The sequence below is a fragment of the Limnohabitans sp. Jir72 genome, from assembly GCF_003063575.1.
Classification (GTDB): Bacteria; Pseudomonadota; Gammaproteobacteria; order Burkholderiales; family Burkholderiaceae_C; genus Limnohabitans_A.
On the sequence record NZ_NESC01000009.1, the window covers coordinates 110,304 to 167,974 of the forward strand.

Sequence of the window (57,671 nt, forward strand, 5' to 3'; positions counted from 1 at the left end):
TTGATCCCGGAGCATTCCATGGCCCTCATTCCTGCAACCATCCTCACCGGCTTTTTGGGCTCGGGCAAAACCACCTTGCTCAAGCGTGTGTTGACCGAGGCTCATGGCCAGAAGATCGCCGTGATCGAGAACGAGTTTGGCGAGGAAAACATCGACAACGACATCTTGGTGTCTGACACCAACGAGCAGATTATCCAGATGAGCAATGGCTGCATCTGCTGCACCATCCGCGAAGACTTGCGCGCCACGCTGCAATTGCTGGCCGCCAAGCGCCGCAAGGGCATGCTGACTTTTGACCGCATCGTGATCGAAACCACCGGCCTGGCCGATCCGGGGCCGGTGGCGCAGACTTTTTTCATGGACGATGAGATCGCAGAGACCTTTTTGCTGGACTCCATCTTGACGTTGGTGGACGCCAAGCACGCGGCTCAGCAACTCAACGACCGCGTGGAGGCGCAGCGCCAGGTTGGCTTTGCCGACCAGATCTTCATCAGCAAGGCCGATCTGGTGTCGGCTGAAGAACTCGATGCTTTGCAGCACCGCCTCAAGCACATGAACCCGCGTGCGCCGCAAAAGGTGGTGCATTTTGGTGAGGTGGCTTTGAGTGAAGTTTTTGACCTCAAGGGCTTCAATCTGAACGCCAAACTCGACATCGACCCAGACTTTCTCCGTGACGACAGCCACGACCACGCGCACGGTGAGCATTGCGATCACCCTTCGCACCAACATGATCACCATGACCATGACCATGAACATGGCGAGCACTGCGACCACCCTTCGCATGACCACGAACACGGACAGGGCCACCACCATCACCATGATGACGATGTGAAGAGTTTCGTGTTCCGTTCAGAGCGGGCTTTTGATCCGGCCAAGTTGGAAGACTTCTTGGGTGCCATCGTCAACATTTACGGCCCGCGCATGCTGCGCTACAAAGGTGTGCTGAACATGCGCGGCACCGAGCGCAAGGTGATCTTTCAGGGCGTGCACCAGCTCATGGGCAGTGATCTGGGTCCTCAGTGGGCTGAGGGTGAGATAAAAATGAGCAAAATGGTATTCATTGGCATTGATTTGCCCAAGGATATTTTGTTGCAAGGCCTGGATCAGTGCCTGATTTGAGTCGGTTCGGCGCAGCACCAAGAAGGTGCTTTTTCTTGGAACTTCTCTTTAATCCGCCTCCCGGCGTTTTTTGAACGTTCTTGTCGCTACAATCGCCGCCCTGACGGCACCCTCTTTTGAGGGGCGTGCGAACCCCACAAGGTCTATAACAAGGGTTTGAGATGTCCATGTACGGGTCAGGAGCAGATGCATGCCTTGTGCTGCCATGGCCTGACTTGCCCTTCAAACACGGCTAGGAGACAAGACGTGAAGACCTCGAAAAAACCGGTTGCCAAAGCGGTGCCAACCAAAGTGCAGGTGAAAACCAAAGCTGCGGTTGCAAAACCTGTGGTGCCTGTCAAAGCCAAACTCGTCGTTCCAGGTAAAGCGGCTACCAAGCCCGCAGCCCCTAAGAAGTCAGGCGTCGCAACACCGGCGAAGGCTACCCAGGTCACTGTGAAAGCCGCAGCCAAGCCTGTGCCCGCCAAAAAAGCGGCTGTCACCACTGCGGTGGTCACAGCCAAAACGAAATCGCCAGCGCCGCCTGCCAAGAAAACAGTGGTCGGTGCGACCAACGCCAGCCTAGCCGTTAAGGCCAAGGCTGCCCCTGTACCGTCTGTGAAAAAGGCGTCTGCAGCTTCTCAAGTGAAACCTATGCCTGTTACCAAAGTGGAGCCTTCTAAATCGCCCGCAGCGCCTGCGCCTGCGCCTGCTACGCCAACTGCCGCCGCGCCTGATCAACTGGTGCGTGCGACTCGACCCTCTGCGCGTTTGGCTCAGATCACCGTGCCATCTTTGCCCCCTGCGGTGGCTTCTACGGCCGCCAAGGCCAGTTTCTTGCCCAGCGCGCCAGCACCAGTGTCTGTCCCGTTTGCACCTGTCAAAAAGGATGCAAAACTGGCGGGCAATTGGAAAAGCAAGAAGCTTGAGGATTTAACAGATGCTGAAGTGCTGGCGATGCCAGATGCGGAGTACATGAACGATGTGCAGATGGCCTACTTTCGCCGCAAGTTGGTGATGCTCAAGCAAGATATCCTCAACAGTGCTGGAGAGACCACCGAGCACCTGCGAGAAGACACGGTGGTGGTGCCCGATCCGGCTGACCGCGCGACGATCGAAGAAGAGCATGCACTGGAGTTGCGTACCCGCGACCGTGAACGCAAGCTGCTCAAAAAGATTGAACAGTCGATCGTTCGAATTGACGCGGGTGACTATGGCTTTTGTGACGAGACCGGTGAGGCCATTGGCGTGGGGCGTCTGCTGGCGCGTCCTACGGCCACCTTGTCGCTGGAAGCGCAGCAACGGCGTGAACTCAAACAAAAAATGTTTGGCGATTGAGCCTGGGTCAATCGGAGCGCAAATTAAAACCCCTCTTTCGAGGGGTTTTTTCATGGTGTGCTGGACTGGGAAGTTGATTTTGATGACTTCCCTAGGATTTATCCTGTTTTTTTGAAATTTTTACTTCCTTTAGGTATTACTTTCATTGCGCTTCGTAAGTGTCTAATTTTTAAAGAAATTTCCCTTTGAGTGACCTGAAAATTATGCGCTAAGCTGTTGATTTCATTGAAAAAATCTGACATGCCGCATCGCTGCGAAAGCTTTTCCTGATACAGTGCAAAAAAGTGCAATTAAGTGGGGAAAAGTGCCTGCTGTTGACGCTTTCAATTGGAAAAGGTCATTCACGTGTTTCAAGGGGCTTCATCGCTGAGTCTGGATGCCAAGGGGCGGCTGTCTGTGCCGACCCGGCACCGTGACGTCTTGAGCGCGATGGCACAGGGCCACTTGACCATCACCAAGCACCCCCATGGTTGCCTGATGGTTTTCCCTCGCAACGAGTGGGAAAAGTTCCGTGAGCGCATCGCTCAGCTGCCCATGTCGGCCCAGTGGTGGAAACGTATTTTTCTGGGCAATGCCATGGATGTGGAGATGGATGGCACCGGTCGCGTGTTGATTTCGCCCGAGTTGCGCCAGGCCGCGGGTATTGCCAAGGACACCATGCTCTTGGGCATGGGCAACCACTTTGAGCTGTGGGACAAAGCCACTTACGACGCGCAGGAAGCCCAAGCCATGCAAGGCGAGATGCCCGACGTGTTCAAGGACTTTTCGTTCTGACTGCCATGACCAATACCTCAGCTGCCCACATCACCGTGCTGCTGCAAGAGGCGGTGGACGCCTTGTTGCAGTCTTCTGCTGGCGCTGATGGCACCTATGTCGATGCGACCTTTGGCCGTGGTGGTCACTCCCGTTTGATCTTGTCACGCTTGTCGGCGCAAGGCTGTTTGCAAGCCTTTGACAAGGATCTTGAGGCCATTGCCGAGGCGGGGCGCATCGATGACGCTCGTTTTTCGATTCGGCATGAAGGCTTTGCCAACCTGAGCGACTTGCCCGATGGCAGTGTCGACGGTGTGCTGATGGACCTGGGTGTCAGCTCTCCCCAGATCGACAGCCCCGAGAGGGGTTTTTCTTTTCGTTTTGACGGCCCGCTGGACATGCGCATGGACACCACGCGCGGCGAGAGCGTGGCCGAATGGCTGGCAACGGCAACAGTGGATCAAATCACGGAGGTGATACGTGACTATGGCGAAGAACGGTTTGCTTTTCAGATTGCAAAGGCGCTTGTGGCTCGCCGACAAGAGCGGGGCCCAATTTCAACCACCGCCGATCTGGCCAAGCTCGTGGCTGACACGGTCAAAACCCGCGAGCCGGGCAAGGACCCTGCAACGCGGACATTTCAGGCTTTTCGGATTTTCATCAACGCCGAGCTTGAAGAGCTCGAACAAGCGCTGAACGCCAGCCTGCGTGTGCTCAGGCCGGGCGCGCGCCTGGTGGTGATCAGCTTCCATTCGCTGGAAGACCGCATCGTCAAACAATTCATGGCCAAGCATTCCAAAGAGGTGGTGGATCGCCGTGTGCCTTTTGCAGCACCCGTACCGATGCGTTTGAATGCGCTAGGGCGTGTCAAGCCCAGTGCCGATGAGGTTGGGAGTAACCCCAGATCTCGCAGCGCCATCATGCGCATTGCTGAGCGCACGCAGGTGCCTGCATGACGCGATTGAACATCTTTTTGCTGGTGTTGGTGTTGACCAGTGCAATGGTGTTGGTGCACAACCAGTATGAGTCGCGTCGTCTGTTCATGGCCTTGGAGACGGCGCTGAAAGATGCACATCGTCTGGAGGTTGATCACGACCGATTGGAGGTCGAGCGCAGGGCTCAGGCAACGCCTTTGCGCGTAGAAAAAATTGCGCGTCAACAATTGCAAATGAAAACCGCATCGCCGGCCATCACGCAATATGTGAGCGTCTCGGGTTTGACCGCAAAGGGAATGGGGCTGGCGACGCCTGTTCAAGAGGTTTGGCCATGAGCGTGCGCAGCGTACAACTGAGCTCCAGCCCCTTGCTCGCCAGTAAGACGCCCGTGTGGCGCAGCAAGTTGATCGTGGCGGCGATTGCTTTGGGGTTTTTGGGACTGGTGGCGCGTGCAGCCTATGTTCAGGTGATCGCCAATTCGTTTTTCCGTCACCAAGGTGAAGTGCGCTTTGCCCGCACCCTGAGTTTGCCCGCCAACCGTGGGCGGGTGCTCGATCGCAACGGATTGTTGCTGGCATCCAGTGTGCCTGCACCCAGTGTGTGGGCCAACCCCGAAGACATCGAGCGCGACCCGGGCAAGCTGCGTGACTTGGCTCGTCTCTTGCAGATGAGCCCTGCAGACCTGGACAAAAAACTCAAGGACGATGAAAAGACGTTTGTCTGGCTGCGTCGCCAGATGGATGAACCTGTGGTCAAGGCAATCCATGCATTGAACATCAAGGGTGTGTATGACATCCGTGAATACAAGCGTCTGTACCCTGAAGGTGAAGCAGCCGCGCACATTGTGGGCTTTACCAATGTGGAAGATCAGGGCCAAGAGGGGGTTGAGCTGGTCTTTCAGAAACAATTGGCAGGCAAGTCCGGTTCGCGCCGCGTGATCAAGGACCGCCTGGGCCGCGTGGTGGAATCTGTGGGTGAGACGATCCCGCCTGAAGACGGTATGGACCTGCAGTTGAGCGTGGACAGCAAGGTGCAGTTCTTTGCATACCAAAAGCTGCGCGCGGCGGTGGAAGAAAACAAAGCCAAAGCCGGCAGCGTCGTGGTGCTTGATGCTCAAACCGGGGAGGTGTTGGCCTTGGCCAACTACCCCAGTTATTCGCCCGACAAACGCATCAACCTCAGCGGTGAACAATTGCGCAACCGGGCATTGACCGACACCTTTGAGCCAGGCTCGACGATGAAGCCCTTCACGGTTTCCTTGGCGCTGGAAAAAGGCATCGTCAAACCCGATACGCCGATCCAGACCGCACCAGGCAAGATCACCATCACAGGCTCCACCATCAGTGATGCTCATCCGCATGGTGTCTTGACTGTCAGTGAGGTGATCCAGAAGTCCAGCAACGTGGGCACCGTCAAAATGGCGATGCAATTGCAGCCCAGGGAGATGTGGGAGATTTTCACGCAGGTGGGATTGGGGCAAAAGCCCCAATTGCCGTTTCCGGGCATGACCGCTGGCCGGGTGCGACCCTACAAGACCTGGCGCCCCATTGAACAGGCCACCATGAGTTACGGCTATGGCATCTCGGCCAGCTTGTTTCAGGTAGCGCGTGCTTACACGATGTTTGCGCGTGATGGCGAAGTGGTTCCTGCTACTTTGATGAAGGCCGAACATCGGGTGGCTGGCACACGGGTGATCAGTGTTGAAACGGCACGCGCAATGCGCAAGATGCTCCAAATGGCGGCAGGGCCAGGTGGTACCGGACCTAAGGCACAAACCATGGGCTATTCCGTAGGGGGCAAATCCGGCACGGCTCACAAGCAAGAAGGCAAAGGGTACGCCAGCAAAAAATATCGAGGGTTCTTTGTGGGATTGGCACCCATTGAGGCACCCCGCATCATCGTGGCTGTGATGATTGACGAGCCCAGCAATGGCAAGCACTTTGGTGGTGATGTGGCGGCGCCAGTTTTCAGTCAGACCGTCATGCAAACCTTGCGCTTGATGGGTGTGCAACCCGACATGGCCGTCAAGCCGCAAATCGTGACCCAGGCAGTTGAGGAGTCTTTCTGATGAAGAGGCTCCACAGCCCACAGGAAGCGGCCCACTGGTTGCGACAACGCGTGAGCGGTGCGCTGCGGACCGACAGTCGCTTGGTTCGACCTGGCGATGCTTTCATTGCTTGGCCCGGGGCTGCGACCGATGGTCGTTTGTACCTGAGCGCATCGTTGCAGCAAGGGGCTGTGGCGTGCGTATTGGCTTGCGAAGGCTCAGAACCTTGGCAGGCGCTGGCCGACCAAGACTTGGCCGAGCACCATGTTGAACGGCTGGCGTGCATGGCAAACCTGAAGGCCCAAACGGGTCTATTGGCCGATGCCTATTACGAGCGTCCCAGCGAAGAGTTGGATGTTTTGGCGGTGACGGGTACCAATGGCAAGACCTCAACCACTTGGTGGTTGGCGCAAGCTTTGTCGTCACCTGTGCTTCGCAGCCCTTGTGGCTTGGTAGGCACCCTGGGTATGGGGCAATTGCCTGACCTTTTGTTGACGGGAATGACCACACCAGACCCCGTATTGCTGCAGCGTCAGTTCCGCGAATTTGCTGACGAAGGGCTGAAATATTGCGCCATCGAAGCTTCCTCAATCGGATTGGCTGAGCGACGGCTGGATGGCACGCGTATCCGAGTGGCGGTTTTCACCAATTTCACCCAGGACCACCTGGATTACCACGGCAACATGGGGGCTTATTGGTCGGCCAAAGAAGCCCTGTTCTGTTGGCCTGACCTGATCGGTGTTGTGATCAATGTGGACGATCCTCAGGGTTCGGTGCTGGCTCAACGCTTGCAGTTGCGTGGCATGGATGTCTGGACTTGTTCGCGACAAGGCGCTGCTCGGTTGCGAGCACGTCAGATTCAAAGTGCTGAGGGCATTGCCTTTGAAGTGATGGAGGGTGATGAGCAGTTGGTGCTGCACACCACCTTGCTTGGTGATTACAACATTGACAACTTGCTCGGTGTGATTGGCAGTCTTCGTGTTTTAGGTTTCTCCTTGAAGGATGCATTGCAGTCCTGCACTTATTTGACCGCTGTGCCAGGACGCATGCAGCGTGTGGCTGGCCTCAAGACCGACGGGCCGATGGCGGTGGTCGATTACGCGCACACACCCGATGCAGTAGAAAAAGCCTTGATGTCTCTGCGTCCATTGGCCGCGCAGCGTGGCGGTCGTTTGTGGTGCTTGCTAGGCTGCGGGGGTGACCGTGATACGGGCAAACGTCCCCAGATGGCTGCCGCTGCACAAGCGCACGCAGACTGCGTGGTAATGACGAGTGACAACCCCCGAAATGAGTCGCCACAAGCCATTCTTGCAGAGATGGTCGCTGGACTGAAGCAGACTCAGGCTGTGCTGATTGAGCCTGACCGTGCCATCGCAATCGATGCACTGATCCATCAGGCAGATGCCAAAGACGTGGTTTTGGTGGCCGGCAAAGGGCACGAGACCTATCAGGAAATTCATGGCGTTCGTCATGATTTTTCCGATGTAGAGCATGTGCAAGCTGCCTTGCAGCGACGGGCGGAGCGCCTGTGCAATGCACCACAGGGAGCGCGGACATGAGCGCGATGATGTTGACGCTTAAGCAAGCGTTGGCTTGGCTGACAAATGCACACTGTGCCGGTGATCCGGATCTACGGGTTGACCGTGTGCACACCGACACACGCAGTGTTCGTGCAGGTGATTTATTTGTGGCTTTGCGGGGCGAGAAATTTGACGGAAATCAGTTCATTGCCCAAGCAAAGATACAAGGAGCCGTGGCGGTCTTGTGTGAGCCCCAAGGCGAAAGCTTGGCGCAAGCGCATGGACTGAGTGCTTTGGTGGTGCCCGATGCCCGTTTGGCACTTGGTGAGTTGGCCGCAGGCTGGCGTGCGCAGTTTGACTTGCCTTTGATCGCGGTGACCGGCAGCAATGGGAAAACCACGGTCACGCAGATGATTGCATCGATCCTGCGTGCCCATGCGCCAGAGCACAGTTTGTCTACGCAAGGCAACCTCAATAATGACATCGGCGTCCCGTTGACCTTGCTCAATTTGCGACAGCACCACCAAATGGCCGTGGTCGAGTTGGGCATGAACCACCCGGGAGAAATTGCCTACCTGGCACGTTTGACCAAGCCCACAGTGGCTTTGGTCAATAACGCCCAGCGTGAGCATCAAGAATACATGGGTACTGTGGAAGCGGTTGCCCGCGAAAACGGTGCGGTATTGCAGGCGCTAGCTGACGAAGGTGTGGCGGTCTATCCGGCAGACGACCTGTACACCCCGATCTGGACGGATTTGGCAGCATTGCGGACATGTCGCACATTTGCTTTGCAGGGGGCTGATGTCAGCGCAACGGATCTGCTGTGGATTTCGGGCGCGTGGCAATTCACGCTCAAGACAAAAGAAGGCATCGCACCCGTGCGTCTGCACATTGCAGGGCGTCACAACGTCAAGAACGCATTGGCTGGCGCGGCCTGCGCACTGACTGCTGGCGTAGAGCTGGCCTCGGTGGTGCAGGGCTTGCAAGTTTTTCAGCCAGTGAAGGGCCGCTCGCGCGCTTTGACGCTGGAACTGGATGGTCAAGAACGCTCATTGGTGGACGATACCTACAACGCCAATCCAGATTCGGTACGTGCTGCGATCGATGTGTTGGCCGAACTGCCTGTGCCTCGTTTGATGGTGCTAGGGGACATGGGCGAAGTGGGCAATCAAGGACCGCAGTTCCACGCCGAAGTCGGGGCTTATGCCTTCGAGCGTGGCATCGAGGCGCTCTACACCCTGGGGGCCATGTGCGTCGATGCCGCCAAGGCTTACGGTGCGGCCCGCCATTTTGAGAACATGCCCGCACTGCTTGAGGCGGTACTGTCCGACGCCCGGAATTTCCAGAGCATCGTCGTCAAGGGTTCGCGCTTCATGAAGATGGAGCAGGTGGTCGAGGCCCTGGTGCAGCAAGCTGCAGAAACCAACAACAAAAAAGGGGAGGCCCATGCTGCTTAGCTTGGCGCAATGGTTGCAAACGTTGTCTCCCGATTGGGGCTTTTTGCGTGTGTTTCAGTACATCACCTTCCGTGCGGTGATGGCTGCTTTGACGGCCTTGTTGATCGGCTTGGGTGCCGGTCCATTTGTGATTCGCCGCCTGACCTCGCTCAAGATTGGGCAGCCCATCCGTGGTTATGCGATGCAGTCACACCTGGCCAAAAGCGGCACACCCACCATGGGCGGCGTGCTGATCTTGTTGTCGATCGCCATCTCGACCTTGCTCTGGTTTGACCTGTCCAACCGATTCGTCTGGATCGTGTTGATTGTGACCTTGGGCTTTGGCGGTATCGGCTGGGTGGATGACTGGCGCAAGGTGGTCAACAAAGACCCCGAGGGCATGCGCTCGCGTGAGAAGTATTTCTGGCAATCGGTGATTGGGCTGCTGGCGGCGTTGTACTTGGTGTTCAGCATTTCAGAAAGCTCCAACCTGCGTGTGCTGGACCTGTTTGCCAAATGGGTCATGTCCGGTTTCGATGTGAACTTGCCCCCCAAAGCCGGTTTGATGGTGCCCTTCTTCAAGGAGGTGAGCTACCCGCTGGGCGTATTCGGCTTTGTGATCCTGACCTACCTGGTCATCGTGGGTGCCAGCAACGCGGTCAACCTGACCGATGGCTTGGATGGCCTGGCCATCATGCCTGTGGTGATGGTGGGCTCTGCATTGGGGGTGTTCGCGTATGTGACCGGCAGCTCGGTGTATTCCAAATACCTGTTCTTGCCGCACATCCCCGGTTCGGGAGAGTTGATGATTTTCTGTGCGGCCATGGCAGGCGCGGGTTTGGCTTTCCTGTGGTTCAACACCCACCCAGCACAGGTGTTCATGGGCGATGTGGGTGCGCTGGCGCTGGGGGCCGCATTGGGCACCATCGCGGTGATCGTGCGCCAGGAGATCGTCTTGTCCATCATGGGCGGTATTTTCGTGGTGGAGGCCGTGTCGGTGATGGCACAGGTGGCGTACTTCAAATACACCAAGAAAAAATACGGTGAAGGTCGTCGCATCCTGAAGATGGCGCCTTTGCACCACCATTTTGAAAAAACAGGCTGGAAAGAAACGCAGGTTGTCGTGCGTTTCTGGATCATCACCATGCTGCTGTGCCTGGTCGGCCTGTCGACCTTGAAGCTGAGGTAAGCCATGCAACAGCTCCACGGTCAACACGTTCTGATTCTGGGTTTGGGTGCGTCGGGCTTGGCGATGGCCCGCTGGTGCGCCCGTGCCGGTGCTGACGTGACCGTGGCCGACACACGTGAAAGGCCACCTCAACTGGCCGCCTTGCATGCCGAATGGCCGCAAGTGAAATTTGTGCCTGGCGCATTCAACGCCAGCTTGGTCGCAGGCACTTCGGTGCGTGCTGTTTTCCGCAGCCCCGGCCTGTCACCCGAAGTGGTGGCCCCCGTGGTGGATGCCGCCAAAGCCATCGGCTTGTGGCAAGGCGGCGAGCTGAGCCTGTTCGCAGCCGCATTGCAAGATCTGAAAAATGAATTTGGCTATGCGCCCCAAGTGCTGGCGATCACGGGCACCAATGGCAAGACCACTGTGACTTCGTTGACCGGTCAATTGGTCGAGCGTTCTGGCAAAACCGTGAAGGTGGCCGGCAACATTGGCCCGACCCTGCTGGACACCATGGCCGAGGCCCTGGCGCAGGCCGATGCGCTGGTGGTGCAGCAGGCGCAGGCGTTGGCCGAGCAGCAAGCGCAAGAAGCCGACAAAGACACTGTGTCACCGCCTGCAGTTGCTCTGACTGAGGCGGTTGCCGAGCTCGCAGATGAGGCGGGCGTTGACGGTGCGACCGACGAGAATGCCGAGGACGTTGATGCCGAGGATATCGCCGTGGTGCTGCCGGTGGTCGCACCTGCAGTGGTGCACCCGATGGCCAGCGCCTTGCCACAAGTGTGGGTGCTGGAGTTGTCCAGCTTCCAGCTCGACAGCAGCGACGGCTTTGAGCCCACTGCCGCCACCGTTTTGAACATCACGCAAGACCACTTGGACTGGCATGGCTCGATGGATGCCTATGCCGCTGCCAAGGCCCGCATTTTTGGCGACAAGGGCTTGATGGTGCTCAACCGGGAAGATGCACTGGTCATGGCCATGCGGCCAGCGCCCATCAAGGTCAAACTCCAGCGTCCCATTGAACGTGCCTGCGTGACCTTTGGTGGCGACATGCCCCAGCGCCCCGGCGACTTTGGCATCGAAGTCATGAACGGCATGACCTGGCTGGTGCGCGCTTTGGAGGCCGATGAAACCCGTCGTCGACGCAAGGACGCCGAGGAAGAGTTGCACATTCAGCGCCTCATGCCTGCCGACGCCTTGCGCATCCGAGGGCGTCACAACGCGGTCAATGCCCTGGCCGCTTTGGCATTGGCCAGCAGCGCGGGCTGTTCTTTGGCCCCGATGTTGTATGGCTTGCGCGAGTACCGCGGTGAGCCGCACCGCGTTGAGCCGGTTGCCGTGGTCAACGAGATCGAATACTTTGACGACAGCAAAGGCACCAACGTAGGGGCCACCGTGGCCGCCTTGCTGGGCCTGGGCGCTGACCGCCGTGTGGTGGTCATCTTGGGAGGCGATGGCAAGGGGCAGGACTTTGCACCATTGGCCGAGCCCGTCTCGCGTTTTGCGCGTGCGGTCGTGTTGATCGGCCGCGATGCGCCTGTGATCCGCGAAGCGCTGAGCAGGGTGTCTGTGCCGGTGCAGGATGCCCACGACATGGTGGACGCGGTCAAGCAGGCCACAGCGCTGGCACAAACCGGCGATGCGGTTTTGATGTCGCCCGCTTGTGCCAGCTTTGACATGTTCGAGGATTACGAGCACCGTGCCTGTGTGTTTGCTCAGGCCGTTGCCGATCTGGCCGATGCCGCCGGTGTCAGCATGGAGGGCACGCTGTGAGCGAGCGCCAAGGCACCATGCTCACTCTGCGTGGCAGCTTTGCGCGCATGGGGGCCTTGTTCGGTGGTGGTGGCGCGCGTGCGCAAGCCGCTACGGGGCAGGGTCTGCCCGTCAATCTTGGTGCGTATGAGTTCGCCCGCCAGTCACCTGGCACGGCAGCCCGTTTGCAAGGGGTGGACCAAGCGCTGGTCTGGGTGGTGGTGGCGTTGCTCATGTGGGGCATGGTGATGGTGTATTCGGCCTCGATCGCGATGCCTGACAACCCTCGTTTTGCCCGTTACACACAAACCTATTTCCTGATCCGTCACGTCATTTCATTGGTGATCGGCTGTGCCGTGGCCTTGCTGGCATTTCAAGTGCCCATGGAAGTGTGGGAGAAGGTCGCACGGCCCATGTTTTTGTTGTCCCTGGTTTTGTTGGCCATGGTCTTGATCCCGTTCATTGGGAAGGGAGTCAATGGGGCGCGCCGCTGGATACCCTTGGGCATCACGAACTTCCAACCTTCTGAGCTGGCCAAGTTGGCGACCATCATTTATGCGGCCGATTACATGGTGCGCAAGATGGACGTCAAGGAGCACTTCTTCCGCGCCGTGTGGCCCATGGGCGCAGCCGTCGCAGTGGCTGGTGTGTTTTTGCTGGCCGAACCCGACATGGGCGCCTTCATGGTGATTGCCATCATCGCCATGGGGATCTTGTTCCTGGGCGGTGTGAATGCCCGCATGTTTTTTCTGATTTTTGCGGTGCTGGTGGGTGCGTTTGTGATCATGATTGCGGCATCCCCTTGGCGTCGTGAACGTATTTTTGCTTACCTCGATCCCTTCAGTGCAGAGCATGCTTTGGGCAAGGGTTATCAGTTGTCGCACTCCTTGATTGCGATCGGACGAGGTGAAGTCTGGGGCGTGGGCTTGGGTGGCAGCGTGGAAAAATTGCACTGGTTGCCCGAGGCGCACACCGACTTTTTGTTGGCGGTGATCGGCGAGGAGTTTGGCTTGGTCGGTGTGACCGTGGCGATTTTTGCCTTCTTGTGGTTGGCTCGCCGCATCATGGTGATCGGCCGTCAATCCATTGCCTTGGACAAGGTTTTCTCGGGCCTGGTGGCGCAAGGTGTGGGCATCTGGATTGGTTTTCAGTCATTCATCAACATGGGCGTCAATCTAGGCGCCTTGCCCACCAAGGGACTGACGCTGCCTTTGATGAGTTACGGTGGCTCGGCCATCATGATGAATTTGGTGGCCATTGCGATCGTCTTACGCATCGATGCCGAAAACAAACAAATGATGCGCGGAGGTCGGGCATGACCGAACGCCAACAAAAATGCGCCTTGGTCATGGCCGGTGGCACCGGTGGCCACATCTTCCCTGGCTTGGCTGTGGCAGAAGCTTTGCGCGATGCTGGCTGGCGCGTGCACTGGCTGGGAGCCCCCAACAGCATGGAAAGCCAGTTGGTGCCGCCAAGAGGTTTTGCTTTTGAAGCCATCGACTTTGGTGGTGTGCGTGGCAAGGGTCTGAAAACATTGGCCTTGTTGCCCCTGCGCTTGCTCAAAGCTTTTTGGCAAAGCCTGCAGGTGGTGCGCCGTGTCCAGCCCAATGTGGTGCTGGGCTTGGGTGGCTACATCACTTTTCCGGGCGGCATGATGGCCAGCTTGCTTGGTAAACCCGTGGTCTTGCATGAGCAAAACTCGGTGGCCGGCATGGCCAACAAGGTGTTGGCTCAGGTGGCCGACCGTGTGTTCACCGCTTTCCCACACGTGTTCAAAACCGGGCGATGGGTGGGCAACCCCCTGCGCCAGGCATTCACGCAACAAGCCACCCCAGCAGAGCGCTTTGCCGACCGCAGCGGTCCATTGCGCGTCTTGGTTGTCGGCGGCAGTCTCGGTGCCAAGGCGCTCAATGACATCGTGCCGCAAGCAATGGCACTCATCCCTGAAGCACAGCGTCCGCAGGTCATCCACCAAAGCGGTGCGAAGCAAATCGACGCCCTGCGCGCCAACTATCAGGCAGCGGGTGTGCAGGCCGAGTTGACCCCATTCATCGATGACACCGCCACCGCCTTTGCCCAAGCCGATCTGGTGATCTGCCGCGCAGGCGCCAGCACCGTGACCGAATTGGCCGCTGTGGGTGTAGCCGCCTTGTTTGTGCCTTTCCCCTACGCGGTGGATGACCACCAGACCACCAATGCGGACTTTTTGGTTCAGCACGGCGGTGGCTGGTTGGTGCAGCAGACCGAATTGACCGCCGAGTCTTTGGCCGCACGTTTACAAAATCTGGACCGCAGCCAATTGCTGGCCTGCGCCCAAAAAGCCCATGAACAGAAAAAAACAAATGCAACTCGGGAGGTTGTGATGGCTTGTGAGGAGTTGGCGGCATGAAACACGCCATTCGAAAAATCCATTTCATCGGCATTGGCGGCTCGGGCATGAGCGGCATTGCCGAGGTCTTGCTGAACCAGGGCTATGCCATATCCGGCTCTGACCTGTCGGACAGCGCCACCTTGCGCCGCTTGGCCGGTTTGGGCATCCAGACGCATGTGGGCCACAGCGCCGACAACGTGCGCGATGCCGATGCCGTGGTCACCTCCACCGCCGTCAAAGCCGACAACCCCGAGGTGCTCGCTGCACGTGAGCGCCACATCCCGATCGTGCCGCGTGCGGTGATGTTGGCCGAGCTGATGCGCATGAAGCAAGGCGTGGCCATTGCGGGCACACACGGCAAGACCACCACCACCAGCTTGGTGGCCAGCGTGCTGGCCGAAGCCGGCTTGGACCCCACTTTTGTGATCGGTGGGCGCCTGAACAGCGCAGGCGCCAATGCCAAGCTGGGCACCGGCGACTACATCGTGGTCGAGGCCGACGAGTCCGATGCGTCTTTCTTGAACCTGTTGCCGGTGATGGCGGTGGTGACCAACATCGACGCTGACCACATGGAAACCTACGGCCACGATTTGGCCCGTTTGAAGGCGGCCTTTGTGGACTTCCTGCACCGCATGCCTTTTTACGGCACGGCCATCATGTGCGCTGACGACCCTGGTGTACAGACCATCTTGAACGACATCGCCCGTCCAGTGACCACGTATGGTTTGAACGAAGGCGCGCAAGTGCGGGCTGTGGATGTGCGTGCGGTCGACGGTCAAATGCATTTCACTGTGCAGCGCCGCAACGGTGTGGTCATGGCCGACCTTCCGGTGGTGCTGAATTTGCCTGGCAAACACAATGTGCTCAATGCGCTGGCCGCCGTGGCCGTCGCGGTGGAGTTGGGTGTGGACGATGCGGCTGTGCAACGTGCGCTGGCCGGTTTCAAAGGCGTGGGTCGGCGCTTTCAGCGCTATGGCCAGGTGCGCACAGCCGATGGCCTGGGGCAATTCACCCTGATCGACGATTATGGTCATCACCCCGTGGAGGTGGCCGCTACTTTGGCGGCGGCCCGCGGTGCGTTTGCCGGTCGCCGATTGGTGCTGGCCTTCCAACCGCATCGTTATAGCCGTACACGGGATTGTTTTGAAGACTTCGTCAAGGTCATTGGTAACGGTGCCGATGTCGTTTTGTTATCCGAGGTGTATGCCGCTGGCGAAGCACCGATTGTGGCGGCCGATGGCCGTTCGCTGGCACGTGCTTTGCGTGTGGCGGGCAAGCTGGAGCCGGTGTTTGTGGACGACATCGCAGACATGCCGCAGGCGGTGTTGACGAACGCGCGGGATGGCGATGTGGTCATTTGCATGGGTGCGGGCACCATCGGTGGTGTACCGGCCAAAGTGGTGGACATGGGGGGTGCAGCATGAGCACTTCAAAATTCGGAAAAGTGGCGGTGTTGATGGGCGGACGCTCCGCAGAGCGAGACGTCTCTCTGATGTCGGGTCAAGGCGTTCTGAAGGCATTGCAGTCCTCGGGGGTGGATGCGCATGCGTTTGACCCGGCCGAGCGGGAACTGAGTGAGCTCAAGCGCGAGGGCTTTGACCTGTGCTTCATCGCCTTGCATGGCCGCTACGGCGAAGACGGTACCGTGCAAGGTGCGCTGGAATTGTTGGGCATTCCCTACACCGGCTCTGGCGTGATGGCTTCCAGCATCGCGATGGACAAGACCATGACCAAGCGTGTCTGGCTGGCCGAAGGCCTGCCCACGCCGCGTTATGAACTGGTGCGCCGAGAACAACTGGCCAGCGTGTCGGCTGACCAGCTGATCGCCGCCTTGGGCTTGCCCATGATCGTCAAGCCTGCACGCGAAGGTTCTTCGATCGGCGTGACCAAAGTCACTTGCGCCGACGAGCTGCCCGCCGCATTGGCCCAGGCCGCGCAATGCGATGCCGACATCTTGTGCGAGCAATGCATTGTGGGTGACGAAGTGACTTGTCCCGTCTTGGGCGCAGGCGATACCGCCCAGGCCTTGCCGGTGATCCGCATCGTGGCGCCGCAAGGCAATTACGATTACCAGAACAAATACTTCACCGACGACACCCAATACTTGGTGCCCAGCGGTTTGGCTGCCGCCGAAGAAGCGGCCATCGTGGCGTTGGTGGTCAAGGCTTACCAAGTGCTCGGTTGCCGGGGCTGGGGCCGCATCGACGTGATGATCGATGGTCAGACGCGCCAGCCTTATCTGCTCGAAATCAACACTTCGCCTGGCATGACCGGCCACTCGCTGGTGCCCATGTCTGCACGTGCCGCAGGCATCAGCTACGAAGCTTTGTGTGCACAGTTGCTCGCTGCGGCCAGCTTGGACCATCAGGAGGTGCGTGGGTGAAAAAAGCCATGCCTTTGCCGATGGACGTCCGGCTCATGTACTTCACCGCCAACTTGTTGGTGGTGGGGGTCGTGTTGCTGGCGCTCGGCAATGGGGTTCGATGGGTTTTTGCTCATCCAGTGTTTTCAATCGAGTCCATCAGCGTGCACGGGGAGGTCAGTCGCAACAACGCGGTGACATTCAAGGCCAATGTCATGCCCAAACTTTCGGGTAATTTCTTCACCTTGGATTTGGATGCTGCGCGCCAAGCCTTTGAAGCTGTGCCCTGGGTGCGCTCTGCCGTTGTTCGGCGCGACTACCCCAATCATTTGCATGTTGTTTTGCAGGAGCATCGACCTGTCGCGTTGTGGGGCCAAGAGGAGGCCACAACGATGGTCAACCAACAAGGCCAGGTGTTCGAGGCCAATTTGGATGAGGCCGATGTAGAGGACTTGCCTCGCATGAAAGGCCCAGATGGACTTTCCCGGGAGGTGCTGCAAATGTACCAATACCTTCGCCCCATCTATGTGGCGATGGACATGGACATCGATGAATTGGAGTTGACACCGCGGGGCAGCTGGCGCCTCTTGACGAAGGCGGGGGCATGGATGGAACTGGGGCGTGGAAATGAGGCGGAGGTTGGTGCAGCTCTAAAGGTTTTTTTCAAGACACTCTCACAGGTCACGGGCCGATACGGCAGGACTTCCACGTCTTTGATCGGTGCGGATTTGCGCCACAAGGATGGTTATGCCTTGCGTTTGCAAGGTGTGAACACGGTGGAAGCAGATGGCAACAAAAGACCTTGAGTGATCAAGCAGAAATACAACGGAAACGGTGAGTCATATGGCAAAAGAGTACAAAGATCTGGTGGTGGGTTTGGACATTGGCACCTCCAAAGTCATGGCGGTGGTGGCCGAGGTCTTGCCCGATGGGCAGCTCAAGATTGCAGGTTTGGGTATTGCGCCGGGCAATGGCCTCAAGCGCGGCGTGGTGGTCAACATCGACGCCACCGTGCAAAGCATCCAGCAGGCTTTGAAAGAAGCCGAGTTGATGGCCGATTGCAAGATCACCCGCGTGAACGTGGGCATCACTGGCAGCCACATCCGCGGCATCAACTCCAGCGGCATGGTGGCCATCAAGGACAAGGAAGTCACGCCGGCCGATGTGGCCCGTGTGATGGAAACTGCCCGTGCCATCAACATCTCCACCGACCAGCGTTTGCTGCTGGTGGCACCCCAAGAATTTGTCATCGACAGCCAAGAAGTCAAAGAGCCGATTGGCATGAGCGGCATGCGCCTGGAAGCCAAGGTGCACATCGTGACCGGTGCGCAAAGCGCGGCGGAAAACATCATCAAGTGCGTGCGCCGCTGTGGCCTTGAAGTCGACCAGTTGCTGCTGAACCCCCAGTCGTCCAGCCTGGCCGTGCTGTCCGAAGACGAACGAGAACTGGGCGTGGTCTGTGTGGACATCGGCGCAGGCACCACCGATGTGGCGATCTTTGCCAACGGCTCGATCCGCCACACCGCCGTGATCCCCATTGCCGGTGACCTGATCACCAGCGACATTGCCATGGCTTTGCGTACCCCCACCAAGGACGCGGAAGACATCAAGGTTGAAAGCGGTTACGCCAAGCAATTGCTGGCCGATCCCGATGCGCAGGTCGAGGTGCCTGGCTTGGGTGACCGTGGCCCCCGCATGCTGAGCAAGCAAGCGCTGGCCGGCGTCATCGAGCCCCGCATCGAAGAAATTTTCTCGCTGGTGCACCAGGTCATCCGCGAGTCGGGCTATGAAGAAGTACTGTCCTCGGGCATTGTGCTCACCGGCGGCAGTGCGGTCATGCCCGGCATGATCGAGTTGGGTGAAGACATTTTCCTCAAGCCCGTTCGTCGTGGCTTGCCCAAATACGCAGGCGGTCTGGCCGACATGGTCAGCCAGCCGCGTGCCGCCACTGTGATGGGGCTGCTCGAAGAGGCCCGCATGGCGCGTCTGCGCGGCTTCAAGGTCACGCAAAAGAAGAGCTCCGTCAACAACGCTTTTGGCCGCTTCAAAGACTTCATTGTGGGGAACTTCTGATGAACTGGAAAAAACTTTTCCTGGCCCGAGGCGGCCCCCCTGTGTCGAGGCCTTGTCGATGTTGACAAACCTTGAACCCGTTTCCCAAAAACAAGATCCACAAAATTCAGGCAAAGCACATATTTAGGAGAGCACCATGTCCATTGAAATGATCCAAACCGAAGAATTCAACCAAGGCACCCAGATCAAAGTGATCGGTGTCGGCGGCGGCGGCGGCAACGCAGTCGAGCACATGATTGAGCGCCACGTCCAAGGCGTTGAGTTCATCTGCGCCAACACCGATGCACAGGCGCTGGCTCGCAGCGCCGCGCACCGTTTCATCCAGCTGGGTCAAACCGGCCTGGGCGCTGGCAGCAAGCCTGAAAAAGGCCGCGAAGCAGCCGAGAGTGCAGAAGCCGACATCCGCGCCGCCATTGAAGGCGCTCACATGTTGTTCATCACTGCCGGCATGGGCGGCGGCACCGGCACTGGCGCTGCGCCCGTGATCGCGCGCATTGCCAAGGAAATGGGTATCCTCACTGTGGGTGTGGTGACCAAGCCTTTCGAATTCGAAGGTGGTCGCCGCATGTCCAATGCCGACCTCGGCATGCAAGAACTCGAAGCCAACGTAGACTCTTTGATCGTGGTCTTGAACGAAAAACTGCTGGAATTGCCCGGCGGTGATGACATGACACAAGACGAGGCCTTTGCCCATGCCAACGACGTGTTGAAAAACGCGGTCGGCGGTATCGCCGAGATCATCAACGTACCTGGCCACGTGAACGTCGACTTCGAAGACGTGCGCACCGTGATGGGTGAGCCAGGCAAAGCCATGATGGGCACGGCCGCCGCCAGCGGCCCTGACCGCGCCCGCATCGCTGCCGAGCAAGCCGTGGCTTGCCCCTTGCTTGAAGGTGTGGACTTGTCGGGTGCCAAAGGTGTGCTGGTGTTGATCAGTGCCGCCAAAGGCTCCTTGAAATTGTCAGAGTCCAAGCAGGCGATGAACACCATCCGTGCTTACGCATCGGAAAATGCCCACGTGATCTACGGCACGGCTTACGACGAAAGCTTGGGCGACGAGATCCGCGTGACCGTGGTGGCCACAGGCCTGTCCAAGCAAGGCGCACGCCGCACAGCCCCTCCTTTGCAGGTGCTGCGTACCGGTACAGACAACGCGCCCTTCATCATGGGGGGTCAAGATGCCGTGGCACCCACTTTGAACATGGCTGCACCTTCTGCCACCGGCGTGAATGTTCCCGCTTACTGGCGCAGCAACCGTACCCACGCGGCCACACGTGTAGACGGTATGTCGGCTGCAGGCATGGACGACATCGAGATCCCTGCTTTCTTGCGCAAGCAAGCCGACTGATCTTGAACTGCTGAATCATTTCTGGTGCTTTGGAGGCCGGACGGGCGTTTGCCTGTCCGGCCTTTTTTGCTTCCTGTCTGCCTGCCGAGTGTCGATGCTGTCCAAGCGGCATGTCCTCGTCGGCGCAAGCCAATGTTTGCGCCCTTAAAATGCGCAAATGCTTGCACAACGCACCCTCAAAACCTTGACCAAAGCCGTTGGCGTTGGCCTGCACAGCGGCCAGCGTGTCGAATTGACCCTGCGCCCGGCAGCACCGGACACCGGCATTGTGTTTCGGCGTGTCGATTTGCCCGAGCCGGTGGACATTCCGGTCAAAGCAGAATCGGTGACCGACACCCGGCTGGCCTCGACCATTTCGGTGGGCCAGGCCAAAGTGCACACGGTCGAACACTTGATGTCCGCTTGTGCCGGTCTGGGGATCGACAACCTCTATGTCGACATCACCGCCGAAGAAGTTCCCATCCTTGACGGCTCTGCCTCTTCATTTGTCTACTTGCTGCAAAGCGCGGGCGTGATCGAGCAAAAAGCCCCCAAGCGTTTCATCCGCGTGCTCAAACCCGTGCAAGTGCGTGAAGGCGAAGGTCAGAACATCAAGTGGGCGCGCCTGGACCCTTATCACGGTTACAAGCTCAGTTTTGAAATCGAGTTTCACCATCCCGCTGTGGATTCCACCGGCCAACAGGTGGTGTTTGACATGTCCGAGGGCGTTTACGCCCGTGACATTGCCCGTGCGCGCACCTTTGGTTTCACCAAAGACGTCGAGATGATGCGTGCCAACGGCCTGGCTTTGGGCGGCGGTCTGGACAACGCCATCGTGATGGACGATTACAAAGTGCTCAATGCCGATGGCCTGCGTTACGACGACGAATTTGTGAAGCACAAGATCTTGGACGCCATGGGTGACCTGTACATCGTGGGTCATCCCTTGCTTGCGGCCTACAGCGCCTTCCGCTCGGGTCACGCCATGAACAACCAGTTGCTGCGCGCCTTGCTGGCGCAACCCGATGCCTATGACATCGTGACGTTTGACAGCGCCAGTCAGGCCCCACGGGGCTTTGCGGCTTTGCAGCCCGCCTGGTGATGTTCTGCGCGCCAGGCTTGGCATGAGCGACAAAACCACGCACCTGCTCTACTTGCACGGGTTTCGGTCTTCGCCGCAATCCGTCAAGGCCCGCAAGATGGCCGCGTGGATCGCGCAGGCATTCCCCCATGTGCACTGGTGGTGTCCCCAGTTGCCCGCTTCTCCTCGCCAAGCGATCGAAGAGGTTTTGGCGGGTGTGGCCGATTGGCCAAGCAGCCGCATGGCTGTCGTGGGTTCATCGCTGGGTGGTTTTTATGCCAGCTGGCTGGCCCAGCACTTGACTTGCCCTGCGGTGTTGATCAATCCGGCGGTGCACCCTTCGCGGGATTTGGCCCAACACATCGGTGAGCAAGCGGCCTGGCACGACCCCAAACAAAGCATCTTCTTTGATGCCGCCTATATTCAGGAGCTACAGGTGCTGGAATCGCAAGTCCCAAGCACAGCACCCCAGACGCTGGCCTTGATTGCCAAGGGGGACGAGGTCCTGGATTGGCGCGAAATGCTGGCTCGGCATCAGGCCGGCCGTGTGCATCTGATCGAGGGCAGTGACCACGCGCTCAGCGATTTCGATCTTTACAAAGCTGAAATCCTCGAATTTCTTCGCCTGGCCTGAACCTGCGGCCCCGGAACCGCGGGTCGGCATGGGAAAATCTGGACATGTACGTATTATTTGAAGAAGCCGGCAAATTCATGGCCGGGCGAGTCATGTCCGAAGCCGAGGCTTCCGCGCAGGTCGAGCTGGACTCGGGCAAGCGGGTCAAAGTCAAGGCGGCGCAGATGTTGCTCAAGTTCGAGAAACCCGCTCCTGCAGCCTTGCTGAGCGAAGCCGCCGCCTTGGGGCAAACCATCGAGCTGGAGCTGGCCTACGAGTTTGCTTCGGATGCCGAGTTTGGCTTTGCCGATCTGGCCCAAGACTATTTCAGCAGCGCCGCCACCACGGTGCAGCAAGTCGCTGCCCTGATGCGCCTGCACGAGGCACCGCATTATTTCCGCCGCGCCGGCAAAGGCCGTTACCGCAAGGCCCCGGCCGAAATCGTGCAACAGGCCTTGGCCGCGATCGAAAAGAAAAAGCAAATCCAGGCGCAAATCGAAGCCTGGGCTGCGGACTTGGTAGCGGGCACTTGCCCTGCGCCTATCCGTGAGCAGCTTTACAAAATCCTGTTTCGCCCGGATAAGAACACGCCCGAATACAAGGCGGTGGTCGAGGCCAGCAAGGGCAGCCAGATGGCGCCGCTGGATTTGCTGCAAAAGGCGGGCGCCATCGCCTCGGCCTGGGACTTTCATTGGCAGCGCTTTTTGTTTGACCTGTTCCCCAAAGGCACGGGTTTCCCGGCCTTGCAGGCACCGGCCATCACCGATGAGCTGCCCCTGTCGCCCGTACAGGCGTTCTCCATCGACGATTCGCACACCACCGAAATCGACGATGCCTTGTCCCTGCAAGGCTTGGGCAGCGGCACGGTCACGGTGGGCATCCACATTGCGGCGCCCGGTCTGGCCTTGATGCCGGGCAGTGCGATCGACCAGCTGGGCCGCTCGCGCTTGTCCACGGTTTACATGCCGGGCTACAAGATCACCATGTTGCCCGACAGCGTGGTGCAGGCCTATACCTTGATCGAAGGCCGTGCCTGCCCAGCGGTGTCCTTGTACGTGACGTTCAGCGAAGACACGCTGGAAGTGCAACACACCGAAACCCGCCTGGAGCGCGTGAACATCTTGGCCAACCTGCGCCACGACCAGCTGGACCAGACGATCACCCGTGAGTGGTTGGAGGCTGATCAGGCCGACACCCCGGCTGACTTGCCGGTGGACCGCGCCACGCTGGCCTTTTTCTGGCGTCTGGCCCAAACCCTCAAGGCGCGCCGTGAAGTGGTGCGCGGCAAGCCCGAGAACTTCAACCGCCCGGATTACAGCTTCAAGCTCGACCGCCCCAGCAACGATGCGCCGCCAACCGGCGAAGAGACTGTGTTGATCGGCGTGCGCCAACGCGGTGCACCGCTGGACCTGATGGTGGCCGAGGCCATGATTTTGGCCAACAGCACCTGGGGCCAGTGGCTGGCCAGTCTGGGCGTGCCCGGCATTTACCGCAGCCAAGCCAGCATGGCGCCGGGCGTCAAGGTGCGCATGGGCACCAAGGCCTTGCCGCACGCGGGCATTGGCGTGCCCAGCTACGCCTGGAGCACTTCGCCTCTGCGTCGCTACACCGACCTGATCAACCAGTGGCAGATCATCGCTTGCGCCAAGCATGGCGCGACGGCCGCCTTGGCAGCGCCTTTCAAGCCCAAAGATGCCGAGCTGTTCTCGATCATCAGTGGCTTTGATGCGGCCTACAGCGCCTACAGCAGCGTGCAGTCCAGCATGGAGCGCTATTGGACGCTGCGCCATGTGCAGCAGCAAGGCATCACCGAATTGGACGCGAGCTTGGTCAAGGAAATGGGCGGCGGCATCTGGCTGGTGCGGGCGGACAGTCTGCCGCTCATGTTCAGTGTGATGGGCGCGCAAGGCCTGACACGAGGTGCCCGTGTGCGCGTTCAGCTCGGCGAGATCGACCTGATGGCGCTGGATGTGAAGGGCACGGTCACGGCACATCTGGATGCTGCGCAAGTGGCCGCCGATGAACCCGATGAAGCGGAAGACGACGAAGCCTTGAGCGCAGGTCCGTTGACGATCGCTGTCGATTTGAATGACAGCACCCAAAGCGATGGTGCCTGAGGGCTGTGATGGATAAACTGCTGTCCGATGAAGTATGAAAGCTCAAGCCTCTCACAGCACACTCTTTTGGGCCTTGGGCATTTCCCTGGCACTGCATCTGGCCGTGTTGACGTGGCGTTTCGCTGCACCACAGTCATTCCATCGGGTTTTTGAAGACACGCCGCTGGAGGTGGTTCTGGTCAATGCCCGTAGCAACGAACGTCCGAAAGACGCGCAAGCCTTGGCTCAAGTGAGTTTGGCCGGTGGTGGAAATGTGACGGAAGTTCGCATGTCCAGCGCACCACTGCCTGCTGATCATAGCCAGGAAATGGGCACAGACATCACCGAGGTGCAACGCCAGATTGAGGCTCTGAAAACTCAGCAGATGCGCTTGTTGACCCAGCTCAAAGCCGAGCTGGCCGATCTCTCGCAGGATGTCTCGGGGGATCAAAGTATGACGCCTGAGCGTCAGGCGCGAGAAGAGCGCAAGCAGCAATTGACCCGGCAGTTGGCTCAAATCGAACAGCGCGTGGATCAGACGCAAGGTGCCCCCCGAAAGCGGTATGTCAGCCCGGCGACAAAAGAGACGGTGTACGCGCTTTACTACGATAAATTGCGCCGCACCATCGAGATGCAGGGAACCGTGAACTTCCCGCAAGCCCGAGGTGAAAAGCTGTACGGCAAACTCACCATGGTGATCACTGTTAACAGCCAAGGGGAGTTGTTGCAAACCGAAGTGGCCAGCTCGTCGCGCAACCCCTTGCTGGACGAGCGGGCGGTGGCCATCGTGCGCAGCTCAGCGCCGTTTGATCCTTTTGGAACGAAAATGCGTCGTCAAGCTGACCAAATTGTGGTCGTGTCGCGTTTCATGTTTTCGCGAGATGACACCTTGTCTACACGCATGCTGACACCAGACCAATGAGGCCGCTGGCATGATGCAAATCTTCGAGCAAGAAATCCCATGAAGGCTTTGGTTCGTTGGTGTACTTTGCTTGCTTGTGCCGTGTTGTGTTTGCAGGTTTTTTTCCTGCTGCGCATCGCCAGTTTTTCATTGATCCCGCCCGAGTCCAGCAGCTTTGAGCGCTCTCAGATCTGGCAGGTGCTCACTCGGCAAGGGCGCTTGCCTTGGAGGCAAGAATGGGTGGATCAAAACCGGATGTCATCTTCGCTCAAGCGTGCTGTACTCGCCTCGGAAGACAGTGCATTCACGCAGCACCACGGCATATGGTGGGACTCGCTTGAAAAGGCCTGGGGCAAAAACGCAAAGGCCAAAGCGCAGGCTGAGCGCCGTGCGCAGCGCCTGGGCGATGCCAAACCCGTTGAGGCCAAGATCGTGGGGGGCTCGACCATCACGCAGCAATTGGCCAAAAACCTGTTTTTGTCGGGTGAGCGCACCTTGCTGCGCAAGGCCCAAGAGATGGTGTTGACCCTGGGTTTGGAGGTCTTTTTGTCCAAAAGTCGCATCCTCGAGATTTACCTCAACAGTGTGGAGTGGGGTGAGGGGGTGTTCGGCGCAGAGGCTGCTGCGCAGCATTACTTTCGCAAACCTGCATCGGCCTTGAGCGCTTGGGAAAGCGCACGCTTGGCGGTCATGCTGCCACGTCCACGGTATTTTGAACAACGCCCTCAGTCCCCGTATTTGGCCAGCCGTGCCGAAGTGATCGTGGGCCGCATGAACGATGTGGCGCTGCCATGAGCGCACCTGCCACCGTGCGCATTTTGGGGATCGACCCCGGTTTACAGACCACGGGCTTTGGCGTGCTGGACATGACCGGCTCCCAGCTGCAATACGTGGCCAGTGGCGTGATCCAGACCACCAAGGAAGAAATGGGCAATTTGCCCGCACGCCTGAAAGTGATTTATGACGGCATCCGCGAGATCCACGAGCGCTACCGGCCCGATGTGGCTTCGGTGGAAATCGTGTTCGTGAACGTCAATCCTCAGGCCACCTTGTTGTTGGGGCAAGCGCGTGGTTGCTGCGTCACAGCGCTGGTGTCTTGTGGCTTGCTGGTGTCGGAATACACCGCCTTGCAAATGAAGCAGTCCGTCACAGGCCATGGCCGGGCGGACAAATCGCAGGTGCAGGAGATGGTCAAGCGCTTGCTGCACTTGCCGGTGGTGCCCCGGCAGGACGCGGCCGATGCCTTGGGTTTGGCCATCACGCATGCGCACGCGAGCCCTTCTATGAACAAATTGGCCGCACAAGGGGTGCTCAACCGCAAAACGCATGGCATGTTCCGCAGTGGCCGCAGCCATTGAGCACACCCAAGCTTGATCAAAGGATAATCGCACCATGGTTGCAGTGATTCAAAAACCCACGCTGGGTCAACGTTTGATGGGCTTGGTCGACGGCTTCGACGGGCCTTTGGCGTTTGCCGTTTTCATGCTCGCTTGCGTGGGCTTGCTGATCATGTATTCCTCGGGCTACGACCACGGCAGCCGTTTCGTGGACCATGCGCGCAACATGGTGCTGGCCGGCGTCATCCTGTTTGTTGTGGCTCAGGTGCCCCCACAAAAGCTCATGACCTGGGCAGTGCCGATGTACGCGGTTGGCGTGAGCCTGCTGATCGCTGTGGCACTCTTTGGCTTGACCAAAAAAGGGGCCCGCCGTTGGTTGAACATTGGTGTCGTGATCCAGCCCAGCGAGATTTTGAAGATCGCCATGCCTTTGATGTTGGCCGCCTGGTTTCAAAAGCGGGAAGGGCGACTCAGGCCCTTGGATTTCGCCATGGCCATGCTGATTCTGGGTGTGCCCGTGGGTTTGATCATGAAGCAGCCCGATCTGGGCACCGCCTTGCTGGTCTTGTCTGCCGGTTTGTCGGTGATCTTTTTTGCAGGCTTGAAATGGCGCTGGATCTTGCCGCCGGTGGTTCTGGCCTTGGCAGGGATTGTGACGCTGGTCATCATGGAGCCGACCTTGTGCCAGGCCGATGTGGACTGGCATGTGTTGCATGAATACCAGCGACAGCGCATTTGCACCTTGCTCGACCCTGCACGGGATCCGCTGGGCAAGGGCTTTCACATCATCCAGGGGATGATCGCCATTGGCTCCGGGGGCTTTTGGGGCAAGGGCTTCATGCAGGGCACGCAGACCCACTTGGAGTTCATCCCAGAGCGCACCACTGACTTCATCTTTGCTGCCTTTGGAGAAGAATTCGGTTTTGTCGGTGGCCTGGTCCTGATTTTCGGTTTTTTCTTTCTGGTTTATCGTGGGCTGGTCATCGCTGCGCAGGCCCCCACCATGTTCAGCCGCTTGCTGGCGGCCAGTGTGTCCATGATCTTTTTCACCTACGCGTTTGTGAACATGGGCATGGTCAGTGGCATCTTGCCGGTGGTGGGTGTGCCTTTGCCTTTCGTCAGCTATGGCGGTACGGCCATGGTCACTTTGGGCTTTGCCTTGGGCATCCTGATGGCGATTGCCAAGTCCAAACAGCTGGTCCAAAGCTGATCTGGTCAGGGCAGCCGGGCAAGGGGATTGCGCAATCCCTACAATGATCCCTATGATTTCACGCGAACCCACCATCGAACGCTTGGCCACGGCCAAGTCTCTGCTGCTTGACCCGTTTGGTCTGAACGAAACCCACCTGAGCCAAGCGCTCAACGCCATCAAGGCCCACGCGGTCGATGACGCTGATCTGTATTTCCAATACACCCGATCCGAAGGCTGGAGCCTGGAGGAAGGCATCGTCAAGACCGGCAGCTTCAGCATCGACCAGGGCGTGGGTGTGCGGGCGGTGTCGGGCGAAAAAACCGCCTTTGCCTACTCGGACGACATCTCTGAAGCCTCGCTGATGGACGCCGCTTTGACGGTGCGTTCCATCGCCTCGGCGGCCCAAAACAAACGCATCAAGGTGCCTGCCCGCAAGATTTCGGCCAGCCGTTCGCTCTACCCCTCGCTCGACCCGATGTCCACGCTCGACAGCACGGCCAAAGTCAACTTGCTCGGCCGCGTGGAGAAGATGGCCCGAGCCAAAGACCCCCGCGTGGTGCAGGTCATGGCGGGCTTGGCGACCGAATACGACGTGGTCATGGTCGCTCGCGCCGACGGCACGCTGGCCGCCGATGTGCGCCCCTTGATTCGTTTGTCGGTCACGGTCATCGCCGAGCAAAATGGCCGCCGCGAAGTGGGCAGTGCTGGCGGCGGTGGCCGCTTTGGCCTGGCCTACTTTGACGACGGCATGGTCGAGAGCTACGTACAAGAAGCCGTGTCGGCCGCGCTGATCAACCTCGAAGCCCGTCCTGCCCCCGCAGGTGAGATGACGGTGGTGCTGGGCAATGGCTGGCCCGGCGTGTTGCTGCACGAAGCCGTGGGCCATGGCCTGGAGGGCGACTTCAACCGCAAGGGCTCGAGCGCCTTCAGTGGCCGCATCGGCCAGCGCGTGGCGGCCAAGGGCGTCACGGTGCTCGACGACGGCACCATGGCCGACCGCCGTGGCTCGCTGAACGTGGACGACGAAGGCCACGCCAGCCAGAAGAACGTGCTGATCGAAGACGGCATCTTGCGCGGCTACATCCAGGACGCGATGAACGCCCGCTTGATGGGCGTCAAACCCACCGGCAACGGCCGCCGTGAAAGCTACGCCCATGTGCCCATGCCGCGCATGACCAACACCTACATGCTGGGCGGTGACAAGAGTGCCGAAGAAATCGTGGCGAGCATCAAAAAAGGCCTGTACGCCACCAACTTTGCGGGCGGCCAGGTGGACATCACCAACGGCAAGTTCGTGTTCTCGGCCAGCCAGGCGTACTGGGTGGAGAACGGCAAAATCCAATACCCCGTCAAGGGCGCTACCTTGATCGGCAGCGGTCCAGAGTCGCTCAAGAAGATCAGCATGATCGGCAACGACATGAAGCTCGACTCGGGTGTGGGCACCTGCGGTAAAGAGGGGCAGAGCGTGCCGGTGGGCGTGGGTCAGCCGACCTTGCGCATTGACGGCCTCACGGTGGGCGGCACGGCCTGAACCTGTTGGACTGGGCCTCGGGTTTGTCCCCGGTGTGCCCTGTCAGGAACTGTCACCCAGCTGTGATACATTGAACAACATGTCTTTGCGCATCGCTTTTTACTTTTTTTATTTTTGGTTCTCAGTCCCCGGCGGACGAGAGGCGAGCGCATAAGCACCCGAACATCTCGAACCATACCGCCGGAGCCACAAAGCCCGGCGGTTTTTTTTCACCTGCTTTTTTCAATTGAGGAGCCCATGATGAACGCCAAAACCACCGCCCCCGACAGCTGGTATCCCAATGCTGCAGACCGTACCGGCCAGACCGACGACGAACGCATCAAGGACATCACCGTGCTCCCGCCTCCAGAACATTTGATCCGCTTCTTCCCGATCGCGGGCACGGCGACGGAAACCTTGATCGCCCAAACCCGCAAATCGATCGCCAACATCGTGCATGGCCAAGACGACCGCCTGCTCGTCATCATCGGCCCCTGCTCGATCCACGATCCGGCTGCAGCCTTGGACTACGCCCGCCGTTTGAAGCCTCTGCGCGAGAAATACGCCGATACGCTGGAGATCGTGATGCGCGTGTACTTCGAAAAACCGCGCACCACCGTGGGCTGGAAGGGCCTGATCAACGACCCCTACCTGGACGAGAGCTACCGCATCGATGAAGGCCTGCGCATTGCACGCCAGCTGCTGATCGAGATCAACCGCCAGGGCCTGCCCGCGGGCAGCGAGTTCCTCGACGTGATCTCGCCCCAGTACATCGGCGACCTGATCAGCTGGGGCGCCATTGGTGCGCGCACCACCGAGAGCCAGGTGCACCGCGAGCTGGCCTCGGGCCTGTCGGCGCCCATCGGCTTCAAGAACGGCACCGACGGCAACATCAAGATCGCGACCGATGCGATCCAGGCGGCAGCCCGTGGCCACCATTTTTTGTCGGTGCACAAAAACGGCCAGGTCGCCATCGTGCAGACCCAGGGCAACAAGGACTGTCATGTGATTCTGCGCGGCGGCAAAGCGCCCAACTACGATGCCGAGAGCGTCGCCGCCGCTTGCAAAGAACTCGAAGCCGCCAAATTGCCCGCCACCTTGATGGTGGACTGCAGCCACGCCAACAGCAGCAAAAAGCACGAGCGCCAGATCGACGTGGCCAAAGACATCGCCGCGCAGATCAGCGGCGGTTCACGCCAGGTGTTCGGCGTCATGGTCGAAAGCCATCTGGTGGACGGGGCCCAGAAGTTCACGCCCGGTCAGCACGATGTGGCGAACTTGACCTACGGCCAGAGCATCACCGACGCCTGCATTGGCTGGGACGACAGCGAAGGCGTGTTGCAGGTGCTGTCCGATGCGGTGAAGGCCCGCCGCGCAGGCTGAACTGCAGAGGTCTGCGGGCTGGACTGCGTGCCCACCCTTCAGTCGCTGCCCTCGGGCTCAGGCCGCAGGTGATTCGGGCTTGACCTGGAACTCGCGCCACAGCAGGTAAAGACCGCTGGCCACCACCACGGTGGCGCCCAGCAGCACAGCGCGGTCAGGCACTTGGCCAAACACCATCCAGCCGCCCAGCGTCATGTAGAGGATCTGCTGGTAGAGAAACGGCCCCAGCACAGCGGCAGAAGCAAATCGGTGGGCTTGCGCTGCGAAATAATGCCCCGCGCCGCCACTGAGTCCGGCCAATGCCAGCAGCAGCCACTGCCAGCCGCTGCTGGGGGTTTGCCAGGTCCACAGCGCAAAAGGGGTGAGCACAGCGGTCGACACCAGCGCCGATGCCAGCTGCATGGTGGCGGGATGTTCTTGGCTGGCCAGGCGGCGCGTCAGCAAGTTGAACAGGGCGTACAAAATGGCGTTGCCCGCAGACAGCAAGATGGCCGGGTGAAACGCTTGGCTGCCTGGGCGGATGATGATCAGCACGCCCATGAAGCCTGCGGCAATGGCCGCCCAGCGCCGGGCATCCAGCTTTTCTCCCAGCCACCAGGCCGAGAGCACAGCAATCAAGATGGGCACAGAAAACTGCATGGCACCGGTCTCGGCCAGTTGCAGGTATTGCAGGGCCCAGAAGTTCATGCCCGTCATGCTGGCCAGCATCAGGCCGCGCAGCAGTTGCAAGCGGGGATCGTGCCAGCGCACCAGCGACAGCCCCATGCTGGGGGCGAAGACCGCGAAGGAAAACAGCGAATGCGTCAGGAAACGCAGCCACACGACTTGCAGCACAGGCAAACTCAGCACCAGCCATTTGGCCGTGGTGTCCAGCACCGCGAACATCAGCGTGGTCAAGGTGACCAGTCCAATACCCAGTCGCCGGTTGCTTTTGTTCAGCATGCGCTTCAGGCCGCTTGCAAGGCCTGCAGCAATTTGTCGTGGATGCCGCCAAAGCCGCCGTTGCTCATGCACAGCAACTGGTCGCCCGGTCGCACTTGCGCCATCACTTGGGCGATGACTTCATCGATGTTTTCGCCCACTTGCGCTTTGGTGCCCATGGGCTCGAGGGCTGCAGCAGCATCCCAGCCCAAGCCGCCTGCATGGCAAAACGCCAGATCGGCTTCTTCCAGGCTCCAAGGCAGCTGGGTTTTCATGGTGCCGAGCTTCATGGTGTTGCTGCGCGGCTCGAATATCGCCAGGATGCGGGCATGGCCCACTTGGCGGCGCAGGCCGTTGACGGTGGTGCGGATCGCGGTGGGGTGGTGAGCGAAATCGTCGTAGATGGTGATGTGGTTCACCGTGCCGCGCACTTCCATGCGGCGTTTGACGTTTTCAAAAGTGGCCAGTGCCTTTGCGGCCACGGCCGGGCTCACGCCCACATGCTCGGCAGCGGCCATGGTGGCCAGTGCGTTGAGCTGGTTGTGCACGCCGCCAATGGCCCATTGCACATCGGCTACGGGCTTTCCTGCCTGCAGCACCTTGAAATGCGAGGGCTCGCCTTCGGCCACAAAGTCGCTCACGGCGCTGCCAAATGTGCGCACTTCGCTCCAGCAGCCTTGGCCCAGCACGCGGGTGAGGCTCTCTTCCAGACCGTTGACCACCACGCGGCCCGAGCCGGGCACGGTGCGCACCAGGTGGTGGAATTGCCGCTCAATGGCAGCCAAGTCGTCAAAGATGTCGGCGTGGTCGAATTCGAGGTTGTTCAGGATGGCCGTGCGCGGGCGGTAGTGCACGAATTTGCTGCGCTTGTCGAAGAAGGCCGTGTCGTATTCGTCGGCTTCGATCACGAAGTATTGGCCGCCGCCAAGGCGGGCCGAGACGCCAAAGTTCAGCGGCACGCCACCGACCAGAAAACCGGGCTCCAGCCCCGCTTGCGCCAGCACCCAAGTGAGCATCGAGGTGGTGGTGGTTTTGCCGTGCGTGCCAGCCACGGCCAGCACATGTTGGCCTTGCAGCACATGCTTGGACAGCCATTGCGGACCGCTGGTGTAAGGCGCGCCGGCTTCCAGAATCGCTTCCATCAGCGGGAACTTGGGGCTCCCATCGGCCAGGCGGGCGCGGCTGACCACATTGCCGATCACGTACATGTCGGGTTTTAAGGTCATCTGGCCGGCACCAAAGCCTTCGATCAAATCGATGCCCAGAGCCTGCAGCTGATCGCTCATGGGCGGGTACACGCCTGCGTCACAACCGGTGACCCGATGCCCTGCTTCGCGTGCCAAAGCCGCCAAACCACCCATGAAGGTGCCACAAATGCCCAGAATATGAATATGCATGCCTTGATTTTAGGTCTGGCTAGCGGCCATGACCTTTGGGATGGCCAGACTTTCTCGGCCCTGGCGTGCAGGGGGTATTTCTGCCTGAGGGCACAATTGTGGGTATGAATGATGCAGCATTTGAAATTGCGGCCACGGCAGCGCGCATGGTGGTGGAGGAGGGGCTGGCATTTGGCCCCTCCAAGCAACGGGCCCTCAAGGCCTTGGGCTTGCCCGGGCGCACCGCCTTGCCCTCCAATGACGAGGTCGAGGCGCAAGTGCTGGACTACATTGCGCTGTTTTGTGCCGACACCCAGCCTGGCGAATTGCAGGCGCTGCGTGAACATGCATTGACCTGGATGCAGCGCTTGACCGAATTTCGGCCGCATCTGGGCGGTGCGGTCTGGCAGGGCTGGGCCACCCGCTTGTCGGACATCGATCTGGCTTTGTTTTGTGACGATCCCAAATCCGCCGAGATCGCGCTCATCAACCAGAACCTGCGTTACGAAACACAGACTGTGCGTGGCATGCATGGTGACGATGTCGATGTCCTGAGTCTGCACAGTTTTTGTCCTGACTTGCATGAGGACATCGGCGTGCACCTGCGCATTTACGATCTGGACGATTTGCGCGGGGCCCTGTTGCCCGATGCCCAAGGGCGTGCGCCACGCGGAGATCTGGCTGCTTTGAAACTGTTGCTGTCACGATGAAAGACAATGCCCCCATGTTGGAATCTGAACAACCTTCTTCACGCCGCAGCTTGCTGTTGGCTGCCGGTGCTGCGGCCGGTCTTGCAGGTGCTGGCCTGGCTTGGTGGCGTTTGACACCGGAGTCGGCGTCCGGCGCTGCACAGCATGCTTTCTGGGCGCAAAGCTTTGACACGCCCACGGGTGAGCCCTTGCTCATGTCCTCTTTGGCAGGCAAGCCTTTGTTGGTGAACTTCTGGGCCACCTGGTGCCCACCTTGTGTGGAAGAGTTGCCTTTGATTGACGGCTTCTGGCGTGAAAATGCAGTCAACGGCTTTCAAGTTTTGGCTTTGGCCATTGACCAGCCCAGTGCGGTGCGCAAATTCCTGCAGCGGCAGCCCCTGGGTTTTCCGGTGGGCTTGGCTGGATTGGGGGGCACGGAGTTGGCCAAATCCTTGGGCAATGCAACAGGCGGACTGCCATTCAGTGTGTTTTTCAAGGCAGATGGTTCAATTTGGCGACAAAAGCTGGGGCAATTGAGCTTGGATGAACTCAATGCATGGATCTCCATCTGAATCAGGCTTGCGCGCCTGAGCTGGCGTGCCCTGTACTGGCTCTTCATTTTTGGGTTTGAGCCATGGATTCCTTTGAAGTGCGTGTGATTAAGCGGTTTTTTGAGGGTTTTTACTGAAAATTGGTGTAAATTCAGGCTCTTACGTTGGCTTACGCAATGGAGGTCCTATGGATTTGCGCAAACTCAAAACCCTGATTGATTTGGTATCTGACTCGAACGTCTCTGAACTGGAGATCACCGAAGCAGAAGGCAAGGTCCGCATCGTCAAGAGCATGGGCGTTGCCGCCCCCGTGATGGTGCATCAGGCCCCCGTGGCCGCACCCGTGGTGGCTGCGCCTGTCGCTGTGCCTGCAGAAACACCCGCCGCACCCGTCGGCCATGCCGTCAAATCGCCCATGGTCGGCACTTTTTACCGCTCTTCCAGCCCGGGTTCTGCGCCTTTTGTGCAAATCGGCTCGGTCGTCAAGGAAGGCGATACCCTGTGCATCATCGAAGCGATGAAGATCCTCAACGAGATCGAATCCGACAAATCTGGCACCGTGACGCAAATTTTGTGCGAAAACGGTCAAGCGACCGAATACGGCCAGCCTTTGTTCATTGTCGAATAAACCGAACGGGGATTTCATGTTCAAGAAAATCCTGGTCGCCAACCGTGGTGAGATCGCTTTGCGAATCCAACGCGCTTGCCGAGAGTTGGGCATCAAAGCGGTTATGGTGTATTCAGAAGCCGATAAAGAGGCTAAATACGTGAAATTGGCAGAAGAAGCGGTCTGTATCGGGCCTGCTGCTTCTTCGCTCAGCTACCTCAACATGCCTGCAATCATATCGGCTGCCGAGGTGACCGATGCGGAGGCGATTCACCCCGGCTATGGCTTTTTGAGCGAAAACGCAGACTTTGCCGAGCGTGTTGAAAAAAGCGGTTTCCAGTTCATTGGGCCAACCCCTGAGTCGATCCGTATCATGGGTGACAAGGTCTCGGCCAAGCAAGCCATGATCCGCGCAGGTGTGCCTTGCGTGCCCGGTTCCGAGGGCGAGTTGCCCGATGATCCAGTTCTGATTCGACGCGCAGCCAAGAGTGTGGGCTATCCGGTGATCATCAAAGCGGCAGGCGGTGGCGGTGGCCGCGGTATGCGCGTGGTACACACTGAAGCAGCCTTGATCAATGCTGTTCAGATGACCAAGGCCGAGGCCGGTGCCGCTTTTGGCAATCCTGCGGTCTACATGGAAAAGTACCTGCAGAATCCACGGCACGTCGAAATCCAGATCTTGGCTGACAAATTCAAGAACGCGGTCTATCTCGGCGAGCGCGATTGCTCTATGCAACGCCGTCACCAGAAGGTGATCGAGGAAGCGCCAGCGCCTGGCATTCCGCGCAAGTTGATCGAGAAGATCGGCGAGCGTTGCGTGGCCGCTTGCAAGAAAATCGGTTACCGTGGCGCGGGTACTTTTGAGTTCCTTTATGAAAACGGTGAGTTTTATTTCATTGAGATGAACACCCGTGTTCAAGTGGAGCACCCCGTGACCGAATGGGTTACCGGTGTGGACATCGTGAAGACCCAGATCATGGTCGCCGCCGGTGAGAAGTTGCCTTTCACGCAAAAGCAGATCGAGATCCGTGGTCACGCCATCGAGTGCCGTGTGAACGCCGAAGACGCCTTCAAGTTCACGCCCTCGCCCGGTCGCATCACCTCATGGCATATGCCGGGTGGCCCGGGTGTGCGTGTGGACTCGCATGCGTACAACAACTACTTTGTGCCTCCGAACTACGATTCGATGATCGGTAAGATCATTGTGCACGGTGACACCCGTGAGCAGGCCTTGGCTCGCATGCAGACCGCTTTGGCCGAAACCGTGATCGAAGGCATCAGCACCAACATCCCGCTGCACCGCGAGCTGATGGTGGACGCCAAGTTCATGCAAGGCGGCACCAACATCCATTACCTTGAACACTGGCTTAGCCAACACAAGCGCTGAGATCGGCCCACACCATGTTTGAACTGAATTTGCTCTGCCCGGAGGAACGGGTTGACGTTTTGAGCGACGCGCTCGATGCATTGGATGCTTTGAGCGTGTCGGTCGAAGATGCCGACGCCCAAACCCCTGCCGAGCAGGCTTTGTTTGGTGAGCCTGGTATGCCGCCTCCCAAAGACGGCTGGCAGCGTTCACGCATGGTGGCTTTGTTTGCGCAAGAGTCCGGCGCCAAGGATGCGGCCACCTTGCTGCAGGCGCAAGACTTTTTTGACGGTTGCCGCCTTTTGGGTATCCAGGCTGTGGCCGATCAGGATTGGGTGCGTTTGACCCAATCTCAATTTGCGCCGGTCGAAGTGACCCCAGACTTCTGGATTGTGCCTACTTGGCATGAACCCCCTGCGCAAGCCAAACAGATCATTCGTCTGGACCCAGGCTTGGCCTTTGGCACAGGCACCCACCCGACCACACGCATGTGCCTGCGCTGGATTGCCCGCAATCCTGTGCAAGACCAACGCGTGCTGGACTACGGCTGTGGTTCCGGCATCTTGGCCATTGGCGCTGCCAAGTACGGTGCCACCCGCGTCGATGCAGTTGACATCGATGAGGCTGCGGTCACATCGACGGTGTTGAATGCCCAGGCCAATGGCGTGATCTTGACCGCAGGATTGCCAGAAACAGCGCAAGGCCTGTACCAAACGGTATTGGCCAACATTTTGGCCACCCCTTTGAAAGTGTTGGCGCCGTTGTTGTGTTCACATGTAGCCCCGGGAGGGGCGCTCGTTTTGGCTGGTATTTTGGAGCGACAAGCCGAAGAACTTCAAGCAGCTTACGCGCCCTGGCTACAGTTAGACGTGGCGGATGCTGAAGATGGCTGGATCTTGATGACGGCTGTGTCAGCGGTTGCGGTTATTTGAGCTGAGCAGGCGAGTCTGTCTACAATCCCTGCATGAATTGGATCACCCGCTGCCCTGAGTGTTCAACGGTCTATCAAGTTGCCCCTGATCAGCTTCAAGTGGCCAAGGGTTGGCTGCGTTGTGGCTGTTGCCAGCATGCTTTCGACAGTGCGGGCTTGTTGTTGGCTTGGTCTGACGAACAAGCGCTCAAAGTAAGTGACACCAAAGCCCATGTGACCATTGCCCAGCACTTGGATGTTCAAGATTTCCTCAAGCAAGAAGACGGTCCTGTAGAAACGACGTCCTCGTCGACGGGGGATCTGGCCTCGTTTGAGCAAGCCTTGTTCAGTTTCAAACCTGCGATTGAAAAAGCCATTGCTGAGTTGTCCTCTGCACCGCAGATAACCAGGCATTCTCGTGAAGCGGACGATTCGCCGCAAGAGTCGGCAAGGGATGTTGTCCAATGGCGTTCCGGATTTTCGCGGCTGTGGGCTTTGGTTTTGTTATTGAGCCTTGTAGGTCAGTCGCTGTGGATTGGCCGTCACGCCTTGCTTGGCCAGTGGCCCGCCATGGAAGCTCCTGTTCATGCCATTTGTGATGTCATGACTTGTCAATCTGTATATTTGCAGGATGTACAGGGCATGGTCATCGATAGCTCCAGTTTTACAGATCGGCATGGTGTGTATGAATTGGCTTGGACGGTTCGAAACAGCGCACTGCAGACTCTCGCAATGACTTCTCTGGAGCTGACACTGCAGGATATGCAAGGTCAACCTGTGGTTCGTCGCGTGCTGACACCTGCAGACGTAGGCGCGCCCAAGTCATTGAGTCCAGGGCAAGTTTGGTCAGGGCAATTGATGGTGCGCATGGACTCAGATGTTGCGGTAACAGGCTATCGCGTTTTGAATTTTTATCCTTGAATGTCATTGAATACAAAAAAGCCCGTCACTGTTGCCAGTGTCGGGCTTTGAGGCTAACGCCTAACGACTGAATCAGGGCTTGGCGGCCGTAGGGAACGGCCATGCAGCTTGAGGGTTCAGTGTGGTTTGAGCAGCTGGGGCAGCGGGTGCTTTGGATGCCTTCTTTGCAGCAGGCTTTTTGGCGGCTTTTTTCACCGCAGGCTTTTTGGCGGCTGGCTTTTTGGCTGCGGTTTTCTTGACTGCGGCTTTTTTGGCTGGAGCAGCTTTTTTAGCGGCGGCTTTTTTAGGCGCTGCCTTTTTGACTGCAGCGGCTTTGGGTGCTGCGGCTTTTTTGGCTGCTGGCTTTTTAGCTGCAACGGCCTTTTTGGCAGGAGCGGCTTTTTTAGCTGCAGGCTTCTTAGCGGCTGCTACTTTTTTAGCTGCTGGCTTTTTGGCCGCGACAGCCTTTTTAGCTGGAGCGGCTTTTTTAGCGGCAGGCTTCTTGGCTGCGACTACTTTTTTAGCAGCAGGTTTTTTGGCCGCGACGGCCTTCTTTGCGGGAGCAGCTTTTTTAGCTGTTGCTTTTTTTGCAGTTGCCATGATTTTCTCCTTGATCAAGTTGAGAACTCAACGGAAAGGGAACGCTTGGTGCTTGTTGGATTGCACAAAGCGATCCATGGTGCTGAAGCATGCCTCAACACCATGAACGCGGAAAAGCCACATCGCAAAACCCCCGTAGGGATCATGCGTTGTGGCTTGAAGAAGGGTGACATGTGAAGGGTCTTCAGAAGATCAGTCCCAAGACAATGCCCCGCCAGATTGGTATTCAATGACCCGGGTTTCAAAGAAGTTGCGTTCTTTCTTCAGGTCAATCATTTCGCTCATCCATGGGAATGGATTCTCTTCGTTCGGGAACAAAGGTTCAAGTCCAATTTGTGTAGCGCGGCGGTTGGCGATGTAACGCAGATAACCTTTGAACATGGAGGCGTTCATGCCGAGCACGCCGCGTGGCATGGTGTCTTCGGCATAGCGGTATTCCAGTTCGACGGCTTTCAGAAACAAAGCGTTGATCTCGGCCTTGAATTCGGCGGTCCACAGCTGGGGGTTTTCCAATTTCACCGTGTTGATCAGGTCAATGCCGAAGTTGCAGTGCATGGATTCGTCGCGCAGGATGTATTGGTACTGCTCGGCAGCACCTGTCATCTTGTTTTGGCGACCCAATGCCAAGATCTGCGTGAAGCCGACGTAAAAGAACAGGCCCTCCATCAGGCAGGCAAACACGATCAACGATTTGAGCAAAGTCTGGTCGGTCTCCAGTGTGCCGGTCTTGAAGTTCGGGTCCATGATCGCGCTGATGAAGGGGATCAGGAACTCGTCTTTGTCGCGAATCGATTTGACTTCGTTGTAGGCGTTGAAGATTTCGCTTTCATCCAAACCGAGCGATTCCACGATGTACTGGTAAGCGTGGGTGTGGATGGCTTCCTCAAATGCTTGACGCAACAAAAACTGGCGGCACTCAGGCGCTGTGATGTGGCGGTAGGTGCCCAGTGTGATGTTGTTGGCGGCCAGGGAGTCGGCGGTGACGAAGAAGCCGAGATTGCGCTTGACGATGCGGCGCTCGTCTTCGGTCAAACCGTTGGGGTCTTTCCACAAAGCAATGTCGCGGTTCATGTTCACTTCCTGCGGCATCCAGTGGTTGGCGCAGGTGGCCAGGTATTTTTCCCACGCCCATTTGTATTTGAAAGGCACCAACTGATTGACGTCGGTTTGGCCGTTGATGATGCGCTTGTCAGCGGCATTCATGCGGCGAACGGGGGCTGCTGGCGTTGACACCGAGGCCAATGCAGGTGCAGCTTGTGCACCAGGCATTGGAGGCATTGCAGGTTGCAATGCGGGTTTAACTTGATCGTCCCAAGACAACATAAAAATTTCCAGTTCTCAAATTATGAAAGCATGCGCGTGAATTGCAAAGCAGTGATTCGTTTTCTGCGCATGCATGGGCTCGAAGTGTTGTTCCATTGCATCGCACCACCATGTTGGCATGTGTGTGCGATGTATTCCCATCACTGGCAAGCTTCGCAGCCGACATCGTCGATCGCGGTGAATTGAACGTCGGTCGCAGGCGTTGTGCTCAATGGTGCATGCGATGGCGATGCATCGTGTGCGCTCATGCCACCTGATGGCATGCCAGAAGACACGGCGTTGTGCGAGCCGGCTTGCACGGTGGATTTCTCCGCTTGCGTGGCGCTTGATGTACGCAAGTAGTAAGTGGTCTTGAGGCCACGCAACCAGGCCAGCTTGTAGGTGTCGTCGAGCTTCTTGCCTGAGGCACCGGCCATGTAGATGTTCAGCGACTGCGCTTGGTCGATCCATTTCTGGCGACGAGCAGCAGCTTCCACCAACCACGTGGTTTCAACTTCGAAGGCGGTGGCGTACAAGGACTTGACTTCCTGAGGCACGCGGTCGATCGGGCGCAGTGAACCGTCAAAATGTTTCAAGTCCATGACCATCACGTCGTCCCACAGGCCAAGGCGCTTCAAGTCACGCACCAAATAGCTGTTGATCACGGTGAACTCACCCGACAGGTTGGACTTGACCGACAGGTTGCCAAAGCAAGGCTCGATCGAGGCGTCCACGCCGATGATGTTGGAGATGGTGGCCGTGGGCGCAATCGCCACGCAGTTGGAGTTGCGCATACCGTCTTGTGCAATTTTATTGCGCAAAGCATCCCAGTCCAGGGTGGCAGAACGATCGACTTCGACATAACCGCCGCGCTCGCTCGCCAGCAGGTCCAGTGTGTCCAGCGGCAAGATGCCTTGGTCCCACAGCGAGCCCTTGTAGCTGGAGTACTGACCGCGTTCCTTGGCCAGCTCGGTCGAGGCCCAGTAAGCGTAGTAGCAAATCGCTTCCATCGACTGGTCAGCGAACTCCACAGCCGCTTGCGAGGCGTAAGGGATGCGCATTTCGTACAGCGAATCCTGGAAAGCCATCAGGCCCAAGCCCACAGGGCGGTGGCGCATGTTGGAGTCACGGGCTTTCTTGACGGCGTAGTAGTTGATGTCGATCACGTTGTCCAGCATGCGCATGGCGATCGAGATCGTCTTTTGCAGCTTGGCATGGTCAAGGACTTTGCCGCTGGCGCTGTCTTTCAGATGCTTGGACAGGTTGACCGAGCCCAGGTTACAGACCGCGGTTTCGGTGTCGCTGGTGTTGAGCGTGATCTCAGTGCACAAGTTGGACGAGTGCACCACTCCGGCGTGCTGCTGGGGCGAGCGCACGTTGCAAGGGTCCTTGAAAGTGATCCAGGGGTGGCCGGTCTCGAACAGCATGGACAGCATCTTGCGCCACAGGTCGTTGGCCGGAATCTTCTTGCTGGGGCGGATTTCGCCGCGCTCGGCTTTTTGCTCGTAGGCCACATAGGCTTTTTCGAAGGCTTGGCCAAACAGGTCGTGCAGGTCAGGCACATCGGAAGGCGAGAACAGAGTCCAGTCGCCTTTTTCCATCACGCGGCGCATGAACAGATCAGGGATCCAGTTGGCCGTGTTCATGTCGTGCGTGCGGCGGCGGTCGTCACCGGTGTTCTTGCGCAGTTCTAGGAACTCTTCGATGTCCAGGTGCCAAGTCTCCAGGTAAGTGCAGACTGCGCCCTTTCGCTTGCCGCCTTGGTTGACCGCCACAGCGGTGTCGTTGACGACTTTCAGGAAGGGAACCACACCTTGTGACTCGCCGTTGGTGCCCTTGATGTGCGAGCCCATGGCACGCACACGCGTCCAGTCGTTGCCCAGACCACCCGCAAATTTGGACAGCAAGGCGTTTTCCTTGATCGACTCATAGATGCCGTCCAGATCGTCGGGCACGGTGGTCAGGTAGCAGGAGGACAGCTGTGAACGCAAAGTGCCGCTGTTGAACAGCGTAGGCGTGGACGACATGAAGTCGAACGAGGACAGGATCTCGTAGAACTCGATGGCGCGGGCTTCGCGGTCGGCTTCATTGAGCGACAGACCCATGGCCACACGCATGAAGAACGCCTGGGGCATCTCGATGCGGGTCTTGCGCACGTGCAGGAAATAGCGGTCATACAGAGTCTGCAGGCCCAAGTAGTCGAACTGCATATCGCGCTCGGGTTTGAGGGCTTCGGCTAAGCGCTTCAGGTCGAATTGCAACAGCTTTTCATCCAGCAAATCGTTGTCCACGCCCTTTTTGATGAATTGGGGGAAGTAATCCAGATACGCTTGAGCCAATTGCTCGGGTGGCACTTCCTTGCCCAGGATTTCCTTGGCGATGGTGTGCATCAGGAGGCGGGCAGTGACGTAGGTGTAATCGGGGTCTTTTTCAATCAGGGTGCGCGAAGCCAGGATCGACGCTTTGTAGACCTCCTCCATAGGCACACCGTCGTACAGGTTGCGCATGGTTTCGGCCACGATGGGCTCAGCGCTCACGTCTTTGCCTAAACCTGCACAGGCATTGATCATCAAGGACTTGAGGTAGTTCAGGTCCAGCGCCACGCGCTTGCCGCCGTCGATCACATGCAGGATGGGTTCGGCGGACTCTGGTGCTGTGGCGACTTGTTGCTGTTGTGCGCGCTCTTGCGTGCGGCGCTCGCGGTACAAGACATAAGCGCGTGCCACTTCGTGGTTGCTGCTGCGCATCAGGCCCAGTTCGACCTGGTCTTGGACATCTTCAATGTGAAAAGTGCCCCCACCGGGGCGTGAGCGAACCAAGGCACGCACCACGTTCTGGGTCAACACTTCGACCACTTCGCGCACGCTGGCCGATGCCGCACCCTGCGTACCATGCACAGCCAAAAAGGCCTTCATCATGGCGATGGCGATCTTGTGAGGTTCAAACGGAACGACCGCGCCGTTGCGACGAATGATTTGGTAATTGGCCAAAGTGTTGGCTGATGCAATGCCGTTGTGTTCGCTTTCGGGCTGGCCCATCAGGCCGGAGGTGTGACTCGAAATGTTCAGATCTGTTTGCATGGTCATGTTCTTGGTTTGTTGCAGGGCGTTGAATCTGGAGATGGAGTTGAAATCAGCTCGAAATCCAATTGTGAAAATTTGTAATAGACACTATATCTGGTGTCTGGAGATCGTTCAAGCCACTACCTATAGTGTATCGGCCTTGATGTGTTGATTTTTGAGTAGGCACTGAAAAACTGGAGACCTTGGACTTGTGGCGAGGGGTGTTGAGCGATTAAAAAGACCGTCCCAACGCCTTGCAACCAAGTGATCGGTTCAAGCAAATGACCAGCCGATGCGGCTTGCGATCGAGTTTTGTCGCCGTGGCCTTGATTTGGCTAGCCACGAGCCATGGGGGTGACTGCTTTGGCCGCAATCCGACACAAAAATCTACAGATGGGGCGCTGGAAAATATTTTTTTCAGTTCTTACCCGTTTCGCATCAGACCAAGGGAAAACACTGATCTGAGAAATTCAGCAAAGATCTCAAAAGTGGCCAGTCGAACCCGGGCCCTGGGTCTTGTTTGCGGCCAGGGGCGATGTGTTCATGCCCTGCCAAATGCGCGATGGGGTAGAGGCCCGCGATGGTTTCGCACAAGCGGGCCAGGCTGTCGTATTGAGCCCGCTCAAAGGTTTCGCCCTCCAGACCTTCGAGCTCGATGCCGATGGAGTCGTCGTTGCAATGGGGGCGACCCCGGTATTCGGACCGGCCTGCATGCCAGGCCCGGTCGTCGCAGCTCACAAACTGCCAGAGTGCACCATCTCGCCGGATATAAAAGTGCGACGAGACCTCCAGCCCACGGATTTGCCCAAAGTAGGGGTGCGCGTCCCAGTCCAGCTGATTGGTGAAAAGGGCCTGTACCTCGTTGCCGCCGTACTGGCCGGGCGGCAAGCTGATGGAATGCAGCACGACCAAATCGATACACGCCCCATCAGGTCGGGGGCCAAAGTTAGGCGAATCCAGCCGCTTGGCGGGGCTGTACCAGCCGTTTTGCCAGAGAGGGTGCGTTGAGGTCAAAGACAGGCGCAAGAGCGTCAGGCGGGGTTGCTGTCGTGCGCTGCGCTGCGGTGCTCGGTGCTGCAATACAAGCCATTTTGACCAGACACCCCTTCAGCGCGGGGCAGGTGAATGCCGCATTGCGCGCAAGCCACCATCTCGGTGGGCGAAGCCGTTTGGGCCTTGTCCGATCCCGCAGGTGGATTCACCCGAGACCGCTTGATGGCCCAGATCACGACCAAGGCCACCAACAAGAGAAAAAGGAACTTCATCCCGCACGCCCCAGCAAGACTTCCATCACAAAACGCGAGCCTGCATAAGACAGCAGCAGCAAACCCGCACCCATGTACAGCACGCGCACAGCGCGCCTACCCCGCCAGCCCCATTGGCTGCGCCCGACCAGCAGCACCGCAAAAGTCAGCCAAGACAGCAGGGCAAAAACCGTCTTGTGGTCCCAGCGCCATTGGCCCCGTCCTTGGCCATACAAGGTTTCGCCAAACAGTGCACCCGCCACCAAGGTGGCCGTCAAGAGCATGAAGCCCGCCGTCACAAAACGAAAGGTGAGCTTTTCCAGCGTCAACAAAGGCAAGCCGCTGTCGGCTTCTTGGCCCAAGCGGATGTGACGCTCGGTGCGCGTCATCATCCAGGCGTGGATCACGGCCGCTCCAAACATGCCATAAGCCGACAGGCCCAGCGCCCAATGCAGCGGCAACCAGGCAGATGCCTGTTCATGCAAAAGCGTGCCCGGAAACAGCCACGCCAGCGTCACGGTCACCGCGCCCAGGCCGCCCATGGCCCAGCGCGCCTTGAGCTGCGGAAAGATCTGCCGCTCCACCACATAAGCGGTGACCACCAGCCAGGCCGTGACCGACAAGGCCGGCGCAAAGCCAAAGCGCACCGGCCCCGCCAGCAAGCCCAGCAAGGCCAACGCATGTGAGGCCCAAGCCAGGCCCAGCAAACGGCGGGCGTTGAATTCGCTCATGCGCGCACCGATGACCGCGGTCAGGCCATAGGCGATCGCGGCCACTGCCGCAGCAGGATGCATCCAGAATGGGGTACTCGCTAAAATCATGGGTCCGAGTTTAGCCTTTCAGGTGCAGCCACAGGGGCTACACCATACCGCTGGACCGGTTATTTCTGGATTCGCACGCATGGCCTCCGTCCTGACCGACAAACTTTCCCGCCTCGTCAAAACCCTCAGCGGACAGGCCCGCATCACCGAATCGAACGTGGCCGACATGCTGCGCGAGGTGCGCATGGCCCTGCTCGAGGCGGACGTGGCCCTGCCGGTGGTGCGCGACTTCATCGCCCGCGTGAAAGACAAAGCTTTGGGCCAGGAGGTCATGGGCTCGCTCAAACCCGGCCAGGCGCTGGTGGGGGTGGTCAACCGCGAGCTGGCCGCCACCATGGGCGAAGGCGTGGCCGACATCAACCTGGCCGCGCAGCCGCCCGCCGTGATCCTGATGGCCGGTTTGCAAGGTGCCGGTAAAACCACCACCACCGCCAAGCTGGCCAAGCACCTGATCGAAAAGCGCAAAAAGAAAGTGCTCACGGTCTCGGGCGACGTGTACCGCCCCGCCGCCATCGAGCAGCTCAAGACCGTCACCGCTCAAGCCGGTGCCGAATGGTTCCCCAGCACGACCGACCAAAAGCCGATCGACATCGCCCGCGCCGCCATCGACTACGCCCGCAAGCATTTCTTTGACGTGCTGCTGGTCGACACCGCCGGACGTCTGGCGATCGACGAAGCCCTGATGGCCGAAATCAAGGCCCTGCACGCGGAATTGAAACCCGTTGAAACCTTGTTCGTGGTCGACGCCATGCAGGGCCAAGACGCGGCCAACACCGCCAAAGCCTTCAGTGAAGCACTGCCTCTGACCGGCATTGTGCTGACCAAGCTCGACGGCGACTCACGCGGCGGTGCAGCCTTGTCGGTGCGCCAGATCACCGGCGCGCCCATCAAGTTTGCCGGTACCAGCGAGAAGATCGACGGCCTGGAAGTGTTCGACGCCGAGCGCCACGCTGGCCGCATCTTGGGCATGGGTGACATCGTCGCGCTGGTCGAGCAAGTCACCGCCGGCGTGGACATGGCGGCCGCGCAAAAACTGGCTGCCAAAGTCAAGAGTGGTGGTAGTTTTGATCTGAACGACTTTTTGGCGCAGATCCAGCAAATGAAGCAAATGGGTGGCCTGTCGAGCCTGATGGACAAACTGCCCAGCCAGTTGACCGCCAAGGCCGGGGCCATGGACATGGACAAGGTCGAGAAAGACATTGGCCGCAAGCAAGGCATCATCCACAGCATGACGCCCAAAGAGCGCAGCAAGCCTGAATTGATCAAAGCCACCCGCAAACGCCGCATTGCAGCGGGCGCAGGCGTTCAGGTGCAAGATGTGAACCGCATGCTCAAGGAGTTTGAGCAGATGCAGGACATGATGAAAAAAATGTCCGGCGGCGGCATGATGAAAATGATGAAGCGCATGGGTGCCATGAAAGGCATGATGGGCGGCGGCGGGGGCTTCCCCGGTATGCCGCGCTGAAGCGCCCTCGACAATCATTTTGCCGACGCCCCGTAGGTCGGCACCTTCAGGTCCGACGTTTCTGGCTCCGGGACAGGCCCATGTCGGGGCTGAAGCCGCCGACCTACAAATACTGTTCAATACTGGTTCGCGGGCAGCGACACCTGCAGGCCATCCAGTTCTTGCGTCAGCATGATCTGGCACGACAGGCGGCTGCCCGGTTCACGCGTTTGGGCGGTGAAGGCCAGCATGCCGTCTTCGTCGCTGCTCACCGTTGGCAACTTCGCCAGCCAGTCCCCTTGCACCACCACATGGCAAGTCGCGCAGGTGAGCAGCCCGCCGCAGTCGGCCTGGATGCCGGGCAAATTCGCATCGACCGCCGCCTGCATCAGGCTTTGGCCTGGCTGCACTTGCAGGCTGTGCGCGGCTTGGGTTGGGTCGTGGGGTTGCAGGTGGATTGTGATCATGTTCAGTGCATCGCCGTCTGGCGCTGTGATTCAAAAATTTGTCAAATGCGCCCGAAATATTCGCGGCTGTGGAATTCCTGGACGTCTTCGGCCTGCGCCATGCGCTGGTGCTCGGCCTGCTTGATGGTGCTGTAGTAGCCGACAAAGGGCTGGCCCAGCGCCTGGCACAAAGCAGCATCACTTTGCAGGGCCTGCACCGCATCGGTCAAGCTGGTCGGGATGGTTTGGGCACCCGCTGAGTAAGGCGTTTCGGTGGCAGGCGGCGCTTGCAGCTGTGTATCCACACCATCGAGCCCCGCGTGGATTTGCGAGGCCATGTAAAGGTAAGGGTTGGCCGCCGGTTCGCCCAAGCGGTTTTCAATGCGGGTGGCGCTGTCGCCCGTCGCACCGATGACACGCAGCATTGCGCCCCGGTTGTCACGCCCCCACAAGATGGACTGCGGGGCCATGGCGTTGGGCCTGAAGCGTCCATAGCCATTGCTGGTGGATGTGCACAGGGCCGTGAGCGCAGGCGCGTGCGTCAGCAGACCCGCCAGCCAAGACGCGCCCGCATCGCTCAGCACCTGCCGCGCATCCAGCGCACCGACACCCGGTGCGGCCGCATCGCGCATGAAGACGTTACTTCCTGTGGCCAACTCACAGACCGATTGGTGCAGGTGCCAGCCGCTGGACATGATGTGTTCAAACGGCGGGTGGCACATGAAGGTGGCGTGGTACCCAGCGCGGCGCAGGGCCTGGCGCGTGGCATTGCGAAACAGCACCATGTTGTCGGCGGCGGTCAGCACATCGCTCACGTCAAACACCGCCTCCACCTGGCTGGGGCCCAGTTCAATTTCGAGCGAGATCAGCGGCAGGCCCAGTGCCTGCGCGGTGCGCTGCACGATGCGCAGCGGCTCTTCTGCCCGGTCAAACCAGCCTTCGGTCAAAAGGTTGTAGCCCGGATGGATCAGGCTGACTTCGGGCGCAGGACCTGGCCATCCGGCGCGTTCAGGCGCCAGATCGTGGCCGTGCAGCGGGTCTTTGAGGCGGTAGATGTGGAATTCAACTTCCAGCCCGCAGCGCATTTGCCAGCCTCGCTCGGCCAAGCGCTGCACGGCCTGCTGCAACACATGGCGCGAATCCAGCGGCACGATGCGCCCATCTGCGAAATAGGGCTGGCCCTGCAGCCAGCCGGTTTTCTCGGTCCAGGGCAGCACATGCCAGCTGGCCGGGTCGGGCATGAGCGTGAAATTGCTGGCCCCGGCAAAGCCGGGCAGGGTCTCTTCGATGCCCGGCTCGAACACCTTGAAGGCGGTACGGTCCGAGCTGTCTTTGAGCAGCAAGGTGCTGACCATGCCGATGCCATTGGCCAACACACTGCGCAGTTGCGAAGCGACGATGGTTTTGCCGCGCACCACGCCGTGCAGGTCGCACCAGCCCAGGCGGATCAGCTCGATGCCCGAGGCTTCCACCTGCCTCAACAATTGCTCGCAAGCGGTTTGCCGTTCGCGGCTGTGCAGGCCGCAGCGCTCAGCGAAGCTCATGCCGCGCTCGTGTCGGCTGAAGTGGCCACATCACCCGGCAGTGCCGCGTCCCATGGTGCGCCGCTGCGCTTGGCATCACAAGCCTCGCGCCACCACTGCGGCCACTGCCCGCTGGGGGCGATGCCGTCCACCGTGTCGGGGCCGATGCGCTGGCTGGCCACGGTGTCTTGTGCAAAGCCTGGTGGTAAGCCACCGGCCTGAACGGTCTCGATGGCTTTGAGCAAGATGCGCCGGTTCGCCATGATCACCTTGTCGCTGGTGCCCAAGTGCTCGCGGGTGCGGTCCTGGATCGCGCCCATGCTCTCGCAGGCCCACTGGTCGTGCACATTGATGTCGTCCTCGCCCATGCCGAGGTAAGTGCGCGCCACTTGCTCTTCGGGGTTGAAGCCCCAGTGGTTGTGCTTGCCCGCTTTGGGGATGTAGTCGGGCAGCGTGACCGAGGGCAAGCGCTGGTTGCGCATGGCTTCTTTGTCCACCGGGGCGTCAAAGCTGGTGAACACCGAATACCAATAGGTGTGCGTGTCGTCCACCGGCACATGCATCTGCGTGATGGTCATGGTCTCGGACAGCGGAATTACAAAGGTGTGCGGGAACAGCGCGTGGGTTACCCGCACATGGGTCAGCGCCTCGTTGATCGGGCGCAGGGCCGTCAGGCGCAGGCCCGCATCGGTGGGCTCGAAAGAAATCTCGGGCTGGTCCAGCTCGCGCATCACCCGCGTCATGGGCCAGCGCTCGCCTTGCACATCGCCCGCGCTCGCGCCCCGAAACTGGCGACCGTAGCTGCCTTCCAGCGATTCGTCCTTGAAAAAGCGGTGCAGGTACGAAGCATGCGCCGGGTCAATGCCCACCTCAAACGCCTGCAGCCAGTTGCAGTGCCACAGGCCCTTGAAGGCAAAGGTGTGCGTAGCCGGGGCGCTGAAAGCGTCGATGCCCGGCAGCGGCGGCGGGGTCTGGCCTTCGGGGCCGAACCAGCCAAACAAAATGCCGCTGCGCTCGATGATGGGGTAACTGCGCTGGCGCACCCGCTTGCACAGCGTGCTGCCGGTGGGCTCTGCGGGCGTTTCGATGCACTGGCCTGTCACGTCGAACTTCCAGCCATGAAAAGGGCAGCGCAGGCCATCGCCTTCGTTGCGGCCAAAGGCCAGGTCCGCGCCCCGGTGCGGGCAGTCGCGGTCTAGCAAGCCATAGTCGCCCAGCGTATTGCGAAACAGCACCAAGTCCTGTCCCAATATGCGCACTGCTTTGACGGGGCGAATCGCCATGCGTGGGTCGAGTGCGGGGTTGAACTCGTCCACCAGCGCCATGGGCTGCCAATAGTGGCGCATCACCGCGCCGCACGGCGTGCCTGGCCCGATGCGGGTGATGAGTTCGTTTTGTTCTGCTTTCATGTGCGCCTCTGGCTTGCGCCTGGTGTCTGCCCTTGTCTTGTGCCTTTGTCTTGGGCCCGTTGGTGTGGCGAACCAGGCTGGTTTCTTGCCGATCAGTTTAAACGGCTGCTTGGGCGGGTCCTGCCAACAGGCGACACGTTGGGTGGGGCTTGACGCGTGTCAATTTCGGGCTGACCAGATGGACCGCCATGACGCAAAATCCAGTTCATGAAACACGCTCTTTTCATCTACGGCACCTTGATGCCCGGTCTGCGGCTGGAGGCCGAAATGCACGGCGCCCGGTTCATGGGCCCCGCCCAGGTGCCCGGCCGCTTGGTCGATGTGGGCCGCTACCCCGGCTTTCTGCAGGGCAATGGTTCGGTTTCGGGCGAAGTTTACGAAGTGGATGCAGTGCACCTGGCCCGCCTTGATGCGGTGGAAGACATGGTACCTGGCGACCGCGTTGCGTCTCAATACTGGCGCGAAGAAGTGACCGTGCTCAGCGGCCCGCTGCAAGGCCAGCAGGTGCAGACCTATGTGTACAACCGCCCGGTGGACGGCTGCAGGCCCATCCCGCACGGCGACTACCGCCGCTACATCCGGGAAGTCGGCCGCGAGTCCTGACCGTGTTGCGTAGGAGCCCACCCCTGTGGGCGATGCACGGTCAACCACGTTGCATGCCATCGCCCACGGGGTGGGCTCCTACAAACTTCAATCGCGAATGACCAACTCACCCCGCAGCGAGTGCGACAGACCCTGCGTGATGCGCACATCCGCCATCTGACCCCCTGACCGTGTTGCGTAGGAGCCCACCCCTGTGGGCGATGCACGGTCAATCACGTTGCATGCCATCGCCCACGGGGTGGGCTCCTACAAACTTCAATCGCGAATGACCAACTCACCCCGCAGCGAGTGCGACAGGCCTTGGGTAATTCGCACATCCGCCATCTGACCGATCAGCCGGTCCATGTTGGGGCCACCGGGGAAGTTGACCACCCGGTTGCACTCGGTGCGGCCGGCCAGCTCGGTGGCGTCCTTGCGTGAAGGGCGCTCCACCAAAATGCGCTGCACCGTGCCCACACGGCTCTCGCCAATGCGCTGCACGTTCTCTTCGATGGTCGCTTGCAGGTGGTGCAGGCGGCGCAATTTTTCGGCGTGTGGCGTGTCGTCGTGCAGGTTGGCCGCAGGCGTGCCGGGGCGGGGGCTGAAGATGAAGCTGAAACTCGTGTCAAAACCCACATCGGTGATCAGCTTCATCATCTTGTGGAAGTCGTCTTCGGTCTCGCCGGGAAAGCCCACAATGAAATCGCTGCTGAGCGACATGTCGGGGCGGATCGCCCGCAGCTTGCGGATCGTGCTCTTGTATTCCATGGCGGTGTAGCCGCGCTTCATGGCCATCAAGATGCGGTCCGAGCCGTGCTGCACCGGCAAGTGCAAGTGGCTCACCAATTTGGGGATTTTTTCATAAGCGTCAATCAGGCGCTGCGTGAACTCGTTGGGGTGGCTGGTCACGTAGCGGATGCGCTCGATGCCCGGCATGTCGGCCACATATTCCAGCAGCAACGCAAAGTCGGCGATTTCTGAGGTGCCACCCATCTTGCCCCGGTAAGCGTTCACGTTCTGGCCCAGCAGCGTGATCTCTTTCACGCCCTGCGCGGCCAGGCCCGCCACCTCGACCAGCACATCGTCAAACGGGCGCGAGACCTCTTCGCCCCGGGTGTAGGGCACCACGCAATAGCTGCAATATTTGCTGCAACCTTCCATGATCGACACAAAGGCTGTGGCGCCTTCTACCTTGGCAGGCGGCAAGTGGTCGAATTTTTCAATCTCGGGGAAGCTGATGTCGACTTGCGGGCGTTGCTTGCGCTCGCGCTCGGCCAGCAGCTCGGGCAGGCGGTGCAGGGTCTGCGGACCAAACACCACGTCCACATAAGGCGCACGCTTGATGATCTCGGCACCTTCCTGGCTGGCCACGCAGCCGCCCACGCCAATCAGCACGCCCTTGGCCTTCAGATGTTGCACCCGACCCAGATCGCTGAACACTTTTTCTTGCGCTTTCTCGCGCACCGAGCAGGTGTTGAACAAAATCAGATCGGCTTCGTCCACGTCCTGCGTGGGCTCGTAGCCCTGGGCCGCGCCCAGCACATCGGCCATCTTGTCCGAGTCGTACTCGTTCATCTGGCAGCCAAAGGTTTTGATGAAGACCTTCTTGCTCATGCGGCCTCCACAGATTCAAAGGAGGTGATGAAGTCAAGGCAAAGCAAAGCACGCCCGAAAAGGGCCAGAGTGCAGCGGTTCATGGTGTAGATCCAGAGGCTGTTGAGGGGAAGCGCTTGGGGCGCTAGGGAGGAGGGATTATCGCAGCACTTGAGTTGGGCTCTGGCTTTCTCACGTCAGGTAAATTTTTCTAAAAGAGGATCTAAAACTGAGGGACTCATCCATTGAATATGATTTTTTGATCCATCATCGTAAGTATCGAAACCATGATCAAAATGCAATCCACTTTTAAGACCAAGCAAATAACGAGTATGTTGTTTTGTGTTTGTCTCTTTTTTAATGGGTTTTGCCGCAACATGTATTTTTGTAAAACCTATCTGTCTTACTAGTTCCTTTAAGTCTTCATCCAAAAAATCAGAGCCATAAATATTGTTTTCGGGAACGTAAAAAATTTCAAAACATTCGACGTACTTACCTTGAAACGCGATCTTTAACATGGCTTCAATGACGGTACGTCTTCTGTCATACTTCCATTGGTTAGAATTATCAGGTATATGTCTGAAAGTTAAAAATGGATCGATGAGTACAACTTTTCTTGATCTTAGCAGGATGGGGCGAGCAATTTCTGCATAAGCGCTCGATGTTCTTGGTATTAGTCCGGCTCTAGAATCTCGAAATGCATTAGGCTCACTAAGAATATGATCAAGTGGTTCAACTGTATTGGAAATCTTACCGGTTGGGTCAATTAATTTGACCACGTCACTTTTTAAAAATGACGCATTTTCAGCCCAGGTTAAATTTGATCTATATAGTTTTTTTGTAGGTAAGATCGCATATCCACTCAATTGTATCCAGGTCTCAACAGTTGCCATGCGACAAAGGTCAGAGAGTGAACTCATATGCTCTCGCAACTCATTTGCCCATCCCATTGGAAAATCAGCGATAAAGCGCCCCTCTGATGGTGAAAAAAGACGAATCAATCCACTTAATTCGCTTAAATTTGATGGGGCCTTTGGGTCTATGCCGTAAAAATCATTCATCGAAAATATCCTTTCCTCGTTCTTCAAAGAATCCTCTTGGCCATCGATCAATAAAATCACCTTGAGTGCTTACACGGATAGTTTTTACTTTCGTTGTTCCATCAAGTTGTGGATCAAAGTACAAAACTGAAACATCTGTTGGTTTTAATTTGAGTTTTGAGCGCTCTGAAATTCGTCCGTTTGAGGTTTCACGAATACGACGAAGGCAACGTAGTAACAAGTAGTCGCTATGTGTTTCAATAATATGCCTGCATGAGTCATTCTTATTAATGGCTTCGACGAAAATGTCACCAAGTGCAGACTGCAACGCTGGGTGTAAATGTAGTTCAGGTTGTTGAATAAAACTTCGCCACCCATCTAGAGCAACTATAACTGGAAGAACGCAGCTTATGCCTGTGCCAACGTCTTCGAATGTCATTCGGCGACCTGAGTTGTCTGTTAAGTAAGTTATTAATAAGGCCCCATAAAAATTATCGTACTTATAAATTTCATTTGCAGGATTTAATTCATAAATGTCAAATGCTATTTGATAGCCTTGATCTAAGAAAAGATGGTGGGATAAGGATTGATTTACAAAATAATGTAATGAATCAATGAGGTTGTACTCATCTTTCTTGCATTCTTTTATACTCAGAAATTCTTCTAATTTGGATTCTGAAATTTTCCGAATAGAGTCTGAGTGATGAGTTGTTGTTGCTTCTTTGACCTGAATTGGGGCATTAATAAATTGTCCATTGGAGATAAATAACTCAGAGAGTTCTGTATTTTTAATTGTTGATCTATCTGAAGAAACTGATTGGGGAAGAAAAGTAGATTTTACGAAGCATTGGATGATATGATTTGCAATCAAGATTAAATCTCGGTCATAACTTTCGTTAATTAGATAGTTATCTACCTTTAAGCCATTTTCTAAATTGTATGCGTAGCATTTGACTTTGCATAATGAATTTTTTGGTGGTTCAAAATTATGTCTTGCTGCGATTTGTGTAAATGCTGCTCCAAAAATTTCTGATGAAAATTCAATCTCGCGCCCATCCCCATTTTCTGGAGTATATAGACAAAAAATCTTTAATCCACAGGCAGAAATTGTGAGGTCATATTCGTATGGAAATGATGGCGGTATTGAAATTTGTAAATCATATGGGCCATAACAGTCACTTAGAAGTTCTTTCAGTTCTGTGCTGTTTTTGTATTCGTCAGGTATATTTATGGTGTCACCATGATACCCATTTCTTCCTCCGATTAATAATTCCCAGGCTGAGAACTGTACTTCGATCACCATTTTGCCAATATTATGTTCCTTTGATGTTTTTCTAGGAGTATGCAGCCATTTATAATATAAGTTAATGAATTCTGATTGTTTATTTTTCAGAATTAAATTAACTAATAACATGGAATCATAGATGCTGCTTTTTCCTGCTGAGTTTGGTCCAAACAAAAATGTTAAAGGTTTTATTGGAATTTCTACTTTTTCTTGAAATGATTGAAAATTTTCAAGAGATATTTTTTCAATTGTTATAGGTTCAAGGTATGACATTTTTTTTAATGATTGAGGATTTTTAGAGGGATCTTCTTTTGGTGGCTAATATGTGTTTATTCAATTCGTCAAAAGCATGTGCCGGGGGACAATTTAGTAATTCACGTGCGCGCTGTAATCGGCCATCCTTTTTGTATGAAATTTCGATGGAGTACTCTTTGAGACTTTGTAAAATTTTATTTTCTATTTCCCCGGAATTTTTAGTGAAGTGCATGGATTTAATTATTTTCCAATCATCTGCGCCGGCATACTTTTGATCTCTCAAGGAGTTAATTCTGTTTTTTATGTTTTTGCATGACCCAATTTTAATAAGGCCTAGAAATTCTGATGATCCAATATAAACGTATCCACCCTCACGGTAACGAGATTCATATTTTATTGATGATGGGCTGCAGTGAATGCAATTCCAACTAATAGTACGTATTGTATGACCGCACTGAATGCACTGACTCACGCCGTAAGAATACTTAAATCCTCCTTCTTTCATTGCTTTTCGGCATTGCACGGTATTTAAACCATATCCGTTGTATAAGAGAGATTGGGGGATTCTCATTGTTTCGAGTAAATTTTCATCCAATTTATTCATTGTCATAGTAATGGTGGAGGTTGATTTTTTGTGCAATAGACATGCATTAGTGGATTAGACTATTGAGGTTTTGAATTAAATTGAAGTTGGCTGTTTTTTCAACAAGAATTACTTCAGATTCCAGTAACCTGCGCCCATGTCGTTCCAAGGGCAGGCCTCTGGATTCAGCTAACCACAATAACAACACTGCCCAGACCATGGCAGGACTTCCCAATACTTTGGCATGATGCAAAACGAATCCAGCCATGAAGCTTGTATCGGATGAGCGCAACGTTATAGACAACGCCGCTCTGAACGTTCGGTTGCCGTACGCCTGTTCATTGAATTTTTGTAGCATGTCAGTCAACGTGTTGGAAGGGTCAACCAATGTTTTCAGCACTTCGGACAATTGGACGACCGAGTTGTTGAAGGTGTATTCGCGTTGTTTCTTCCAATAGTCGTCATCTTCGGGCGGGCTCGTTGAATCGGCGCGTTGTGCTCTGGTTTCATTTCGTTCGCGAGCTTTGCGGAGTTTATCTAAGTTGTCACCATTTGTAGATTTGCGCAAGAACGCTGGGATTTCGATGTCGTCCATGCCTGCATTGGCCATGCCATCGACACTGCCTGCTGCACTGGTTCTGTTGTACCTCCAAAGGGCAGGCTTATTTATATCGGCAACGTGGGTGTTGAGATTCTCTGAGGCGTCCATTGAGCATGATTGCTTCACCAGCATTGAATAATTGGACGAATCGAAACTGCTCAGGAAATTTTGAATAACTGTCCCATGGCCACCAATTCCCGCCGCTTGCATCTGCGCCACTTGTTGCAGCAAAGGCAGGTCTTGCGCTTTTTCACCTTCGGCGCGTTGGTGTACCAAGATGAAGTTGGTATAGGGAGTGACCAGTTGGTATTGCACGGCCAGTGCGCGTTGGCGCTGCGTGTCGGTGTTGTCCAGCAAACGCTTGGCGGCGCACAGGCGGGGCAAGATGCCTTCTTCGTCCCACATCAGATTTTCGGCTCTGTGCGTGAGTGTTTTGTCTGCCAGTGCCCAGCGCTGGCTGGGCGCGGCAAGTGGTTTGCTGCTCACTTGCGCCCATTGGTGAATGGTGTCGCCTTGGCTGATTTCGCGTGGGCTGGGCGACTGGTAGATCAGTCCGTCAACGCTTTCCACGCTGCATTGGATGGCGCAGGCGTGGCGCATGCGATCGAGCAAGCGGGCCACGGCTTGTTGCATGCTTTGATTGGGGCTGACCATTTCGCAGGCGCCGCCGCTGACTTCGGCCAGTTCGCGCAGCAGGCTTTCGGCCGGGGCGCTGCCCACGCCCAATGCAAACAGGCGGTGGCCCGACTGGCGCACGGTGGCTACGATGTTTTCAATGTTCCAGATCTCGCCATCGGTGATGAGCAGGATGCTGGCCGCTTCAACAGGGCACTCGTCTTCTGGCGTAATCCGAATCACAGCTTCAAGTGCGCTGTCCATTTCGGTGCCACCCAAGTCGGCTTGGATGTTGCGGGCCTCTGAACGCAGGCGACGCTGATAAGCCTCTGTGCACCGTTGAAGTCGGGGCAGCACATGAAGGGTTTGGCTCCCAAAGCGCGTCATCGACACTTCGTCACTCGTCTCCAGTTGATGAAACAGCCAGTCCAGAGCATCGCGGGCTTGTTCGTTGCTGTCGCCTTGCATGGAGCCGGAGCCATCTACCAGCACTTTCATGCGCAGCTGGGCAGGCGCGGCGTTGGCAGCATCCCAATGGGCGGTGGCGCTGGTCAGCAAGGTGTATTGGCCGGGTTGCGTGGCATCGGCGCTGGCCATGGCAAAGGCCATGTCTTTCAGGCCGTGGATGGTCAGCACAAAGTCGCGGTCCAGCCAGGCTTTGTCTTGCAGTTTGACCATCACGCCGTTTTGGTGTTTAACCCGCTGCACGCCATGCGATGGGCTGGTGATGGTGCCGTTGGCCAAGGGGTTGGCGATGTCGAGCGACACATGCAGGCGGTATTCGGCCAGTGGGCTGCTGGTGGCGGTTTGGTGCGGGGCCAGGCCGCCCTGGCTGTGTTCGTCGCCATAACGTGGCGCGATGGTGGTGGGCAGACTCACGCGCAGCATGCCGCCTTCCAGCTTCAGCAGTTGGGCGTATTCCAGCTCGATCACCACCTCATCGCCGGGCAGTATGTTGCCCAGGTTGGCGGTGTAGAGGTCTTTGCCCGAGCGCTCCAGCATCACGGGCAAGTCGCCGGACTGGATGGCTTTTTCGTAAGTGGTTTCGGCTTCTTTCTTTTCGACCACGGTGCCGGTCATGCGCTTGCCATTGAGTTCGACCGCCATGCCAAGCAGCACGCTGCCCCAAGCCAGCGGGAAGGTGTAGACGCATTCGAGGTTGTCGCTGGTGGTGTTGCGGTAGACCTGGCGCAGCTTCATGCGCAGCATGAGACCTTGCAGCTGACCTTGGGCCTGCACCGATTGCAGGGCGACGGCTTGTCCGTCATCGCGGCTTTTGAGGTCCATCACTTCATTGCTCATTTTTGTTTTCCCATGCAGACATGACGGTGCGCACAAAGGCGCGGAGTTGTTCGGGCGACAAGCCCGCTTCTTGCGGATCGATTTGCAGTTCCACCCCTGGCGCGATGAACACATGGCTGCGCACTCGGATGCTGCCGGGTTGTTGTTGGCGTTCAGGCACGGGCGATTCCCCCCCGGCCATGACAGCGCGGATGCGCTCCAACGACACCCCTGAGTCGGCCAACTTGCGGATTTGCATGAGCTGGCCCAGATGCATGGGCGTGTAGTGCGCAGCCCGGGTCTCGCCCACTGGCCGGTCCACCAGGCCCAGCTGCATGTAATAGCGGACCGTGCGCTTGGGCAAATCGGTCA

51 protein-coding genes (1 of these 51 only partly in view) are annotated in these 57,671 nt (G+C 57.8%); 34 read left to right on the plus strand and 17 right to left on the minus strand.

All coding sequences use genetic code 11. The features are described 5' to 3' along the window. Positions 1–18: 18 nt before the first annotated feature. The 26 genes from B9Z52_RS13605 (at position 19) to B9Z52_RS13730 (ending at position 30,293) form a co-directional block, all read left to right on the plus strand. Positions 19–1,119 (plus strand): GTP-binding protein, encoded by a 1,101-nt coding sequence (locus tag B9Z52_RS13605; protein ID WP_108414393.1) that lies wholly within the window; start codon positions 19–21, stop codon positions 1,117–1,119. Between the two features lie 246 nt (positions 1,120–1,365). After that, complete coding sequence (gene dksA, locus B9Z52_RS13610; RefSeq protein WP_369907922.1) at positions 1,366–2,436, plus strand: RNA polymerase-binding protein DksA; 1,071 nt, start codon at positions 1,366–1,368, stop codon at positions 2,434–2,436. Positions 2,437–2,781: 345 nt separating this feature from the next. Beyond that, entirely contained in the window at positions 2,782–3,210 is a 429-nt protein-coding gene (mraZ, locus tag B9Z52_RS13615; protein WP_108414447.1) for a division/cell wall cluster transcriptional repressor MraZ, read from the plus strand. Between the two features lie 5 nt (positions 3,211–3,215). Further along, positions 3,216–4,145 carry a 16S rRNA (cytosine(1402)-N(4))-methyltransferase RsmH gene (rsmH, locus tag B9Z52_RS13620; protein ID WP_108414394.1) on the plus strand — a complete coding sequence of 310 codons (930 nt, stop codon included), beginning with the start codon at positions 3,216–3,218 and terminating at the stop codon, positions 4,143–4,145. Then, on the plus strand, positions 4,142–4,459 hold the full coding sequence (gene ftsL / locus B9Z52_RS13625) for a cell division protein FtsL (RefSeq protein WP_108414395.1): 318 nt from the start codon (positions 4,142–4,144) through the stop codon (positions 4,457–4,459). The genes rsmH and ftsL overlap by 4 nt, the downstream gene beginning before the upstream one ends. Further along, a complete protein-coding gene (locus B9Z52_RS13630) occupies positions 4,456–6,192 on the plus strand; it encodes a penicillin-binding protein 2 (RefSeq protein WP_108414396.1) in 1,737 nt (578 codons plus the stop codon). The genes ftsL and B9Z52_RS13630 overlap by 4 nt, the downstream gene beginning before the upstream one ends. Then, a complete protein-coding gene (locus B9Z52_RS13635) occupies positions 6,192–7,730 on the plus strand; it encodes a UDP-N-acetylmuramoyl-L-alanyl-D-glutamate--2,6-diaminopimelate ligase (protein ID WP_108414397.1) in 1,539 nt (512 codons plus the stop codon). Before B9Z52_RS13630 ends, B9Z52_RS13635 begins: the two co-directional genes overlap by 1 nt. Before the next feature lie 8 nt (positions 7,731–7,738). Further along, a complete protein-coding gene (gene murF, locus B9Z52_RS13640) occupies positions 7,739–9,148 on the plus strand; it encodes a UDP-N-acetylmuramoyl-tripeptide--D-alanyl-D-alanine ligase (RefSeq protein ID WP_108414448.1) in 1,410 nt (469 codons plus the stop codon). Continuing rightward, positions 9,138–10,316 (plus strand): phospho-N-acetylmuramoyl-pentapeptide-transferase, encoded by a 1,179-nt coding sequence (mraY, locus tag B9Z52_RS13645; protein WP_108414398.1) that lies wholly within the window; start codon positions 9,138–9,140, stop codon positions 10,314–10,316. The genes murF and mraY overlap by 11 nt, the downstream gene beginning before the upstream one ends. Positions 10,317–10,319: 3 nt before the next feature. Further along, positions 10,320–12,068 (plus strand): UDP-N-acetylmuramoyl-L-alanine--D-glutamate ligase, encoded by a 1,749-nt coding sequence (gene murD, locus B9Z52_RS13650; protein ID WP_108414399.1) that lies wholly within the window; start codon positions 10,320–10,322, stop codon positions 12,066–12,068. 47 nt (positions 12,069–12,115) lie between these two features. Next, positions 12,116–13,366 carry a putative lipid II flippase FtsW gene (gene ftsW / locus B9Z52_RS13655; protein ID WP_108414449.1) on the plus strand — a complete coding sequence of 417 codons (1,251 nt, stop codon included), beginning with the start codon at positions 12,116–12,118 and terminating at the stop codon, positions 13,364–13,366. Next, entirely contained in the window at positions 13,363–14,436 is a 1,074-nt protein-coding gene (gene murG / locus B9Z52_RS13660; RefSeq protein WP_108414400.1) for an undecaprenyldiphospho-muramoylpentapeptide beta-N-acetylglucosaminyltransferase, read from the plus strand. The genes ftsW and murG overlap by 4 nt, the downstream gene beginning before the upstream one ends. Next, positions 14,433–15,842: a UDP-N-acetylmuramate--L-alanine ligase gene (gene murC, locus B9Z52_RS13665; protein ID WP_108414401.1), complete on the plus strand. Its 1,410-nt coding sequence runs from the start codon at positions 14,433–14,435 to the stop codon at positions 15,840–15,842. Before murG ends, murC begins: the two co-directional genes overlap by 4 nt. Next, positions 15,839–16,801 carry a D-alanine--D-alanine ligase gene (locus B9Z52_RS13670; protein ID WP_108414402.1) on the plus strand — a complete coding sequence of 321 codons (963 nt, stop codon included), beginning with the start codon at positions 15,839–15,841 and terminating at the stop codon, positions 16,799–16,801. The genes murC and B9Z52_RS13670 overlap by 4 nt, the downstream gene beginning before the upstream one ends. 8 nt (positions 16,802–16,809) lie before the next feature. Beyond that, positions 16,810–17,586 (plus strand): cell division protein FtsQ/DivIB, encoded by a 777-nt coding sequence (locus B9Z52_RS13675; protein WP_233251962.1) that lies wholly within the window; start codon positions 16,810–16,812, stop codon positions 17,584–17,586. Between the two features lie 37 nt (positions 17,587–17,623). Next, a complete protein-coding gene (gene ftsA / locus B9Z52_RS13680; protein ID WP_108414404.1) occupies positions 17,624–18,853 on the plus strand; it encodes a cell division protein FtsA in 1,230 nt (409 codons plus the stop codon). 136 nt (positions 18,854–18,989) lie between these two features. Next, positions 18,990–20,201 (plus strand): cell division protein FtsZ, encoded by a 1,212-nt coding sequence (ftsZ, locus tag B9Z52_RS13685; RefSeq protein WP_108414405.1) that lies wholly within the window; start codon positions 18,990–18,992, stop codon positions 20,199–20,201. Between the two features lie 157 nt (positions 20,202–20,358). Further along, positions 20,359–21,282 carry a UDP-3-O-acyl-N-acetylglucosamine deacetylase gene (gene lpxC / locus B9Z52_RS13690; protein ID WP_108414406.1) on the plus strand — a complete coding sequence of 308 codons (924 nt, stop codon included), beginning with the start codon at positions 20,359–20,361 and terminating at the stop codon, positions 21,280–21,282. 22 nt (positions 21,283–21,304) lie between these two features. Next, complete coding sequence (locus B9Z52_RS13695; RefSeq protein WP_108414407.1) at positions 21,305–21,895, plus strand: YqiA/YcfP family alpha/beta fold hydrolase; 591 nt, start codon at positions 21,305–21,307, stop codon at positions 21,893–21,895. Positions 21,896–21,939: 44 nt separating this feature from the next. Next, the gene (locus tag B9Z52_RS13700) at positions 21,940–23,991 is read left to right on the plus strand and encodes a ribonuclease catalytic domain-containing protein (RefSeq protein WP_108414408.1); all 2,052 of its coding nucleotides are present in this window, start codon (positions 21,940–21,942) and stop codon (positions 23,989–23,991) included. 34 nt (positions 23,992–24,025) lie between these two features. Beyond that, the gene (locus B9Z52_RS13705; protein WP_108414409.1) at positions 24,026–24,892 is read left to right on the plus strand and encodes an energy transducer TonB; all 867 of its coding nucleotides are present in this window, start codon (positions 24,026–24,028) and stop codon (positions 24,890–24,892) included. Between the two features lie 39 nt (positions 24,893–24,931). Beyond that, complete coding sequence (gene mtgA / locus B9Z52_RS13710; RefSeq protein WP_108414410.1) at positions 24,932–25,666, plus strand: monofunctional biosynthetic peptidoglycan transglycosylase; 735 nt, start codon at positions 24,932–24,934, stop codon at positions 25,664–25,666. 14 nt (positions 25,667–25,680) lie between these two features. Continuing rightward, on the plus strand, positions 25,681–26,229 hold the full coding sequence (gene ruvC / locus B9Z52_RS13715) for a crossover junction endodeoxyribonuclease RuvC (protein WP_108414450.1): 549 nt from the start codon (positions 25,681–25,683) through the stop codon (positions 26,227–26,229). A 34-nt stretch (positions 26,230–26,263) separates the two neighbouring features. After that, positions 26,264–27,418, plus strand: a complete 1,155-nt coding sequence (gene rodA / locus B9Z52_RS13720; protein WP_108414411.1) for a rod shape-determining protein RodA — start codon at positions 26,264–26,266, stop codon at positions 27,416–27,418. Between the two features lie 52 nt (positions 27,419–27,470). Further along, positions 27,471–28,931, plus strand: coding sequence for a metalloprotease TldD (gene tldD, locus B9Z52_RS13725; RefSeq protein ID WP_108414412.1), 1,461 nt, complete (start codon positions 27,471–27,473; stop codon positions 28,929–28,931). 240 nt (positions 28,932–29,171) lie between these two features. Beyond that, the gene (locus tag B9Z52_RS13730) at positions 29,172–30,293 is read left to right on the plus strand and encodes a 3-deoxy-7-phosphoheptulonate synthase (RefSeq protein ID WP_146182857.1); all 1,122 of its coding nucleotides are present in this window, start codon (positions 29,172–29,174) and stop codon (positions 30,291–30,293) included. Between the two features lie 57 nt (positions 30,294–30,350). On the opposite strand, the gene B9Z52_RS13735 is transcribed toward B9Z52_RS13730, so the two are convergent. Then, positions 30,351–31,235, minus strand: coding sequence for a DMT family transporter (locus B9Z52_RS13735; protein ID WP_108414413.1), 885 nt, complete (start codon positions 31,233–31,235; stop codon positions 30,351–30,353). A 5-nt stretch (positions 31,236–31,240) separates the two neighbouring features. Further along, the gene (gene mpl / locus B9Z52_RS13740; RefSeq protein ID WP_108414414.1) at positions 31,241–32,611 is read right to left on the minus strand and encodes a UDP-N-acetylmuramate:L-alanyl-gamma-D-glutamyl-meso-diaminopimelate ligase; all 1,371 of its coding nucleotides are present in this window, start codon (positions 32,609–32,611) and stop codon (positions 31,241–31,243) included. Positions 32,612–32,715: 104 nt separating this feature from the next. On the opposite strand from mpl, the gene B9Z52_RS13745 reads away from it, so the two are divergent. The 6 genes from B9Z52_RS13745 (at position 32,716) to B9Z52_RS13770 (ending at position 37,634) form a co-directional block, all read left to right on the plus strand. Then, positions 32,716–33,300 (plus strand): hypothetical protein, encoded by a 585-nt coding sequence (locus B9Z52_RS13745; protein ID WP_108414415.1) that lies wholly within the window; start codon positions 32,716–32,718, stop codon positions 33,298–33,300. A gap of 14 nt (positions 33,301–33,314) precedes the next feature. Continuing rightward, positions 33,315–33,851, plus strand: coding sequence for a TlpA disulfide reductase family protein (locus B9Z52_RS13750; RefSeq protein WP_233251963.1), 537 nt, complete (start codon positions 33,315–33,317; stop codon positions 33,849–33,851). A gap of 166 nt (positions 33,852–34,017) precedes the next feature. After that, entirely contained in the window at positions 34,018–34,458 is a 441-nt protein-coding gene (gene accB / locus B9Z52_RS13755) for an acetyl-CoA carboxylase biotin carboxyl carrier protein (protein WP_108414417.1), read from the plus strand. Positions 34,459–34,474: 16 nt separating this feature from the next. Continuing rightward, positions 34,475–35,824, plus strand: a complete 1,350-nt coding sequence (gene accC, locus B9Z52_RS13760; protein WP_108414418.1) for an acetyl-CoA carboxylase biotin carboxylase subunit — start codon at positions 34,475–34,477, stop codon at positions 35,822–35,824. A 14-nt stretch (positions 35,825–35,838) separates the two neighbouring features. Then, positions 35,839–36,735 (plus strand): 50S ribosomal protein L11 methyltransferase, encoded by an 897-nt coding sequence (gene prmA / locus B9Z52_RS13765; protein ID WP_108414419.1) that lies wholly within the window; start codon positions 35,839–35,841, stop codon positions 36,733–36,735. 32 nt (positions 36,736–36,767) lie between these two features. After that, positions 36,768–37,634 (plus strand): zinc-ribbon and DUF3426 domain-containing protein, encoded by an 867-nt coding sequence (locus B9Z52_RS13770; protein ID WP_108414452.1) that lies wholly within the window; start codon positions 36,768–36,770, stop codon positions 37,632–37,634. A gap of 72 nt (positions 37,635–37,706) precedes the next feature. Here the strand turns inward: B9Z52_RS13770 and B9Z52_RS13775 are convergent, their stop codons facing one another. The 6 genes from B9Z52_RS13775 to B9Z52_RS13800 all read right to left on the minus strand — a co-directional run bounded on the left by B9Z52_RS13775 (position 37,707) and on the right by B9Z52_RS13800 (position 44,642). After that, complete coding sequence (locus B9Z52_RS13775) at positions 37,707–38,213, minus strand: histone (RefSeq protein ID WP_108414453.1); 507 nt, start codon at positions 38,211–38,213, stop codon at positions 37,707–37,709. A 192-nt stretch (positions 38,214–38,405) separates the two neighbouring features. Then, on the minus strand, positions 38,406–39,536 hold the full coding sequence (locus B9Z52_RS13780) for a ribonucleotide-diphosphate reductase subunit beta (protein WP_108414420.1): 1,131 nt from the start codon (positions 39,534–39,536) through the stop codon (positions 38,406–38,408). 140 nt (positions 39,537–39,676) lie between these two features. Further along, positions 39,677–42,553, minus strand: coding sequence for a ribonucleoside-diphosphate reductase subunit alpha (locus B9Z52_RS13785; RefSeq protein ID WP_233251965.1), 2,877 nt, complete (start codon positions 42,551–42,553; stop codon positions 39,677–39,679). Positions 42,554–43,015: 462 nt separating this feature from the next. Further along, positions 43,016–43,603, minus strand: a complete 588-nt coding sequence (gene ampD, locus B9Z52_RS13790; protein ID WP_199222102.1) for a 1,6-anhydro-N-acetylmuramyl-L-alanine amidase AmpD — start codon at positions 43,601–43,603, stop codon at positions 43,016–43,018. Positions 43,604–43,608: 5 nt separating this feature from the next. Then, positions 43,609–43,842, minus strand: coding sequence for a PP0621 family protein (locus B9Z52_RS13795; RefSeq protein WP_108414421.1), 234 nt, complete (start codon positions 43,840–43,842; stop codon positions 43,609–43,611). Further along, positions 43,839–44,642 (minus strand): inner membrane protein YpjD, encoded by an 804-nt coding sequence (locus tag B9Z52_RS13800; protein ID WP_108414422.1) that lies wholly within the window; start codon positions 44,640–44,642, stop codon positions 43,839–43,841. The genes B9Z52_RS13795 and B9Z52_RS13800 overlap by 4 nt, the downstream gene beginning before the upstream one ends. Before the next feature lie 79 nt (positions 44,643–44,721). Between B9Z52_RS13800 and ffh the strand changes: the two genes are divergently transcribed. Continuing rightward, positions 44,722–46,107: a signal recognition particle protein gene (gene ffh / locus B9Z52_RS13805; RefSeq protein ID WP_108414423.1), complete on the plus strand. Its 1,386-nt coding sequence runs from the start codon at positions 44,722–44,724 to the stop codon at positions 46,105–46,107. A gap of 116 nt (positions 46,108–46,223) precedes the next feature. Here ffh and B9Z52_RS13810 read toward each other — a convergent pair whose 3' ends face one another. Genes B9Z52_RS13810 through B9Z52_RS13820 form a run of 3 tightly spaced genes read right to left on the minus strand, consistent with a single transcriptional unit; the run spans position 46,224 to position 49,464 of the window. Continuing rightward, complete coding sequence (locus tag B9Z52_RS13810) at positions 46,224–46,553, minus strand: 2Fe-2S iron-sulfur cluster-binding protein (protein WP_108414424.1); 330 nt, start codon at positions 46,551–46,553, stop codon at positions 46,224–46,226. Between the two features lie 41 nt (positions 46,554–46,594). After that, entirely contained in the window at positions 46,595–48,076 is a 1,482-nt protein-coding gene (locus tag B9Z52_RS13815) for a glutamine synthetase family protein (RefSeq protein ID WP_108414425.1), read from the minus strand. After that, complete coding sequence (locus B9Z52_RS13820; RefSeq protein WP_108414426.1) at positions 48,073–49,464, minus strand: aromatic ring-hydroxylating dioxygenase subunit alpha; 1,392 nt, start codon at positions 49,462–49,464, stop codon at positions 48,073–48,075. Before B9Z52_RS13820 ends, B9Z52_RS13815 begins: the two co-directional genes overlap by 4 nt. A 207-nt stretch (positions 49,465–49,671) precedes the next feature. Between B9Z52_RS13820 and B9Z52_RS13825 the strand changes: the two genes are divergently transcribed. Beyond that, entirely contained in the window at positions 49,672–50,067 is a 396-nt protein-coding gene (locus B9Z52_RS13825; protein ID WP_108414427.1) for a gamma-glutamylcyclotransferase, read from the plus strand. A gap of 255 nt (positions 50,068–50,322) precedes the next feature. Here B9Z52_RS13825 and miaB read toward each other — a convergent pair whose 3' ends face one another. The 6 genes from miaB to B9Z52_RS13850 form a co-directional block, all read right to left on the minus strand. Beyond that, positions 50,323–51,660: a tRNA (N6-isopentenyl adenosine(37)-C2)-methylthiotransferase MiaB gene (miaB, locus tag B9Z52_RS13830; protein ID WP_108414428.1), complete on the minus strand. Its 1,338-nt coding sequence runs from the start codon at positions 51,658–51,660 to the stop codon at positions 50,323–50,325. Between the two features lie 176 nt (positions 51,661–51,836). Next, complete coding sequence (locus B9Z52_RS17690) at positions 51,837–52,700, minus strand: hypothetical protein (protein ID WP_146182858.1); 864 nt, start codon at positions 52,698–52,700, stop codon at positions 51,837–51,839. After that, on the minus strand, positions 52,693–54,237 hold the full coding sequence (locus B9Z52_RS13835; protein ID WP_108414429.1) for a DUF3696 domain-containing protein: 1,545 nt from the start codon (positions 54,235–54,237) through the stop codon (positions 52,693–52,695). Before B9Z52_RS13835 ends, B9Z52_RS17690 begins: the two co-directional genes overlap by 8 nt. A 22-nt stretch (positions 54,238–54,259) precedes the next feature. Continuing rightward, the gene (locus tag B9Z52_RS13840) at positions 54,260–54,823 is read right to left on the minus strand and encodes a GIY-YIG nuclease family protein (protein WP_158270565.1); all 564 of its coding nucleotides are present in this window, start codon (positions 54,821–54,823) and stop codon (positions 54,260–54,262) included. A 46-nt stretch (positions 54,824–54,869) separates the two neighbouring features. Then, entirely contained in the window at positions 54,870–57,320 is a 2,451-nt protein-coding gene (locus B9Z52_RS13845) for a VIT and VWA domain-containing protein (protein ID WP_158270566.1), read from the minus strand. Further along, positions 57,310–57,671: the 3' portion of a helix-turn-helix domain-containing protein gene (locus B9Z52_RS13850; RefSeq protein ID WP_108414432.1), read on the minus strand. The gene runs 37 nt beyond the window's last position; only the last 362 of its 399 coding nucleotides appear in the window; the start codon falls outside the window, past its right edge; its stop codon occupies positions 57,310–57,312. Before B9Z52_RS13850 ends, B9Z52_RS13845 begins: the two co-directional genes overlap by 11 nt.

Coding starts and splice junctions, on each gene's coding strand:
- mraY (WP_108414398.1), top strand. CDS start 9,138: ATGCTGCTTAGCTTGGCGCAATGGTTGCAAACGTTGTCTCCCGATTGG.
- B9Z52_RS17690 (WP_146182858.1), bottom strand. CDS start 52,700: ATGAATGATTTTTACGGCATAGACCCAAAGGCCCCATCAAATTTAAGC.
- B9Z52_RS13605 (WP_108414393.1), top strand. CDS start 19: ATGGCCCTCATTCCTGCAACCATCCTCACCGGCTTTTTGGGCTCGGGC.
- B9Z52_RS13730 (WP_146182857.1), top strand. CDS start 29,172: ATGAACGCCAAAACCACCGCCCCCGACAGCTGGTATCCCAATGCTGCA.
- murF (WP_108414448.1), top strand. CDS start 7,739: ATGTTGACGCTTAAGCAAGCGTTGGCTTGGCTGACAAATGCACACTGT.
- B9Z52_RS13820 (WP_108414426.1), bottom strand. CDS start 49,464: ATGAAAGCAGAACAAAACGAACTCATCACCCGCATCGGGCCAGGCACG.
- rodA (WP_108414411.1), top strand. CDS start 26,264: ATGGTTGCAGTGATTCAAAAACCCACGCTGGGTCAACGTTTGATGGGC.
- B9Z52_RS13780 (WP_108414420.1), bottom strand. CDS start 39,536: ATGTTGTCTTGGGACGATCAAGTTAAACCCGCATTGCAACCTGCAATG.
- rsmH (WP_108414394.1), top strand. CDS start 3,216: ATGACCAATACCTCAGCTGCCCACATCACCGTGCTGCTGCAAGAGGCG.
- B9Z52_RS13785 (WP_233251965.1), bottom strand. CDS start 42,553: ATGGGCCAGCCCGAAAGCGAACACAACGGCATTGCATCAGCCAACACT.
- B9Z52_RS13635 (WP_108414397.1), top strand. CDS start 6,192: ATGAAGAGGCTCCACAGCCCACAGGAAGCGGCCCACTGGTTGCGACAA.
- ftsL (WP_108414395.1), top strand. CDS start 4,142: ATGACGCGATTGAACATCTTTTTGCTGGTGTTGGTGTTGACCAGTGCA.
- B9Z52_RS13745 (WP_108414415.1), top strand. CDS start 32,716: ATGAATGATGCAGCATTTGAAATTGCGGCCACGGCAGCGCGCATGGTG.
- B9Z52_RS13810 (WP_108414424.1), bottom strand. CDS start 46,553: ATGATCACAATCCACCTGCAACCCCACGACCCAACCCAAGCCGCGCAC.
- accB (WP_108414417.1), top strand. CDS start 34,018: ATGGATTTGCGCAAACTCAAAACCCTGATTGATTTGGTATCTGACTCG.
- B9Z52_RS13815 (WP_108414425.1), bottom strand. CDS start 48,076: ATGAGCTTCGCTGAGCGCTGCGGCCTGCACAGCCGCGAACGGCAAACC.
- B9Z52_RS13840 (WP_158270565.1), bottom strand. CDS start 54,823: ATGAATAAATTGGATGAAAATTTACTCGAAACAATGAGAATCCCCCAA.
- B9Z52_RS13795 (WP_108414421.1), bottom strand. CDS start 43,842: ATGAAGTTCCTTTTTCTCTTGTTGGTGGCCTTGGTCGTGATCTGGGCC.
- B9Z52_RS13775 (WP_108414453.1), bottom strand. CDS start 38,213: ATGGCAACTGCAAAAAAAGCAACAGCTAAAAAAGCTGCTCCCGCAAAG.
- B9Z52_RS13800 (WP_108414422.1), bottom strand. CDS start 44,642: ATGATTTTAGCGAGTACCCCATTCTGGATGCATCCTGCTGCGGCAGTG.
- mtgA (WP_108414410.1), top strand. CDS start 24,932: ATGAAGGCTTTGGTTCGTTGGTGTACTTTGCTTGCTTGTGCCGTGTTG.
- B9Z52_RS13845 (WP_158270566.1), bottom strand. CDS start 57,320: ATGAGCAATGAAGTGATGGACCTCAAAAGCCGCGATGACGGACAAGCC.
- B9Z52_RS13630 (WP_108414396.1), top strand. CDS start 4,456: ATGAGCGTGCGCAGCGTACAACTGAGCTCCAGCCCCTTGCTCGCCAGT.
- B9Z52_RS13835 (WP_108414429.1), bottom strand. CDS start 54,237: ATGTCATACCTTGAACCTATAACAATTGAAAAAATATCTCTTGAAAAT.
- ftsA (WP_108414404.1), top strand. CDS start 17,624: ATGGCAAAAGAGTACAAAGATCTGGTGGTGGGTTTGGACATTGGCACC.
- B9Z52_RS13675 (WP_233251962.1), top strand. CDS start 16,810: ATGCCTTTGCCGATGGACGTCCGGCTCATGTACTTCACCGCCAACTTG.
- murG (WP_108414400.1), top strand. CDS start 13,363: ATGACCGAACGCCAACAAAAATGCGCCTTGGTCATGGCCGGTGGCACC.
- prmA (WP_108414419.1), top strand. CDS start 35,839: ATGTTTGAACTGAATTTGCTCTGCCCGGAGGAACGGGTTGACGTTTTG.
- miaB (WP_108414428.1), bottom strand. CDS start 51,660: ATGAGCAAGAAGGTCTTCATCAAAACCTTTGGCTGCCAGATGAACGAG.
- ftsW (WP_108414449.1), top strand. CDS start 12,116: ATGGGGGCCTTGTTCGGTGGTGGTGGCGCGCGTGCGCAAGCCGCTACG.
- B9Z52_RS13770 (WP_108414452.1), top strand. CDS start 36,768: ATGAATTGGATCACCCGCTGCCCTGAGTGTTCAACGGTCTATCAAGTT.
- B9Z52_RS13825 (WP_108414427.1), top strand. CDS start 49,672: ATGAAACACGCTCTTTTCATCTACGGCACCTTGATGCCCGGTCTGCGG.
- lpxC (WP_108414406.1), top strand. CDS start 20,359: ATGCTTGCACAACGCACCCTCAAAACCTTGACCAAAGCCGTTGGCGTT.
- mpl (WP_108414414.1), bottom strand. CDS start 32,611: ATGCATATTCATATTCTGGGCATTTGTGGCACCTTCATGGGTGGTTTG.
- B9Z52_RS13700 (WP_108414408.1), top strand. CDS start 21,940: ATGTACGTATTATTTGAAGAAGCCGGCAAATTCATGGCCGGGCGAGTC.
- B9Z52_RS13735 (WP_108414413.1), bottom strand. CDS start 31,235: ATGCTGAACAAAAGCAACCGGCGACTGGGTATTGGACTGGTCACCTTG.
- accC (WP_108414418.1), top strand. CDS start 34,475: ATGTTCAAGAAAATCCTGGTCGCCAACCGTGGTGAGATCGCTTTGCGA.
- murD (WP_108414399.1), top strand. CDS start 10,320: ATGCAACAGCTCCACGGTCAACACGTTCTGATTCTGGGTTTGGGTGCG.
- murC (WP_108414401.1), top strand. CDS start 14,433: ATGAAACACGCCATTCGAAAAATCCATTTCATCGGCATTGGCGGCTCG.
- B9Z52_RS13705 (WP_108414409.1), top strand. CDS start 24,026: ATGAAAGCTCAAGCCTCTCACAGCACACTCTTTTGGGCCTTGGGCATT.
- ftsZ (WP_108414405.1), top strand. CDS start 18,990: ATGTCCATTGAAATGATCCAAACCGAAGAATTCAACCAAGGCACCCAG.
- B9Z52_RS13750 (WP_233251963.1), top strand. CDS start 33,315: ATGTTGGAATCTGAACAACCTTCTTCACGCCGCAGCTTGCTGTTGGCT.
- B9Z52_RS13695 (WP_108414407.1), top strand. CDS start 21,305: ATGAGCGACAAAACCACGCACCTGCTCTACTTGCACGGGTTTCGGTCT.
- B9Z52_RS13670 (WP_108414402.1), top strand. CDS start 15,839: ATGAGCACTTCAAAATTCGGAAAAGTGGCGGTGTTGATGGGCGGACGC.
- tldD (WP_108414412.1), top strand. CDS start 27,471: ATGATTTCACGCGAACCCACCATCGAACGCTTGGCCACGGCCAAGTCT.
- ffh (WP_108414423.1), top strand. CDS start 44,722: ATGGCCTCCGTCCTGACCGACAAACTTTCCCGCCTCGTCAAAACCCTC.